General features: G+C 39.9%; 54 protein-coding genes, 1 pseudogene and 1 riboswitch (2 of these 56 cut by a window edge). Of the genes and pseudogenes, 6 read left to right on the forward strand and 49 right to left on the reverse strand.

Translation table 11 applies throughout. The features are described 5' to 3' along the window. Both LKD48_RS01200 and LKD48_RS01205 read right to left on the reverse strand, forming a co-directional pair. Positions 1–2,096, reverse strand: partial view of a hypothetical protein gene (locus LKD48_RS01200; RefSeq protein WP_308730913.1) — the 5' portion only. It extends 1,150 nt beyond the left edge of the window; only the first 2,096 of its 3,246 coding nucleotides appear in the window; it begins with the start codon at positions 2,094–2,096; its stop codon lies off the left edge, out of view. Positions 2,097–2,164: 68 nt separating this feature from the next. Continuing rightward, entirely contained in the window at positions 2,165–4,234 is a 2,070-nt protein-coding gene (locus LKD48_RS01205) for an efflux RND transporter permease subunit (RefSeq protein WP_308730914.1), read from the reverse strand. Positions 4,235–4,492: 258 nt separating this feature from the next. Between LKD48_RS01205 and LKD48_RS01210 the strand changes: the two genes are divergently transcribed. After that, positions 4,493–5,128, forward strand: a complete 636-nt coding sequence (locus tag LKD48_RS01210; protein ID WP_066563746.1) for a TetR/AcrR family transcriptional regulator — start codon at positions 4,493–4,495, stop codon at positions 5,126–5,128. Between the two features lie 98 nt (positions 5,129–5,226). On the opposite strand, the gene LKD48_RS01215 is transcribed toward LKD48_RS01210, so the two are convergent. The 9 genes from LKD48_RS01215 to LKD48_RS01255 form a co-directional block, all read right to left on the reverse strand. Next, the gene (locus LKD48_RS01215) at positions 5,227–5,829 is read right to left on the reverse strand and encodes a 50S ribosomal protein L25 (protein WP_308730915.1); all 603 of its coding nucleotides are present in this window, start codon (positions 5,827–5,829) and stop codon (positions 5,227–5,229) included. A 385-nt stretch (positions 5,830–6,214) separates the two neighbouring features. Further along, entirely contained in the window at positions 6,215–9,103 is a 2,889-nt protein-coding gene (locus LKD48_RS01220) for a M56 family metallopeptidase (protein ID WP_308730916.1), read from the reverse strand. Further along, the gene (locus LKD48_RS01225; RefSeq protein WP_066563762.1) at positions 9,100–9,483 is read right to left on the reverse strand and encodes a BlaI/MecI/CopY family transcriptional regulator; all 384 of its coding nucleotides are present in this window, start codon (positions 9,481–9,483) and stop codon (positions 9,100–9,102) included. The genes LKD48_RS01220 and LKD48_RS01225 overlap by 4 nt, the downstream gene beginning before the upstream one ends. 176 nt (positions 9,484–9,659) lie before the next feature. Next, positions 9,660–10,148, reverse strand: coding sequence for a hypothetical protein (locus LKD48_RS01230; RefSeq protein ID WP_082868723.1), 489 nt, complete (start codon positions 10,146–10,148; stop codon positions 9,660–9,662). A 332-nt stretch (positions 10,149–10,480) separates the two neighbouring features. Next, positions 10,481–12,475: a right-handed parallel beta-helix repeat-containing protein gene (locus tag LKD48_RS01235; protein ID WP_308730917.1), complete on the reverse strand. Its 1,995-nt coding sequence runs from the start codon at positions 12,473–12,475 to the stop codon at positions 10,481–10,483. Positions 12,476–12,915: 440 nt separating this feature from the next. Continuing rightward, positions 12,916–13,770: a sugar phosphate isomerase/epimerase family protein gene (locus LKD48_RS01240; RefSeq protein WP_308730918.1), complete on the reverse strand. Its 855-nt coding sequence runs from the start codon at positions 13,768–13,770 to the stop codon at positions 12,916–12,918. 78 nt (positions 13,771–13,848) lie between these two features. Then, positions 13,849–14,856: a Gfo/Idh/MocA family protein gene (locus tag LKD48_RS01245; RefSeq protein ID WP_308730919.1), complete on the reverse strand. Its 1,008-nt coding sequence runs from the start codon at positions 14,854–14,856 to the stop codon at positions 13,849–13,851. A gap of 15 nt (positions 14,857–14,871) precedes the next feature. Beyond that, positions 14,872–16,047 carry a Gfo/Idh/MocA family protein gene (locus LKD48_RS01250; RefSeq protein ID WP_066563781.1) on the reverse strand — a complete coding sequence of 392 codons (1,176 nt, stop codon included), beginning with the start codon at positions 16,045–16,047 and terminating at the stop codon, positions 14,872–14,874. A gap of 39 nt (positions 16,048–16,086) precedes the next feature. Further along, on the reverse strand, positions 16,087–16,875 hold the full coding sequence (locus LKD48_RS01255) for a sugar phosphate isomerase/epimerase family protein (protein ID WP_066563783.1): 789 nt from the start codon (positions 16,873–16,875) through the stop codon (positions 16,087–16,089). A 196-nt stretch (positions 16,876–17,071) separates the two neighbouring features. Here LKD48_RS01255 and LKD48_RS01260 point away from each other — a divergent pair, with 196 nt between their 5' ends. Beyond that, a complete protein-coding gene (locus tag LKD48_RS01260; RefSeq protein WP_308730920.1) occupies positions 17,072–17,950 on the forward strand; it encodes a helix-turn-helix transcriptional regulator in 879 nt (292 codons plus the stop codon). Positions 17,951–17,984: 34 nt separating this feature from the next. Here LKD48_RS01260 and LKD48_RS16615 read toward each other — a convergent pair whose 3' ends face one another. The 8 genes and pseudogenes from LKD48_RS16615 to LKD48_RS01295 all read right to left on the reverse strand — a co-directional run bounded on the left by LKD48_RS16615 (position 17,985) and on the right by LKD48_RS01295 (position 25,247). Beyond that, entirely contained in the window at positions 17,985–18,392 is a 408-nt protein-coding gene (locus LKD48_RS16615) for a DDE-type integrase/transposase/recombinase (protein ID WP_408628568.1), read from the reverse strand. Between the two features lie 214 nt (positions 18,393–18,606). Continuing rightward, positions 18,607–19,092: a pyridoxamine 5'-phosphate oxidase family protein gene (locus LKD48_RS01265; protein WP_308730921.1), complete on the reverse strand. Its 486-nt coding sequence runs from the start codon at positions 19,090–19,092 to the stop codon at positions 18,607–18,609. Between the two features lie 249 nt (positions 19,093–19,341). Beyond that, positions 19,342–19,566: pseudogene (locus LKD48_RS01270) on the reverse strand (type I restriction endonuclease); the annotation flags it as partial. Further along, positions 19,565–20,563 carry a PDDEXK nuclease domain-containing protein gene (locus LKD48_RS01275; RefSeq protein ID WP_308730959.1) on the reverse strand — a complete coding sequence of 333 codons (999 nt, stop codon included), beginning with the start codon at positions 20,561–20,563 and terminating at the stop codon, positions 19,565–19,567. The pseudogene LKD48_RS01270 and the gene LKD48_RS01275, both read right to left, overlap by 2 nt. A 51-nt stretch (positions 20,564–20,614) precedes the next feature. Continuing rightward, positions 20,615–21,505: a Fic family protein gene (locus LKD48_RS01280; RefSeq protein ID WP_308730923.1), complete on the reverse strand. Its 891-nt coding sequence runs from the start codon at positions 21,503–21,505 to the stop codon at positions 20,615–20,617. A 264-nt stretch (positions 21,506–21,769) separates the two neighbouring features. Continuing rightward, positions 21,770–23,500: a B12-binding domain-containing radical SAM protein gene (locus LKD48_RS01285; protein WP_308730924.1), complete on the reverse strand. Its 1,731-nt coding sequence runs from the start codon at positions 23,498–23,500 to the stop codon at positions 21,770–21,772. A 176-nt stretch (positions 23,501–23,676) separates the two neighbouring features. Further along, on the reverse strand, positions 23,677–24,138 hold the full coding sequence (locus LKD48_RS01290; protein WP_308730926.1) for a free L-methionine (R)-S-oxide reductase MsrC: 462 nt from the start codon (positions 24,136–24,138) through the stop codon (positions 23,677–23,679). A gap of 197 nt (positions 24,139–24,335) precedes the next feature. After that, on the reverse strand, positions 24,336–25,247 hold the full coding sequence (locus tag LKD48_RS01295) for a helix-turn-helix domain-containing protein (protein WP_308730927.1): 912 nt from the start codon (positions 25,245–25,247) through the stop codon (positions 24,336–24,338). A gap of 176 nt (positions 25,248–25,423) precedes the next feature. Here LKD48_RS01295 and LKD48_RS01300 point away from each other — a divergent pair, with 176 nt between their 5' ends. Then, positions 25,424–26,605 carry an MFS transporter gene (locus tag LKD48_RS01300; RefSeq protein WP_308730928.1) on the forward strand — a complete coding sequence of 394 codons (1,182 nt, stop codon included), beginning with the start codon at positions 25,424–25,426 and terminating at the stop codon, positions 26,603–26,605. Positions 26,606–26,714: 109 nt separating this feature from the next. On the opposite strand, the gene LKD48_RS01305 is transcribed toward LKD48_RS01300, so the two are convergent. The 4 genes from LKD48_RS01305 to LKD48_RS01320 form a co-directional block, all read right to left on the reverse strand. Further along, entirely contained in the window at positions 26,715–27,356 is a 642-nt protein-coding gene (locus LKD48_RS01305) for a hypothetical protein (protein ID WP_308730929.1), read from the reverse strand. Positions 27,357–27,383: 27 nt separating this feature from the next. Further along, positions 27,384–28,058 carry a GntR family transcriptional regulator gene (locus tag LKD48_RS01310; protein WP_308730930.1) on the reverse strand — a complete coding sequence of 225 codons (675 nt, stop codon included), beginning with the start codon at positions 28,056–28,058 and terminating at the stop codon, positions 27,384–27,386. Between the two features lie 28 nt (positions 28,059–28,086). Further along, on the reverse strand, positions 28,087–29,064 hold the full coding sequence (locus LKD48_RS01315; protein WP_308730931.1) for a uroporphyrinogen decarboxylase family protein: 978 nt from the start codon (positions 29,062–29,064) through the stop codon (positions 28,087–28,089). A 107-nt stretch (positions 29,065–29,171) separates the two neighbouring features. Next, entirely contained in the window at positions 29,172–30,641 is a 1,470-nt protein-coding gene (locus tag LKD48_RS01320; protein ID WP_308730932.1) for a Sapep family Mn(2+)-dependent dipeptidase, read from the reverse strand. A gap of 179 nt (positions 30,642–30,820) precedes the next feature. Between LKD48_RS01320 and LKD48_RS01325 the strand changes: the two genes are divergently transcribed. Then, entirely contained in the window at positions 30,821–31,798 is a 978-nt protein-coding gene (locus tag LKD48_RS01325; protein WP_308730933.1) for an aldo/keto reductase family protein, read from the forward strand. A gap of 92 nt (positions 31,799–31,890) precedes the next feature. Here the strand turns inward: LKD48_RS01325 and LKD48_RS01330 are convergent, their stop codons facing one another. From LKD48_RS01330 to LKD48_RS01355, 6 genes are all read right to left on the reverse strand, one after another. Beyond that, on the reverse strand, positions 31,891–32,616 hold the full coding sequence (locus tag LKD48_RS01330) for a response regulator transcription factor (RefSeq protein WP_308730934.1): 726 nt from the start codon (positions 32,614–32,616) through the stop codon (positions 31,891–31,893). Positions 32,617–32,626: 10 nt separating this feature from the next. Then, on the reverse strand, positions 32,627–34,309 hold the full coding sequence (locus tag LKD48_RS01335) for a sensor histidine kinase (RefSeq protein ID WP_308730935.1): 1,683 nt from the start codon (positions 34,307–34,309) through the stop codon (positions 32,627–32,629). A 200-nt stretch (positions 34,310–34,509) separates the two neighbouring features. Next, positions 34,510–36,144 (reverse strand): type 2 periplasmic-binding domain-containing protein, encoded by a 1,635-nt coding sequence (locus LKD48_RS01340; RefSeq protein ID WP_308730936.1) that lies wholly within the window; start codon positions 36,142–36,144, stop codon positions 34,510–34,512. A 167-nt stretch (positions 36,145–36,311) separates the two neighbouring features. Beyond that, complete coding sequence (locus tag LKD48_RS01345) at positions 36,312–37,118, reverse strand: carbohydrate ABC transporter permease (protein WP_308730937.1); 807 nt, start codon at positions 37,116–37,118, stop codon at positions 36,312–36,314. A 191-nt stretch (positions 37,119–37,309) separates the two neighbouring features. Beyond that, positions 37,310–37,738, reverse strand: coding sequence for a DUF6508 domain-containing protein (locus tag LKD48_RS01350; RefSeq protein WP_308730938.1), 429 nt, complete (start codon positions 37,736–37,738; stop codon positions 37,310–37,312). Positions 37,739–37,766: 28 nt separating this feature from the next. Further along, positions 37,767–38,321, reverse strand: a complete 555-nt coding sequence (locus tag LKD48_RS01355) for a hypothetical protein (RefSeq protein ID WP_308730939.1) — start codon at positions 38,319–38,321, stop codon at positions 37,767–37,769. A 184-nt stretch (positions 38,322–38,505) separates the two neighbouring features. Between LKD48_RS01355 and LKD48_RS01360 the strand changes: the two genes are divergently transcribed. Next, positions 38,506–38,685 (forward strand): YlcI/YnfO family protein, encoded by a 180-nt coding sequence (locus LKD48_RS01360; protein WP_302412170.1) that lies wholly within the window; start codon positions 38,506–38,508, stop codon positions 38,683–38,685. A gap of 47 nt (positions 38,686–38,732) precedes the next feature. On the opposite strand, the gene LKD48_RS01365 is transcribed toward LKD48_RS01360, so the two are convergent. From LKD48_RS01365 to LKD48_RS01435, 15 genes are all read right to left on the reverse strand, one after another. Then, complete coding sequence (locus LKD48_RS01365) at positions 38,733–40,046, reverse strand: tyrosine-type recombinase/integrase (RefSeq protein ID WP_308730940.1); 1,314 nt, start codon at positions 40,044–40,046, stop codon at positions 38,733–38,735. Positions 40,047–40,048: 2 nt separating this feature from the next. Further along, entirely contained in the window at positions 40,049–40,690 is a 642-nt protein-coding gene (locus tag LKD48_RS01370; RefSeq protein ID WP_308730941.1) for a recombinase family protein, read from the reverse strand. Beyond that, on the reverse strand, positions 40,687–40,887 hold the full coding sequence (locus tag LKD48_RS01375) for a hypothetical protein (protein WP_066866675.1): 201 nt from the start codon (positions 40,885–40,887) through the stop codon (positions 40,687–40,689). The genes LKD48_RS01370 and LKD48_RS01375 overlap by 4 nt, the downstream gene beginning before the upstream one ends. Before the next feature lie 176 nt (positions 40,888–41,063). Next, complete coding sequence (locus LKD48_RS01380) at positions 41,064–41,471, reverse strand: HNH endonuclease signature motif containing protein (protein WP_308730942.1); 408 nt, start codon at positions 41,469–41,471, stop codon at positions 41,064–41,066. Then, positions 41,449–41,727 (reverse strand): hypothetical protein, encoded by a 279-nt coding sequence (locus LKD48_RS01385; RefSeq protein ID WP_308730943.1) that lies wholly within the window; start codon positions 41,725–41,727, stop codon positions 41,449–41,451. Before LKD48_RS01385 ends, LKD48_RS01380 begins: the two co-directional genes overlap by 23 nt. 260 nt (positions 41,728–41,987) lie before the next feature. Then, the gene (locus LKD48_RS01390; RefSeq protein WP_308730944.1) at positions 41,988–42,671 is read right to left on the reverse strand and encodes a hypothetical protein; all 684 of its coding nucleotides are present in this window, start codon (positions 42,669–42,671) and stop codon (positions 41,988–41,990) included. After that, positions 42,664–42,801 carry a hypothetical protein gene (locus LKD48_RS01395; RefSeq protein WP_165873082.1) on the reverse strand — a complete coding sequence of 46 codons (138 nt, stop codon included), beginning with the start codon at positions 42,799–42,801 and terminating at the stop codon, positions 42,664–42,666. The genes LKD48_RS01390 and LKD48_RS01395 overlap by 8 nt, the downstream gene beginning before the upstream one ends. Next, positions 42,801–43,157 carry a DUF5681 domain-containing protein gene (locus LKD48_RS01400; protein WP_308730945.1) on the reverse strand — a complete coding sequence of 119 codons (357 nt, stop codon included), beginning with the start codon at positions 43,155–43,157 and terminating at the stop codon, positions 42,801–42,803. The genes LKD48_RS01395 and LKD48_RS01400 overlap by 1 nt, the downstream gene beginning before the upstream one ends. Before the next feature lie 443 nt (positions 43,158–43,600). Beyond that, the gene (locus LKD48_RS01405; protein WP_308730946.1) at positions 43,601–44,602 is read right to left on the reverse strand and encodes a hypothetical protein; all 1,002 of its coding nucleotides are present in this window, start codon (positions 44,600–44,602) and stop codon (positions 43,601–43,603) included. 2 nt (positions 44,603–44,604) lie between these two features. After that, positions 44,605–44,730 carry a hypothetical protein gene (locus tag LKD48_RS01410; protein WP_268878588.1) on the reverse strand — a complete coding sequence of 42 codons (126 nt, stop codon included), beginning with the start codon at positions 44,728–44,730 and terminating at the stop codon, positions 44,605–44,607. Between the two features lie 23 nt (positions 44,731–44,753). After that, the gene (locus LKD48_RS01415; RefSeq protein WP_308730947.1) at positions 44,754–45,050 is read right to left on the reverse strand and encodes a PC4/YdbC family ssDNA-binding protein; all 297 of its coding nucleotides are present in this window, start codon (positions 45,048–45,050) and stop codon (positions 44,754–44,756) included. Positions 45,051–45,695: 645 nt separating this feature from the next. Continuing rightward, on the reverse strand, positions 45,696–46,652 hold the full coding sequence (locus LKD48_RS01420) for an ABC transporter permease (RefSeq protein WP_331466769.1): 957 nt from the start codon (positions 46,650–46,652) through the stop codon (positions 45,696–45,698). A gap of 281 nt (positions 46,653–46,933) precedes the next feature. Continuing rightward, positions 46,934–48,913, reverse strand: coding sequence for an alginate lyase family protein (locus LKD48_RS01425; protein WP_308730948.1), 1,980 nt, complete (start codon positions 48,911–48,913; stop codon positions 46,934–46,936). A gap of 207 nt (positions 48,914–49,120) precedes the next feature. After that, positions 49,121–50,584: an alanine/glycine:cation symporter family protein gene (locus tag LKD48_RS01430; RefSeq protein ID WP_308730949.1), complete on the reverse strand. Its 1,464-nt coding sequence runs from the start codon at positions 50,582–50,584 to the stop codon at positions 49,121–49,123. Between the two features lie 74 nt (positions 50,585–50,658). After that, positions 50,659–50,754, reverse strand: a riboswitch (glycine riboswitch). Positions 50,755–50,973: 219 nt separating this feature from the next. Further along, positions 50,974–51,966, reverse strand: coding sequence for an aldo/keto reductase (locus tag LKD48_RS01435; RefSeq protein WP_118612750.1), 993 nt, complete (start codon positions 51,964–51,966; stop codon positions 50,974–50,976). Between the two features lie 112 nt (positions 51,967–52,078). On the opposite strand from LKD48_RS01435, the gene LKD48_RS01440 reads away from it, so the two are divergent. After that, positions 52,079–52,582 (forward strand): MerR family transcriptional regulator, encoded by a 504-nt coding sequence (locus LKD48_RS01440; RefSeq protein ID WP_308730950.1) that lies wholly within the window; start codon positions 52,079–52,081, stop codon positions 52,580–52,582. Positions 52,583–52,601: 19 nt separating this feature from the next. Here the strand turns inward: LKD48_RS01440 and LKD48_RS01445 are convergent, their stop codons facing one another. The 5 genes from LKD48_RS01445 to LKD48_RS01465 all read right to left on the reverse strand — a co-directional run. Further along, a complete protein-coding gene (locus LKD48_RS01445; protein WP_308730951.1) occupies positions 52,602–53,558 on the reverse strand; it encodes a DUF3878 family protein in 957 nt (318 codons plus the stop codon). Continuing rightward, positions 53,558–53,995: an HIT family protein gene (locus tag LKD48_RS01450; protein WP_227101869.1), complete on the reverse strand. Its 438-nt coding sequence runs from the start codon at positions 53,993–53,995 to the stop codon at positions 53,558–53,560. The genes LKD48_RS01445 and LKD48_RS01450 overlap by 1 nt, the downstream gene beginning before the upstream one ends. Positions 53,996–54,071: 76 nt before the next feature. Then, the gene (locus LKD48_RS01455) at positions 54,072–56,252 is read right to left on the reverse strand and encodes a glycoside hydrolase family 36 protein (protein ID WP_308730952.1); all 2,181 of its coding nucleotides are present in this window, start codon (positions 56,250–56,252) and stop codon (positions 54,072–54,074) included. Positions 56,253–56,588: 336 nt separating this feature from the next. Further along, on the reverse strand, positions 56,589–57,635 hold the full coding sequence (locus LKD48_RS01460) for a transglutaminase domain-containing protein (protein WP_308730953.1): 1,047 nt from the start codon (positions 57,633–57,635) through the stop codon (positions 56,589–56,591). A gap of 16 nt (positions 57,636–57,651) precedes the next feature. After that, positions 57,652–57,671: the final stretch of an aminoglycoside 6-adenylyltransferase gene (locus tag LKD48_RS01465; protein ID WP_308730954.1), read on the reverse strand. Its footprint extends 856 nt past the window's final position; 20 of the gene's 876 nt are visible here — the last part of the coding sequence; the start codon falls outside the window, past its right edge; it ends in the stop codon at positions 57,652–57,654.

Here is a 57,671-nt window from a genome sequence, read left to right on the forward strand (position 1 = left end):
CCAAGGCTATTAATTGCTGTCTGTAACGATGCTGCCAGCTCAGTATTTCCTGCTGCATTTGCTGCGTCAAGCTGCTGCTGAAGAACTGCTCTTGCGCTGTCAATCTGTGCATTTGCGTTGGCGATCTGCGCATTTGCATTGTTTATCTGCGCATTTGCTGCATTATTTACACTGTCAGCCAGTCCCTGTGCAGCGCTTGATAATTCATTGTTTGCATTAGCGATCTGCGCATTAATCGTATCCTTTGCCGTTGCTGCTGTTTTTGCTAACTCAACAGCGTAGCTCTGTACTGCCGTGATCTGATTCATCAAATATTCAGCATTTTCCATCATGCCCTGAACTGGTGCTACGATTTGCTCTTTCATAACACTAGATAATCCACTTGCTTCTGTGATCAGCTCATTTCCAGTTTTCAACATGCTGTCTAACAGAGTCATTAACTGTTTAGTCTCGTCAGTTCCTAAGGAAGCCTTTAAGGATTCTGTTCCCTGTGCCAGTGCATTTGATGCTGCGACAAGATCCTCTGTCGTCTCTCCCTCTCCATCAAGTGCTGCAGTAAGTGTGCTTAACGCACCCTGAATCTGAGTCAGTGCCTGTGCACCCTGTGAAAGCTGCTGTTCACCTGCAACATATGCACTTACGCCATCTGCTAAAGAATCTGTTCCTGCTGTGTAGCTGTTAACACCAGCTGCCAATGTATTGATTCCTTGGGCAAACTGAGAAACCTTTGTGTTTAATTCACTGTCACTTGACAGATTTGCCTGAATACCTGCATTTAACAGATCGACACCAGATGTATAATCATTGATTCCACTCTGTAATGTACCTGCACCACTCTGTAACTGTGCTGCTCCGCTTTGTAACTGTCCTGCACCGCTCTGTAACTGACCTGCTCCACTTTGAAGTGAAGTTGCACCACTTGCAAGCTGACTCACACCACTTACAAGATCCTTAGAACCACTCTGAAGCTTTCCAACTCCATCGTCAAGCGTCTTTGCTCCGCTTGCAAGGTCACCTGCTCCGCTTTGCAACTGCTTTGCACCATCTGCTAGTGTATTTACACCATCTGTCAGATCACCAACGCCATCCGAAAGATCATGTGTGCCATCTCTTAATTCCTTAACACCATCATCAAACTCGCCATACTTCTCGTCAAGTTCCTCCACACCATCATACAGATCAGAGGTTCCATCAACAAGCTGTGTTGCTGCATCTGTAAGATTATCAAGTGCATCCTTGATGTCATCTAATGCACTGTCATCATCAAAATCAATATCCTTTAACAGATCAGACAATGCAACTGTAAGAGAAGAACTCATTGAAAAATCTGTTACATCAGCTTCAATCGATACGCTGTCTGGAATGTCAATATCGAGCGTTTTGTCTTCACTGTTCTTATCGTCATCATCTGCAGAAAGATCAATCGTGTCAAGCTTTAAGCTATCCTTAAGACCAGGCATTCCGACACCCACAACAATATTTCTGCTTCCATCGGAAATTACCTTTCCGTTGTCGATGGTGACATTAGAGAATGTATCATCTGGAAGTATCATTGCAGTCAGCATTACAAATGGACTGTAGATGGTCTCATTCTTTCCATCTACCTTTGCACTCTTCTTCTCGTTGTTAGTATACTGAATCTTGATCTGAAGATGACCGCTCTTGCCGACAAGATCCTGCGGCTGCATCTCTTGTCCATCTAATAAGTATGTAAACTTTACAGATACCGGAAGATCCTTATTGCTCTGACCCTGATAATAAATATCGCTGCCATCTGTATTCCATGTCAGGCTGTCACCATTTTCACTAAAAGTCTCATCACCTTTTACATTCTTTATATTTGTCAGATCAGACTGATCTTCAACGTTGCTTTCACTGCCTGCATTCTTTAACCAGTTAGATACTGTGATCTGCTGTGGATTTCCAGATGCATCTGCATTTACATAGACGGTTTCCTCTTTTGATACACTGCTTGATGAATCCTTTGTATTTGCTGTGTTAGCAGCCATTGCCATTGGAACACTTCCTACTGCTACTGCCATGCCGACTGCAAGTCCGGCTGTCATTTTTCTTTTCAGCATATGATTTCTATTCATAATATAACACCCTCATTCTCATTTCTAAATCAGAATTGCACGCTTGTGCACGCCAGTTACTTTACTTTTTATTTCTTTCCAAGAAAGTTAATTGATGTCTTACAAATTACCTTATCAAAAATCAGGAACATTGCCGGCAAAACAAGTGCTACAACGACAACACTGATTAATGCACCTCTTGAAAGAAGTGTACAGATGGAACCAATCATATCAACCTTTGAATAAGCTGATACACCAAATGTTGCTGCGAAGAAGCTAAGACCACTCGTTATAATGGATTCAAGGCTTGCCTTATGTGCTGCACTTACAGCTTCCTTTTTATTCTTTCCTCTGCTTCTCTCTTTCTGATAACGGCTCGTCATCAGGATTGCATAATCTACTGTCGCACCTAATTGAATAGTTCCGACAACGATAGAGGCAACAAACGGAAGACTGATGTTTTGATAGAACGGCACTGCCATATTGACTGCTATCGCAAATTCGATTACTGCTACCAGAATAATTGGCAGTGAAATTGATTTAAAGATAATCATGATAATAATGAAAATCGCTGCCATTGATACTGTGTTAACACTTTGAAGGTCGATATTTGTTACATCCTCAAGGTCCTTCATCATAGGAGCTTCACCGATTACCATTGCATTTTCATCATAACCCTTTACAATGTCATTGATCTGGGCAATCTGACTGTTAACTTCTTCTGTCGCTGACTGATACTTTGAGCATACAAATGCAAGCTCCCAATTATCACTTTGCAGCATACTCTTGATATCCTTTGGAATCATAGAATCAGGAATAGTTGCACCAACTAAGGAATTTAAGCTGATCGTCCACTTAACACCGTCCACCTCATCGATGGCATTTAACATATCGCGCTTATCCTTTGCGTCCATGTTCTTATCCATCATAACCATGTGAAGAACACTCATATCAAAGTCTTCTTCAAGCTTTTCATTTGCCACATTGCTCTCAAGTGTAGATGGAAGAGATTTTGCAATGTTGTAATAAATCTTTGTATTGCTGTTTCCATAAATTGCCGGAGCTAAAAGAACAAGGAAGATAACAAGCCAAATCTTATAATGCTTTGTAATGAAGCCTGACAATCTATCCATGCTCTTAATGAGCGGCTTATGCTTTGTTTTTTCAATCGACTTATCGAAAATAAGAATCATAGCCGGAAGAACAGTTACACAGCAGATAACACCGATTACAACTCCTTTTGCACTGACAATACCAAGATCGCGGCCAAGTGCGAATGTCATAAAACAAAGTGCGGCAAAACCAGCAATTGTTGTAACAGAGCTTCCCACGATAGACTTAAAGGTATTGGCGATTGCATGACCCATCGCACGCTCCCTATCATCTGGGAAACGTTCTTTATTTTCCTCATAGCTGCTAAGAAGGAAAATGGAATAATCCATTGTAACACCGAGCTGAAGAACAGCTACAAGTGCCTGTGTAATATAGGAAATCTCTCCAAGGAATACATTCGTTCCCATGTTGTAGAGAATAGATATTCCGATACTTAATAAGAAGAACAACGGAACTAAAAATGAATCAGTAAACAGCTGCAATACAATGAAGCAAAGAATTGCGGCAATCACAACGTATGCCGGCATCTCGCTTAATGCCAGGTTCTTAATATCGGTAACAATACCAGTCATACCGCTTAAGAAGCACTGATCATTGCTGATCTTTCTCATTTCGGTAAGTGCTTCCATAGCTTCATCAGATGATGTCGTGTTGTCAAACAGCACAAGCATCATGGTCGCATCACCTTTAAAGAACGCCTCTCGCAGATCCTTTGGAATCATCTCGACTGGAAGACTTAAATCAGCAACATCATCATACCAAAGAACATCCTTAACGTGATCAATCTCGCTGTATGCATCTTCTAGCTTTTGCACATCCTTTAGTTCCATGTTTTCCACGACGACCATGGAAAACGCGCCCATTCCGTATTCATCAACCATAATATCCTGGCCCTTGATTGTCTCAAGCGTGTCTGGCAGATAACTTAAGATATCATAGTTGACTCTTGTCTTTGCCATACCGATCACGGAAGGAATCATAAGCAAAATGCTGATCAATATGATCAGATATTTATGTTTTGCAATCCATTTTCCTACTTTAACCATAGCAACCATCTCCTATCTTTTTTTCACACTACGCATTATATGCAGAAACTGACTTTTGGTCAATATTAAAAGTATCCGAAAAATATATGGTAATAAAATGAATTTTGGTCAGTTTTTAATAATTGACTTTTAGTCAGTTTTGTAAGATAATAACTCTAAGATTCAAGTTTTTAAACATTTACACCTTTACTATTACTTAATATCTTGATATAATAATAGTTTAGGATAAATTACAAGTATTACAGGAGGGGTTCTCGTATGGGAAAAGTGGATATCAATAAGAAACAAAAGAAAAACGCTTTGCTGCAGACGGCCTTTGATTTGTTTCGCGATAAGGGCTTTGCAAAGACGACTATCTCTGATATCGTTTCAGATGCCGGCCTTGCAAAGGGAACTTTCTATTTATATTTTAAGGATAAATATGATTTGAGGGATAAGCTGATTGCCCACAAAGCAGGGCAGCTGTTTGCAGATGCTCACCATGCACTGCTGGATCAGAAGTTTAATAGCTTTGAAGACCAGATTATCGCAGTTGCCGACTACATCATCGGCCGCCTGAATGATGATCACGGTCTTTTAACCTTTATTTCCAAGAATTTATCATGGGGGATTTTTAAAACAGCTTTTGAAAATACACTGCCAGATGAGTCTTTACAGTTTTATGATTATATATTTGAACAGATGAAAAAAAATTCATATGTCTGTCCAGAGCCTGAGCTAATGCTCTTTACAATTATCGAACTCGTTGGTTCTACATGTTACAGCTGTATTTTGTATGGCCAGCCAGTATCAGTTGAAGAATATCTTCCTTATCTCCATACTGTAATACGCCAGATTCTGGCTGGATTTTTGGTTCAGCAGCCGGCACAAATTGAAACAAAAACTGCTTCGTAATAAATTTTCATATTTTTTTGTGCAAAAAAGGAATGGTCATTTTCGTGACCATTCCTTTTTTCGAATCATTTAATTGTTCACTTATAATTTTCTCCAGATTATTCGTCCTTCTTTGGCTCTTCTTCAGTTTCTGCTGTCTCTGGCTCAGGTACTGCTGCATTGTGTGCTGCATTTAATGCTACTACAACCGCATCTGGATCTGTCATAATAGTAATCTTCTTATCTTCATAAATTGGAAGATCCTTTACACGAATAACATCGCCAATCTTCATGTCGCCAACATCAACTCTGACCTCATCAACCAGATCTGCCGGCAATGCCTTATAGGCAATCTCTTCAAGGCTCTCCTGAAGTACACCTTCTGCAATCTTGTCATGATTCTCTAAGACAACCTCAACAACAGAATGAACTTTTTCTGTGCTTACAAGTGCCTGAAAATCAATCTCATCAATTCTTCCTGCAACAGGGTTATATGCGACGTCCTTGATCAGTGCATCATACTGAGTTCCCTCAACATCAAGCATGATCTGACTTCCTTTATGTGCTTTCTTTAAGAATTTCTCTAACTCCAGTTTCTGAAACTTTACTGGGATAGAACCTTCAATTTTCTTTCCGAACACGTTGCCTACAACGTATCCCTCTCTTCTAAGCTTCTTTGCTTTGATGTCCATGCTTCGTTTTTCAGCTTTTAAAGTATTCATTTTGTCTTTTCCTCCAAAAATCTGATTCCTTAGCAGCCTTCGACAAGAGGTTTTGTTAAGAAACTGACCTGTCTGGTCATTTCCTTTGTTCGGTATGTAATATAACACCACAAACTCAAAAATGCAAGAGTTTTTTTGTGAAGATTTTGTGAACAGTAATACAACCCGGTAGGCTTACGAAGGGTGACTCGGCGAAGTGTTTGTCGGCGTCACTGTTCAGCGATGCCCACTATGTACCTTTTTATCATACATTATTTTGAGCAGCTCGCTTCAACGTTCCGCCTCGTAAATCACATTCGCCTCGCCCCCATTTACGTAACGTCGAATCCATGCTAACGATCATCTCAGGGAAAAGTGCTCGTCTCATCACTGATTTAAATCACACTCACTGCGCAACGATCGTATCGTACTTATTGATTTCTTCCCACATCCTTCGATATAATTCCTTTCCAGTGTCACATGGTGTAAATGAGAATAGTCCAACCTGTGCAATGATATCATCGGATACTGCTACAAAACAATATCCACTTCCATTCTCATTTATAAGAAATACAGCATCACGATTTCCATCACTATCTGTAATTCTGCAAATTACATCGTCCTCACTCTGTTTAAGCGCATCCAATGCATATGCCGCACTACTTATAAGCTTTTCCGAAAATCCACCAAATAGATACGGCTGTGCCACTCCAAGAAGTGCCTGTGCCATTGTAGAAAGCTGATTTGCGTTATCTCCTTCAAGCATAACCCATTTTGAATCATTGGTTGTTTCAAGGCTTGGAGTCCACGAAAATGTCAAATTTTCTTTGTCCAGTTGCTGCCACTGAGTTCTTATTCCACTCATTTCGCTGCTTGCCGCAGTTAAAAGCTCTCGATATAAAATTGCCATTTCTGGTTCTGCCTCAAATGACAACTCGCAGGCATCCTCTGTTACCGCCAGCTGTCCTCTTACTTTGGCATCGTATCGCATTTCTTCGGTATCAGACCAGGTGCCCCGCTGCTCGCAGATTTCACGAAAACGCTTCTGGGAATCGAGTTCCAAATTTGCGGGCGATATTCCTACACAGTTATAGATTACGTTTATGCCCTCTGCCGCACTGACTGTCTGATTTGTCAACAATCCTTTATTTGCATTGGCGACAACAACATCTTTATCTTCCTTTGCAAATTCATACTGAAGTTTGGTCACACCTGCTTTTTTGTCCACTGTCGCAGTGATCGCTGCATTGCACCCCAAAATATATGCATCTGAAATCTGTACAGTCGTTATATCGTCTTCCTTCGAAACAATTTCAAGTGTATCTCCATACCATACCTTCAATTCATCTAACGTCATTCCCCAGCGAAGTCTGCCCTGTGGAATCAGCCAGTTCAAGTTATCAAGATCTGTTGACTGACCAAAAACTGGGCTAAGCAGGTATTCTGATGCTGTGCCTGTTGCAAACTGACCTGTCAGATATCCTTCTATCAAAGTAATCATCTGCTCATTTTTCTCATCTGTTTGTGTCAGTGAAAATGCCCCCGGTCCCTTATCAGTTGACTCACGAAGATTGCTATCACTTGTCTTTTTATATTGTGCCTCACTCCAAACAAGCTCGCCATTTTCATTCTGTGTCAGCATCAGCACATTGGATTTATTGTTCATCTGATCATCTACACCAAAATCCCAGCTAAATGACCCATCTGTAAGTTTTGCCATACCGATCATATTTGTGTGCGTGCTGCTTCCTCCAATATACACTCTTGCGGTGAAATAGACTTCATAAACGCCATCTTCATCCAGATCTGCCGCAGCCACACTTAATACTTTTACATCCGATACGGTTGTAAGTTTTCCCTGAGCCAGCTGTGGAACTGCTATCAGCTGATCCTGCCAGGTTATGTATACTCGTTCATTCAACGCATCACGAAACAGTGCAATACCACTATCCTTCATCCATTCCGGCGTAATCTGCGCAACATATTCTTTATCAAGCAGCCCAAATGTCTCACAAAACTCCTCCACGCCATCCGTTATTGGTATCTGCTCATACACATCCACTGCTGAAAGCACCGGAAGTGTGGTCTGATCTGTCTGACCTGCTTGATTTATCTGCGTTTCACTCTGACTTTGTGCCGTACTTTCTCCTCCGAAACACAATGCTGCTGCATTTAACATAAGTCCCGCCGCAAGTACCACGCTTGCCATTTTTGTTTTCTTTTTGTTTAGCATCATACGCAGTCTCCTTTCTGTATCAGATTTTCCTGATACCATTGTTGATGCCGCTGTCATACCAAAAGTTTTTTTATCCGACACAGCATCAACTAATGTCTTTGCATACAAAAATTTATTTTCCCACCCAATTGTTTCCAGTGTGCCTTCATCACACGCCATTTCACAGTCTCTTTTGGATGCTACTGCTGCGGCCCACACTAGTGGATTCCACCACCAAATAATCATACAAAGACTTCTCATCACAGACCAGATATGATCTTTGTGCTGGTAATGGCACCTCTCATGCTGAAGAATCATCAAAAGCTGATCATCCTGCAAGTTTGTCTCCTCTTTCAGATAAATCGCCGGATGAATCACCCCAAACAAACACGGAGAGGATAATCCCTTTACCTGATAAATCGGTGGCTTTTCGCTGTTATCTATTTGTTTTCTGCTTCGCATTAACATGTGACGGAAGCGAAGATTGATTCCGATAAACCAAAGTCCTACGACAATACTGCCGCAAAGCCAGATGGCTGGAACCATACTTATTAGTTGCGCTATTATACGGTGAAATACATTAGAATTGCTATTTTTTGATTGTGTGTATTCTTCGAGTTGTGGTAATGCCTCCTTCCCTGTCTGATAAAAACCGTTCTTGTCGATATTTTCTGCCTGACTGATTACCTGTCCATTTTGCTGTCCGATATTGATACTTTGATTCTTCACGTTATCGGTATCGTTATTTGGGGTACGATCTGCACTATTCGTATCTTCTATACCAGCTCTGTTTGTATTGCCTGTATCCTGTCCATTTTCCATTCCGAATTCTGCATTTGAATCTGCCTTATCTAACTCATTTCTTTGCTGGGTTACACTTTGAAATAGCTGCTCGGATACCTTTGTAATATTCTGCGTCAACTGCTGATTATTCCAAAATGCCGCCGGACAAATCAAACGAACCATCACAACTGCCCAGAGTGCATATCGAAACCGACTACTAATTCTCGTTCCAAATACTTTGCGGATTGCAAAGACCGCCACGATCAGAACACAGGAGCCAATGATCCAGTCTGTCATTTTCCCTCCTCTCTAGCCTCCTGAATGATCTTATACAGCTCATCAATCTCGGATTTCGATAACTTCCGATCATGTGCCATTGCTGACAACATCATTCCCACGCTGCCATCATATACACGTTCCAAAAAGCTGCGCGTCTCAGCCTGCTCTGCTTCTTCTTTCTGTAATACTGGATAATACTGCTGATACCTTCCGCTATCATCCATACGAATAACACCCTTCGTGTTCATTCGGCGAAGCATTGTAAAAATCGTTCCTTTGCTCCATGCCGTATCATCCTGCATCGCTTCTACCATATCTCCGAGTGTCATCGGATAATTCTCCCACAAAAGTTTCATCAGTTTCCATTCACCGTCAGATAAAACAATATGCTTTGCCATTTTCTACTCCCTTCTGTAGTTTATTCCGGTTTACTTGTGTCAACCCTATAATAGCATAGTGGTATACACTTGTCAACCCGGTTTTTAAAAAATATCTGCCCCATTGCAATAGGACAGATATTTTCCCACAAGTCTTATCTTTTCTCCTTAAGATTACGCAAACAAATTAATACGAATCAATTCTTCTTTGCTGCCACAACAGGCGTAAAATCCGCTGTATCGCCACAGAAGTACCCGCCAAGCTTCTCGATTATATACAGCATCACCTCTTTTGCTTTCTCATAGTCCTCCGGGCGAATCGTAACAGCAGCTACTGCATGAATCTCATTTTCCTTCAGATATGCATCACCTTCTTCATCGCCAAGCGTGCCCTCTAAATCTTCCATATCCAGTGTGCCACTCTCTGGTAATGAAATTTCCAATACGCCAGCAGCCTCCCAATATTCAGCAGTCTGCTTTTCCTCAAACAGTTCATAGATTTTGCGAAGAGACAGCTCTTCTTTGTTTAAGTACAGCCATTCTCCCGGCATCTTTGGTGCCGTTGGCTTTTTGACTGGTTTGGATGCTGGTGCTTTTGACGGCTTTTTGTTCCCAGACTTTCCTAATACCTTGCTTAGTGTTGTCTTATTGCTTTTACCATTCTTTTTTAAAATTGTTTGTGTCATACAACGTCTCCTTTTGTATAGTCAGTTGTTTATATTATAGCATGAAAAGAGCCTGCCGCAAAGGGCAGACTCCTGTTAAATTTATTTGCTTGATTTACTACCGTTTATAGATTCCTTTTAATGAGTCAAAACCGTTCAGTTTGCACCTTCGTTACATAAACGGCGCTGAGATGATGTGCTTTACGAGACGGGACATTGTAGCGGGGCTTTCAAAATACAGTATGATAATAAAAAATGTAACAGGCGCCCGCGGAATTGGGCCCGTCGACAAAGTCACTCATCGAAGTGCCCCTCGTAAAACTTGCGGGTTGCACCATCTCCCGGGTTGTCAATCAATAAAGCACTTTCGCCGCTTCTTCGGCCCCCGCAAACGGTCCTGGGATGACATCGACACCACGATGCGTTCCAAAATAGTCACTGTCAAATCGGATTGCTGTTCCATCAGGATTTTCAAAGCGTTCCTCTGGCTCAAATGCCTTTCCGAGCACATCTGAATCAATCATTCTATTTTTAAAGCCTTCGATCAGTTCGTACACGTTTGTATCCAGATAATAACCGTCCTCTTTCTGAACAAGCTCTACGCGCACATCCTCACGTGCGACAGCTGATATCAGAGCATTGACATCCTTCTTACTTGGCTTTGCACCACCAAGATAAGCGTTGCCTTCAATCCATACTGGCAACTTTCCTTCGTGTGCGCCATAAAGTTTTGCCATATCAGCAGGCTTACTAAAATCAAACTGAGAAATCCACTCATCATATGTCGGATACTCATCAAACATCCAGGTACCTGCTGCACGATTTTCTGTGTCAAATCCATCATCTGAATCGTGCATCGTTATAATATCATCTGATGGCCATTTCTGTACAAAGATATTATTATAGAAACGATCATCACCATGAAGTACGGTCATAAAGCCCATTACCTCAGTACGATGCGGCATATGATACGGTGTATAACGCGGTCCTGTTCCTCCGCCCACACAAGTAAGTGCACCACAGATCAAATTGTGGACAAGTGCTACACCCTCTGTTGCAAAACGAAGACTTGCATCGGAAAGCATAATGTTATTATCAATCAATGTCGGGCCATGTCCAACTTCAACAAAAATATCCTGTGACATCATGCCGCCCTTTAATACAGACGCAAACGGCGGACGCTGATTATCATGCAGCAGGTTCTGGCTCAGTCTTGTTCCCTGTGCTTCCCAGTCACACCAAATACCCATTGTACAATGATGAATGTGATTGCGGCGCATTGTCACATCGATTGCAGCATGCATCTTAATTCCAGCAATCTCAGCACCGCCTAACTCCATCATGTTGTTGATATGATGAATATGGTTATCCTCAATAATACTAAACACACCACCCATACGGCCTATGATTCCGCCCTGCTCGCAATGATGAATGTTGTTTCGGCGAATGATATGGCTTCCAACTTTTTCTTTCAGCCAGCCATGATACTGACCACGACATACAGCATCACGCTCCATCTGTGTCGGGCTCTTTACATATTTTGTAGTAAAGTAATGGTCATTCTCTGGATCAAGATATTTGCCAAGCGAAATTCCTGCACACTTGCTGTTTGAGATCTCGCAGTCCTCGATGATCCAACCCTTGCTCCAATGTGGTCCAATCATTCCATCCTGATATGCAGCAGGCGGTGCCCATGTTGTTGCAGCCTTTGTCACAGTAAACCCGCTTACTGTAATATAGCCAACACCTGTCTTTGACGGCATAAAGCACTCACGTCTTACATTAATTTCCACATTTTCCTTGTTCGGATCTGCTCCCTTAAAATTCGCATAAATAATAGTCTCATCTGTTTCCTGATCCTGTTCTGTATACCACTTGTAAACAGATTCCTCTGGAACCCAGCTGCACTCATAAACTTCGCCCTTAATACAATCCTCAAGCGAAGATGTCTCATACAATGCTCTGTCATTTAAATAAACACATCCAGTATGCTTGTCTGCCTTGGCAAAATACCAATCGCCATATACAAATGTAGTATACGGATTATATGCACCAAAGGTACTGTTTGGCACTCGGCACACCCATACATTATCCTGATAATGCTTCCAACTGGTGATACGCTCTGCTCCTGTAATAACTGCTGCTAATGGCTCTGTACTCTTATATGTAATGCGTGCATCTGGCTCTCCTGCAAAAATAGGATCCACATACTCACGATATACACCAGGTGCTACAAGCACTGTATCACCTGGTTTTGCGACCTTTGCTGCCTCATTAATACGGCGAAATGGCATTTCCTTGCTTCCATTTCCATCACGTCCTGCACGGACATCAACATAAATATCCATATCATTTTTTCCTTTCAACATTAGAGATTCTTATTTTTAGCTGTTGTATATTTTTACTTATACAACAGCTTGACACGGTCTGATTATGTATATTTATTGACTCTAAGAATCAAATTGTGTCTACCGCGATTATACATCATTGCTATCAAAATGTCTCTCTTTTTCTTTATTTTTAGAAAGGTTTTTATAGTAAAACGTTACTCTTTAAGTGAGATTTTACTGTATCTTCAACCTCTGAAAAAACGCTTCAATTGTTTTCATTATTTTTCCGCCTTTTCTCTCGTTCATGTAATACTCTAACTGCCTTTATTTTATCCTGTTCTTTCTGCTTTCGTTAAGATAATTTTTCATTCAGTAAAAGATTCCGAAAACACCTGCGTTGCCACAGCTGTCTCGGAATCTTATCTAGGTTTATAGGTTTATAGGGTTTACAAGTTTAATTATTTTCCAAGAAGTCCTTCTAGTGCACGGTATGCAATGCAGAATGCCTTCTCAGTATCATTTTCAGCACGCACTGCGGCATCCTTTTCAAGACTTCCTAATCCTGCAAAGTTTGCCAGATGCGGTTCAAGACTCAAATAGCCCTTGTAGCCGGACTGGTCAAGTTTGTCAAAGATTGCGGCTAACTGGCCATCTCCTGTTCCTGGCGGAACAACCTCTCCGTCTGCCATACGTGCATCTTTTACGTGAACATACTCAATATATGGCTTTAACATTTCGTAAGCATCTGCTGTATTTTGTCCGCATTGAATGAAATTTGCAAAATCAAAGGTCGCTTTAAAATGATCTCCATAAAATTCTTTCATCAGATCAAGACAGCGTGTTGCGTTGTCACCATAAATACCTTTCTCATTTTCATGCAGCAATACAAGACGACTAGCCTTTGCCTCCTGCACCATGCGATCCATACGTTTCATAACTGCGTCACGAGAATCCTTCGGATCGGCATTTTCTGGCAGATAAAAACTGAACATACGAATATATGGTGTCTCAAAGATATCAGCTATGCGCTCAATACGCTGCAGCTTTTTCATATGAGCTTCAAAATCATCCTCAATGCCAATTTTTCCAATTGGAGAACCAACTGCGGATACACGGATTCCAGCAGCGTCAAGACGTTTTTTTGCTTCCTTTGCCTGCTCATCGGTAAAATCTGCTACGCCAGTGCCATCAGCACTTCTAAACTCCACAAATTTAATTCCAAGCTCATTTAATACCTGAATCTGTCTGTCAAGTGATACACTGATCTCATCAGCAAAACAGCTGACTGGACAGTTTGAAAGTATTTTTCTCATGTTTTCTCCTTCTTAGTCACAAAACTTAACTATTCAAAACTACATTCACAGCAAGTAATTTTACATAACTCTGAATAGTTACGAAAATTCCACAACATGATGCTCACGCGCTGACTCATATGCACCAAGCATCAAACGAATACTATTTTCTAACACTGGAAGCTCCAACGCAAAGTCGGTATTATTTTCCAATGCCTTATAAAAATCACCAATACATGCTGTATGACCGCTTCCCCAGTAACTTTTTCCAATTGGAACAGGGCGCTCCACGTCTGGCTTTGTAATTGTTCCATCCGGATAACGATAAGAAACATCCAAATCCTCAATGCGAACTGTTACCTTCTCGCAAGAAATCTCAATTAACGGCGGAACATCTGCACAATATGCATTCGTTGCATAAAAACATGCAACTTTTTCACCAAATCTAATATATGCCTCCAGCGTATCTTCAACCTCGATAAGCCCTTTTAAATGATGATTTGAAAGTGAAGCATCGATCCAATCTGGCTTTCCTAATAAATCAGAAAGAAGATCTAATGTATGTACAGCCTGATTAATCAATACACCGCCGCCCTCTGTTGCGAGCTTTCCTCTCCACTCACTCTGCGTATAATATGGTGCCGGACGATTCCAAGTGACAAGTCCACGTGCGCCTAACACCTTTCCTGCCGCGCCTGATGCAATAAATTCTTTTGCTGCGCGATAGCTTGGATTGTAGCGATTCTGATAACATAATCCCAGCTTTGCCTTTGACGCATAAACTGCCTGCTTTAACTGATCCAGCTGCGCCAATGTGATTGCCGGTGGTTTTTCCATAAACACATTTATGCCGCGTTCTAGTGCATACTGTGTCATAGGTACATGAAGATAATGCGGCGTACAAACATGAAGCACATCAGGCTGCTCTTTTTCAATCATTTCCTCTAGTGAGGCATATGGCTTTGTATGAAATCTTTCGGCATAGTCCTGTGCTTTCTCAAAATGAATATCTGCCACACCGACAAGCTCTGTATCTTTTTGAGCAGTCAGTACGGCAGCATGGACTGCGGCGATATTGCCGCAGCCAACAATCACTGCACGTTTCATAGAAGCACCTCCTACTTATTCCTTAGTCTTGCTTCCGTAACTTCCTGTTGTATCAAAAGTAATATCCTGTACATTTTCCTTTTTCTTAGAATTTGCACGATGCTCATTCAATTTTTCAAGGAAGAGATCCTCGTCAATTGGCAGACTAACCGGCTTTTCAAGCCATGAAGACAAATGCATTGCATTAGACAGCTCAAGTCCGTGAATACCTTCAACGCCATCTGCCACTAATGGCTCACCGCGAAGAATAGCAGCAGCAAACGCATTTAATACACCAATATGCTGAGGATTCTTTCCGTCAAGCTCTAATGTCGTCTCATGACACGGTGGCTTTGCAAATCCTTCTGTTGCCTGATAGCAGTACTCTCTCTCATTAATTTCAAGCTCATAGAACTTAAGCTCATCTTTTTCTGCAACAAGCTTTCCTTTTTCGAGTGTTACCTCAAGACGGTTTGTTCCAGGTGCATCAGCTGTTGTAGTAACAAATACACCAGTTGCGCCATTTGGGAACTCCAGATATGCAGTTACATCATCCTCAACCTCTATATCATGCCACTTTCCGTTATGACAAAATGCACGTACCTTTGACGGCATTCCGCAGATCCACTGCAGCAAATCCAGATTGTGCGGACATTGATTTAATAAAACGCCGCCGCCTTCGCCGTCCCATGTTGCTCTCCAGCCGCCTGAATTATAATATGCCTGTGTGCGGTACCAGTCTGTGATGATCCAATTCACACGCTTTAATTTTCCGTAATCACCGCTCTGTACCATATCATGCATCTTTTTATAAATACAATTTGTTCTCTGATTGAACATCATACCAAATACGCGGTCGCTCTTCTCTGCGGCCTCGTTCATTTCTCTTACCTGCTTTGTATAAACACCTGCCGGCTTCTCGCACATAACATGAAGTCCATTTTCAAGTGCAAGTATTGTCAGACGCGGATGATCATAATGCGGTACTGCGATCAATACAGCATCACATGTACCTGATTTGATTAAGCTGTCGCCATCCTCGAAAATTGCTGTGCCCTCCGGCATATTTTCCTTTGCCCACTCTCTTCTGCTCTCACGAAGATCTGCCGCTGCCGTAATACGCACTTCCGGCACTTTTCCTGCCATGATATTGGCGGTGTGGCCACTTCCCATGTTACCAACACCAATAATTCCAAGTCTTACCTGTTCCATCTATCTTTTTCTCCTTCTTATATTCACTATCATAAAAGATTAACGATATCCAGCCTTTGCAAGATTATCATAACTTGTCTTCAAACACTCAAATGGGCTGCCCTGTGTGCAGACATCCTGCTCTACCAACATATATTCACAACAACTGTTCTCAAGTTCCTTAAAGATTGCCGGGAAGTTTAAATTACCCTCCATAACTGGTGCCATGATCTGGTTCCAACCCTTAATCTGCATATCTTTTAAATGAACGCACGGAATACGATCCTTTAACAGACGAATCCACTCGCATACATCAGCACCCGCTGCTGCTACCCAATAGGTATCCAGAGTAATTCCCATCTCATCTGGTGCAAATCCTTCCATAAGATACTCAATCATGCGTTTTTTCGAATTTGCATTTGGTAGATTTTCTGCCTCAAATGCCTCAAACTCAGTATTGTGATTGTGGTACATCAAAAGCTTTCCTGATGCAGCAATCTTTTTTGCCGGCTCCTTAAAATCATCCATGAAATGGCTCAGCCACTCCTTTGTACGATAGCGATCTGGCATCATTCCAAGTCCAATATAGCGGCATCCCATGATATCATGCTCCTTAATAAGTGCTTCAGTATCATAGAGGATTCGATTAGGATCACTGTGTGTCAATGCAATCTCAAGACCATTTGCATCACAGATTTCTCTAATCTGCTCTGGCTTAAGATCCTTTCCTACTGCGGAAATCTGGACAGTCTTATAGCCCATTTCTGCAATTTTTTTCATAGAGCATGCGAAATCCTTTACATTCTGAGTATACGATTTAATCGTATAAAGCTGTGCACCTGTTTTCATAATAAATCTCCTTTTTAATTTTGTTTTTTGTTGGTTTTTATCAAGTTTGTTTCGTTTTTTCTAGGCTTCTATGTCTACTATACTTCTTTTAATCCAAAAGATCCATTGCAAAAAGGAAACAAAACATTGCATATATAGCGATCATATGGTATCCTATTTTGCAGAGCACAAAAAAGTAAAGAAAGGTTCTGATCATATGGATTCAACGGCACATATCAATACCGATCTTGTTTCATTTGGCTATTCAGAAAGCACATATGTGATGACAGATTATGCGCTTCACTGCCACAATTTTTATGAGGTTTTTTATTTTCTTTCTGGTGACGCCGACTATCTTGTAGAAGGTGTAAACTATCAGCCGACACCTGGAAGTGTGCTGTTACTCTCACCGCACGCATTTCACGGTGTGCGTGTTAACAGCACTGCCCCATATAGGCGCTATTCCCTTCATTTTCACCCAGATCTGCTGCTCCCAGAACGGCGTGATTTTTTATTGCGCGCATTTCCTCAAACAGGTGAAAATGCCGGACAGCCTATTTATTTTAAACATACTGAACAATTTCATCTGCTGTCCTATCTGGAAAGTCTTGAATCCTGTTCTCGTAAAAGCAATGAATTTCAGGCACAGATGCTTCCAATCTGCGTAGAAGCGCTGCTGATGCAGATTGCAGATATGAGTGATTCGTGCAATGCTTTTTCAAAACAGTCTGACACTCCACAGACGCAGCTTAGTTCCATTCTTTTTTATTTAAATCAGCATTTGAAGGACCCAGTGACACTTGATGAAATTTCAGATCATTTTTTTATCAGCAAGCATCATTTAAATAAAGTTTTCAAAAAGGCAACCGGAACAACTGTAATTGACTACCTTTTAAGAAAACGAATCGCTTATGCACAGATGCTCCTTTTTAATGGCTGCCACGCAAAAGAAGCCGCTGCAAACAGCGGCTTCCTTGACTATTCTTCTTTTTATCGTTCTTATGTGCGCATACTAGGACATCCGCCTGGCGCAGACCGTGGAGTCCTCGCCAAACCAAATGATAATGTTATTGGAAATGTGACGGTGCATGGTTAATAGGAACAGGTACCAATGTGGTCAACTTTAGCGTTCATATTCTATTCAAAAAAGTAAAATACTGATGACAATACTTTTTCATGATCGGGAGGTGTTTGTACTGGTCAATCTTTTTTGTAACATCTACATTTGAAAATGAAGTTACGTTATAAAAATTGCTTTTGAAAGTATTATAAAATCTTTCCATCGGAGCATTATCATAAGGACAGCCTGCCTTGCTCATACTTTGTGTTATATTATTGTCTTTACAGAAATTTACAAATTCACATGAGGTAAACTGAACTCCCTGATCTGAGTGCAAAATCACTTTAGGATGTTTTTCCTTTTTAATGGCTGTCTTCAGAGTATTTATTGCCAAATCAGTATTAATACAATCGCTGTTTAATGAGGCGACAGCTGACCTAATACTGATTAGCCCATTGGCTAATAGTACTCTTTGCAATATTATAGTCAGCAGCTATTTGAACGGTCTACTTATCTCCAACCATATATGCTTTGACTACTTCTTTCTTAAAATCATCGCTGTAACGTATTGACATAGTGATGTCCTCCTTGTTTGAGTAATATTATAATATATTATTCGAACAATGTGTTACAAATTTATTATACCACTACAAACATACTTGTAAAGTGGGGTTAGTTTACAAGCTGGATTTTTACTTAGGTTCAGGCTTCTTCCTTGACTTTGCAGTAAAATCATTTATTGTAATTTTCATAACTTCGACTGGCTGTGCCATTTGAGCATTGATTGGAAATTCCCGTCCAGTCTGATTTTTCATTATACAGTTTAATCCTTGAATCTTCTCCTGCACATCTTTTACAATTTCTATTTTACCACGACCAATAACAGAAGCATAAGAGGCTCCATATTTGCATGGAACATCTCCTCCAGACACAATTTCCATGTTGCATTCCAATTCCACACAAACATTCTGGTTTGCATGAATCAGTTCTATCTTGTGTCCTTCTTTCGCTCCATGCACATAAAATACTAATGTATTATCTGTGTATTCATATCCGTAATGCAGCGGTATCACATATGGATATTCTCCATCGAATAAACCCAAATGTAAAACCTTAGCTTCTTCAACAATATCAAGTATTTCCGGTATTGCAGTTATTTCTCTGTCACTTCTTCTCACATCTTTGTCCTCCATGTATGTCTTATATGATTTCTATTGTTTGCAAATCGTTTGGCTCATAAAGATTTCCTAAAAAATACTGATTCTTACAATTAGAGCTAATAATTCATGTAGTTCAACAACTACCGATTTATGTTTATCCCGTATATGCATCCTCAGCAGTATTCTTGAAGTTCTGTTTCTCAAGCCACTGCTTTTCTTCTTCATTCTCAGGGATATCAATTCGCTCTATCTTAAAAATCACAGGTCTGTAAGAAAATCATGCTCTGCGAACCCATCTCCATTGTAACTGTATGCAAACGGAAGGTCAAGCATCTTTGCATATGTCATAGCTTGCTGTAATCCATACGAAATACTATGCTTATTGTCTTTGACTTCAATAATAGCAATCGGATTGTTTGCATTCAGATATAAGATATAATCTGCACGCTTTGGTTTTTCACGAAACACAAAATTTCCCTTCAGATTGATTTTACTTAATCCTTTTCTGAATATCTTCAACGGACGGCAGCTGCTTTTCCAGATCATCAGGCAGACTGCTAGTTATTTTGTATTCGCTTACACCAATTGGCTTTGAAATATCCTTAAGTGAATATTCTGCAACCACATTATTCTTGCTTTTGCACAAAAGCAAACCAATTGACGGATTGTCCTGCTCTTTTTTCAAAATACCATCCACTGCCGATAGATAGAAGTTTAACTGACCGGCGTATTCCGGCTTAAAATCACCTGTTTTCAATTCAATGACTACATAGCAGCGAAGATTCAAATTATAAAACAGTAAATCAATGTAAAAATCATCGCCGCCTACATTAAGGTGATACTGATTTCCTAAAAATGCAAATCCGGTTCCAAGCTCCAAAAGAAGCTTTGTGACATCCCGAACCAGTGCCTGCTCAATATCCCGTTCAAGCATATCTTCCCGAAAAGGAATGAAATCAAAAACATATGGGTCTTTCATGGTTTGCACTGCAAGCTCGCTCTGTGGAGATGGTAGACGATGTTCAAAATTTGTGACTTTATTTGCCATAACCTGACGCTGGTATAAACCACTCTCGATTTGATGAATCAAAACATTATGTGACCATCCATTTTCAGCCGTTTTTTCAATATACCATATACGCTGTTGCGGATCTTTAACTTTTTCCAAAATTGCAATATTATGAGACCACGGAATTTGTGCAGATACCGTCTGCACAAATTCCCGATCTGGATAAGTCTCAGCAAATTTTGCCATATATTTTAAATTTCGAACGGAATATCCCTTACTCTCTGGAAAAGCAATCTTAATATCAGTGGCAAGGTTGTCAATAAACTTATTTCCCCATAATTTATGTTCATTGATTACACAACCTATATCATGATAAAGAATCAGCATATCTGCATTTACATGAACTGCTGCACGGTATTGTGCATCCCTAATTTCACTCTTAATCTTTCCAATAATGGAGAGATACTCCTGAGTATTCATTAGCACACTCATCGCCTCACTTTCACATAATTCTTATCATTATTTTCCCTCTTAATATGCAATCCTGAAATAATCCAAGTATGCCTTATATCGATCTTGCGCTGTCAAGCAAGTGTCTGTCAGGTACCCCTTTTCATTGTTCCATTCTTTCAATCCGCGATAATAAAACATTTTCAAATTACCCTCAATAATGAATGGAACAATATTGTATTTTAGGCATTCTTTGAACATAATCAATCGTCCCACACGACCATTACCATCCTGAAATGGATGGATACATTCAAACTTTACATGAAAATTCAGAATATCTTCAAGTGTCTTTTCTTCCTGATTATTATACTCTGACAGTAATTTCTTCATTCTATCTGCAACTTCTTCTGGAAGTGCAGTCTCCATACCGCCAACTTCATTTGGCAGTTTCTTGTAATCGCCGACAACAAACCAATCCTTTCTGGAATCACTGGTGCCATTTTTCAGAACCAGATGCAGCTTCTTGATAAAATTTTCCGTCAATGTTGCTTTTGCATAGTCAATAATCATATCAATACACCGAAAATGGTTTGCCGTTTCAATCACATCATCTACATTAAGCACTTCTTTTTCTATACCAATAGTATTCGTCTCGAATATATATCGGGTCTGATCGTGGGTCAATCGACTGCCTTCCATATGGTTTGAATTATATGTTAAATCAATCTGTGTCTTATGATAAATACCTCCAGAGTATTTATTTGACTTCTCATCCAGCAAAATATCCAATAGCGTCGTCTTTTTTTCTTTCTTCTTATTAGAACGCTCTGGCTTTTTTGCATTTTCCGGAATGTTCCATGTCTTTCCGGTAATAAATGCTCCCGGTACACGCCCGTGAGCACAATAGTTTCTTACACTCCGTTCAGATACATCCCATTTTTTTGCCATTTCAACAACTGAAAAGTATCGCATCTGCCATCCTCCTTTCACATGATCAAAACCACATTCTATGGGCTTTTCATTGTCATAATTCAAAAATTGCACTTACTATGACCAGTATACTACATTATCGGCAATAAGTCCACACATCCTTATTTATTTTTATTGTTTTTGCCAATAAAAACATTAATAAAAAGCTGGATACTGCTTCCTATAAAGCAATATCCAGTCTCGCTTACTTTATTCTTTATTCCTAAACCAACACATGCGCAATACCTTTTTTGATTCTGTCCTTTATTACCATGTCAGCACGCGAATCTCTGCATTCTGATCAAGCGGATCGCGGTGATGATAATCAAATAAAAAAAACTGCTTTTCATCTGTAAATGGTGGCACAAAAACTTCTATATGATAATCACGGATGACATCCTTATAAGAACTCTCTGGAAATGTTTTCAGGCATACTGCACGTATCTCTTCCTTATAAGGATCCTGCTCAAGCGCAAATGACGGGCGCTTTCTTGCATAATCACGCAGATAATAGTCAAGCGTCAGAACTTGCCGTACAAGTATATCATCAAGCGTTGTACGCGCTGCAGCGAAGTCTCGGATAAACTGATACTGTGCTTCTCTGCTGTGCTTTTTTTCATGCATTTTTCGAGCACGGTATTCATCTGAAAGAGCCTCGAACAATAAAAATGGACGGTCAAATTGTTTGCACAAAACTTTAACGGTATTGGAAAACTGTCCGCTGTTGTAGTATGTCTCAACCATCTCTTCTAAACCTTTCAACCTAATAATGTCATCATAGGAAAGCCATGGCGTTTTTAATACTTCATATGGCGGCTCTGCCTGTGACAATATTCCATACTGGCTTGCCTGTGCCTGCATCGGGGAACCCTTTAATACCTTTAAAAAGCCTAACTGCAGCTGGCTTGGCTTCATCTGATACACCACATCAAAGGAATGACCAAAACTCTCATAATTTTCTAATGGCAGACCTGCTATCAGATCAAGATGCTGATGAATGTTATGGGACTGACGAATTGTCTCTGTCACCTGTGCCACACGCGCCAAATCCATCTTTCTGTTGATCGCATGAATTGTGTCGGGATTTGCCGTCTGCACACCAATTTCTAACTGCACAAGTCCAGGACGCATTGTCTTTAAAAGTGCAATTTCTTCCTCATCAAGAATATCTGCTGCAATCTCGAAATGAAAGTTAGTCACGCCATTGTCGTGGTCGCAAATAAACTGCCAAATTGCCATTGCATGTGATTTTTTACAGTTAAAGGTGCGGTCTACAAATTTAACCTGTGGCACGCGCTGCTCTAAAAAGAAGGCGAGCTCATTTTTTACTGTATCGAGTGGGCGAAAACGCAGTTTCTTATCTATTGATGAAAGACAATAGCTGCAAGAAAATGGACAGCCTCTGCTTGTCTCATAATAAATAATTCTATTCTTAAAGCCTTCCATCCGTCCTGCCTCGTCATAGATAAATGGCAGCTCTTCCATCGGTGTGAGCGGCTGCGGACTTGTCTGGTGGAAAACTCCGTTTTCATCTAGCCATGCTGCTCCATCAGGAAATGTCTCGGAGGGTGGATTTGTATCTCTTTCACGCGCTGCGTAATACTCTATCAGCGTTGGAAAGCTTTTCTCTCCTTCTCCGTACAAAATTCCATCCACCTGAGGAAGCGAACATAGGAAACTCTCACAGTCATAAGAAACTTCTGGTCCACCGACCCAGATCTTGACATTAGGACAGAGATTTTTTAAGTTTCGCACTAGCTGTCTTACATACTCGATATTCCATATATAGCAGGAAAAGCAGACAAGATCGGCATGATGAAGATAGATATCATCAAAAATCTCTGATGCATGATGGTTTATTGTGTACTCAGCCAGTTCCACCTCCACCCCAAAAATCTGCTTTTGCTTTAGATCGCGCAGTGCGCACTCGCGAAGCAGGTAAACTGCTGGGTTGGAATGAATATATTTTGAATTGATTGCCACTAGAAGGCACCGCATAATAAAATACTCCTTTTGATTTTCTGTATACCATACAGTGTATCAAAAGGAATATCAAAGAGCAATCATTTTAAATTAAATATATATCAATAAATCTTGAATTACACTACTTTACAAGTTTTGTGATTGATGATTCTGCTTGGAAAGTAGTGTTTTGTGTTTTTTTGCTTAGCCTCTTAGAACACTAAGTACTTTTCAAGAATCTTCACGCAATGCTCCAGTCCACTCTGATCTATCTCATCAAAGCGAGCCAGATCTGGACTGTCGATATCAAGTACTGCTGCCACTACACCGCTCTTGTCATGAATTGGAATTACAATCTCCGAGCGAGATGCACTGTCACATGCTATATGTCCCGGAAACTCATGCACATCCTTTACAAGCTGTGTCTCATCCTTTTTTGCTGCTGTTCCGCATACACCTTTTCCAAATGGAATGCGTATGCATGCAGGCTTTCCCTGAAATGGTCCTAATACAAGCATATTTTCCTTCACAAGATAAAATCCAGCCCAGTTAATATTTTCTAGCGCCTCATTTATCGCAGCGGACGCATTTGACAAATTTGCAATCAGATCAGGTTCTCCCTCGATTAATGCCTGAAGCTGCTGTGCAAGAAGTTCATATTTATCGTTACTCATGATACTGTATTTTCCTTTCTTCCATTTGCTAATTATCATTTTTGTTTTATACTAATACGTGATAGCTATGTTTTCCAGCTCCCTGAGCCTTCATTTGTCCTTTTTCGCATAGCTCTTTAATCAATTTGGCGCTTCTTTCTCTTATTATATAAAAGTGAGAAAGAAACGTCAAGAGTAAGAAAGAAAGCTGCTACTAATCAATCCAAACCTTTCGTGATATGTTTTTCTCTGTATTCTGTCGGTGTCATTTTATAATATTTCTTAAACATTTTGCAAAAATAGTCGACATTTTCAAAACCAACATTTTGAGCGATCACCATTACTTTTTTCTGTGTTGTAACCAATAGGCTGGCAGATTCCTGCAAACGATATTTTAACAGGTAATGTACTGGTGTGTCATGCAGGTATCTTCTAAATAAATTCAATGCCGTGCTTTTACTCACAACCGCCTGCTCTGCAATATCCTCCAATGAAATTTTTTCTCCAAAATGTTGATGAATATATTGCATCATGAGCTGCAGTCTGGCCTGAGAGGATGTAAAATCTTCCTTTTTCTCCTCAAGCTTTGTTTCTTCAACATGCAAATAAATCAAATACCAGAGTTCCTGTACCAAAAAAGATGTTTTCAGTTCGTCATCCTTTTCTTCTTTTTGTACCTGCACAATCTTTTCCATGACATGTAAGATGTCCGCCTGCCACGGTATTTCTGGCAAAAAAGTCAAGCCTTCCAGCGTGGAATGTTCGATTGGTTCCACATACTTTTTGTAGATTAAGCTGCTCTGTGGTGCGATAAATGCCGGTACAAAAACAAAATTAGGGATCACTGCCCCCTCTTTTGAATAAAAGCGGTGCAGTATCTTAGAGTTTACAAATAAACCTTGTCCCGTTTCAAGCGTAACTTGCTTTTCGCCCACACAAAACACAGCAGTTCCCTTTTCCACATATACAAATTCAAATTCAACATGCCAATGCCATTCAATGCAGTGGAAATCAAACAGTGCTAAATTATCATAGTAAAACTGAAACTGATACGCACTTGTGCTGTGCCGAATGGTTTCCATCATATTTTCGTCTGTCAAAATTTTATTATAAAATGTGTTAAAATTCATTCTTTCGAATTCCTCCCCAATCAACACAAATATACGATATTATACAATAAAAATCAGATATATTCCAGTGAAAATAAAATTATTTTGCGCTATTATACAGCAAGACGTTATCGTATTTGTTCTTTTAAGGCAAAGACTACGATACCTAAAAGTTTAATAGGAAGGATTTTTTCTCTATGAAAAGCAAGTATCAAAAAACACTGATTGCCTGCTATCTTGGCTTTATCACGCAGGCCATCGCAGCCAACTTTGCGCCGCTGTTGTTTTTGACCTTTCATCGGACGTATCAAATTTCACTTGGAAGGATAGCTTTTATTTCAACAGCATTCTTTTTTACACAGCTTCTTGTGGATCTTTTCTGCGCTAAATACGTAGACAGGATTGGATACAGAAGAAGTGTTATTGCATCTGAGGTTTTCTCCGCTGCCGGACTGATCGGACTTGCATTTTTGCCAAGTCTTCTTCCAGATCCTTATGTTGGCATTTTAATCAGTGTAATCATTTACGCAATGGGAAGTGGTCTCATCGAAGTTCTTGTCAGCCCTATTGTAGAAGCGTGTCCATTTGATAATAAAGAGAGTGTTATGAGCCTTCTGCACTCATTTTATTGTTGGGGATCTGTTGGTGTTATCTTACTGTCAACGATCTTTTTTGCCATCTTTGGCATTGAAAACTGGCGCATTTTATCCTGCATCTGGGCTTTGATTCCACTATGCAATACTTTCAACTTCATCTCCTGTCCAATTGAGTCTCTGACAGAGGAAGGTGAAGGCTTCAGCATACACCAACTTTGCCATATTCCAATTTTCTGGATTGCACTCATTCTTATGGTCTGTGCCGGTGCAAGTGAGATTTCTATGGCTCAGTGGGCATCAGCTTATGTAGAATCCGCTCTTGGCATTTCCAAAAGCATCGGCGACATCATCGGTCCCTGCCTATTTGCTGTTATGATGGGAATGAGTCGTTCCTTCTATGGAAAATATGGTGAGAATATTGATCTGATGAAGTTTATGATTGGCTCTGGTGCGCTTTGTCTTGTGTGTTATCTTCTCTCTGCGCTCGCCCCACTTCCATTCTTAAATCTTGTTGGATGTGCCGTATGTGGATTTTCTGTCGGAATCATGTGGCCGGGTACAATCAGCATCGCCTCCAAAAAAATCCCACTCGGCGGAACCGCCATGTTTGCGCTTCTTGCTATGGCTGGTGACCTTGGCGGTTCCGTAGGTCCCGGCATTGTTGGCTTTGTTACGCAAAATGCCAATGATAATTTAAAAGTCGGTATGCTTGCTGGCTGTGTTTTCCCAGCTGTCTTAGTTCTTTCTGTTCTTTTATTGAGAAGAAAGCGTGAAGAAGCATAATTTCAGCCCATACTAGTCCGTTTCGTCAAAGCGAGCTAATATGGGCTGTCGATTTTTTTCTACTTGCAAAATCAAGCTCTCATCCCACGGTTTTAATCGTTGGGATTTTTTAAACCATCAAAATCGGATCAATTACAAGGAAGTTGTTTCCGCAAGCTTTTTCACGATCAAAATGACTCTCCGGGTCGACTGCCATCCAACCATCTATTACTTTTGATTCTTCCTCTTTTCCTGTAATATTTACGTTGTGACGCGGCTCCTCAAAATACGAAAACAGAACATTTTCATGCAGTGATATATACTGATATTTATCTCCCTTAAGCAATCCTTCCTGAACAATTGCATAATGCCAATAAGTATAAGAAAACAGCTTTTCTGGTTTTAAAAATGCAATACGACCAATGCGGTTCTCATTTGAAGCGCGCTCTTTTACCCACTCAGAAACATCACCAGGAATACTGTGATGATAAATATGATACATAGGTGCCCATGGTGTTAATCCGTTTTCCTCCGGCCATTTTTCCATATAAGGTGCTAGTGGTGCAAAAAGTGTCTCTGGGCAAATGCCTTCCTGTAATGTTTCCATATACAAAAACAACATGTTTTTATGCTGATACAAACATACAGTCAGTACCTTGTTCTGCTCCTTTTGTTCCTGCACAGTTAATTTTGTCTGCTCTAATGCTGACTCCCACGCTTTTTCTGAAATATTTTCCTTTACGCATCCACGATATTCACTTCTTAAAATCATAATACTCTGCCTTTCATATTTAAATTTTTACATTTGCATGATTCCTTCGTCAGATTGTTGAGAAATATCTTTTTCAAGACACTTTAAAGCCTGCTCAAGATTATGGTTAAACAATTCCTGCCAAATACGCTTATGAGAATTATCATTAAATGTTGCCTTCAATGTTTTCTGAGATTCCCATGCCTGCTGAGCATATATTCTTTTCTGGCGATCCATTGTTTCCTGCAAATAGCGAAGCAAAAGACGGTTCTTCGAATACGATGCCAGTTGCAAATGAAATTCGCAGTTATCCTCCCAGATTGCCCAGACATCATCGATCTGCTTTGCACCGTTAATGCCCTCAATCTGCTGCAGGAGTTCTGGCAAATGATACTGAAGAATCTCCTCATACCCTTCTTTGAGTGCTTCCAGTTCCAGAAGAACGCGCATCCTGCTTACTTCTCGCTTGTCCTTCTCCTGCTGTCGGATCACCAAATATCCATAGCGAGGCACATTTTGCAATACACCTTCTGCACACAATTTGATAAGTGCCTCTCGGACAGGAGCCTTGCTCACCTGAAAAATTTCCATCAGGCGACCTTCGTTTAGGATCATCTCCTCGTCAGTTGTGTTCTTGATAATCATTTCCAAGATCTCATCATGAATCATTTCCGATAAAAGCTTTTTTTTGCTCTTTGAAAATGCATTTTTCTTATCTGTCATTGTTTATCTCCATTACGACTCAAATAATTCAAAGGCTTCTTGCAGCTTCTACAATCCAGCGAAGTCTTTCCCAATCGATCTTGGCATCAATTGTACAGTCACCGCCCAGCATTAAACCTAACTTTCCATGATTCAGAATCAGTTCTCTGGTGTACTCCTGAAGTTCTTCCTTTGTTCCATGATAAATAATACCCTGCTGAATACGACCATCCCAATGAGTCTCATATCCACCCAGACATGTTCTTCCGCCAAAGAACTTACGACCCTGTTCCAGTGTCATATTTTCTACAAATACAGCCCAGTTTACAACCTTTACCGGGTAATCCTGCCACAGCTTAATCTGATTCGGTTCTCCAGACCATCCACACATATGCATAATGTTGTTTTCAGAAAAGCGGTTTGCATGCTCTAATACATACAGATCACTTGGTCTAACAATCTTGCGATACTCTTCTGGCTTAAAGCGGTTCGGCTCACCACTCTGAACACAATAATAAACACCATCGCATCCAGCCCCAGTAATCAGCTTCTCTGCTAACAATGCGTTGCTCTGTGCTATTGCATCAAGTGCACGCATTACTGCATTTGGATTACTGCGTACATGCTCCATTACCTGTTCCTCGCTCAGTCCAACTGCACCTGCTCCAAAACGGAGAGAAGAAAATGGTGCGAATACATTATAGAATACACAACGCTCGCTTCCAATTTCTTTTACAATTGCCTTTGCACGATCTACCTGCTCTGTTATAAACGGATCATCAGCCTCTAATGGCTTTACGCGATTCCAATCCTCTGCTTTGCGAATCAGCGGAAGCGGAAATGGAAAATAGCCATCACACATGATCTTTACAAAATCAAGATCAGTCTCTCTGTAATACTTTAAATGTGCATTCACGCAAGCCTCTCCAATAGCTTCATCTCCACCAAAATGGAACCAAAATCCAACTGGAACATGATCCACCTTTTCTCCATTCATTGCTGCAAGCACTCTTGTTCTCTTATCCATTTTAATCTCCTTCCGTGGTTTCTATTCTTAATATTTTCGCTAATCATATCAGTAATATGATATATACTTTACATATATACTATTTCCTAATAAAAAACAAGTCTTTTTTACTTTTCTGCCAACAGCTTTACGTCCTTTAATGCCAGCAATCCCATTACGTAAATTTCCAATGCCTTCGATAAACGTTCACAGTCCAATACTTCATCTGCACCATGCGCATTGCCATGTCCAGGTCGTAAACAGCTGCTTTCTTCTTTCTTTGCTTCAGGCATATTGCCAATACCAAATCCAAATGCTCTTGGCAGTTTTCTTGCATACGTGCCTCCGCCCATTGTATATGGATTTAAGCTTCGGTCTGTCAATTCATTATATGTTTCAGTAAGCGCACCTACTGCCGGATGAGATGGATCAAAAAAGCTTGGCGCTGAATCTCTATCTGTCGTCCATTTAAATCCCTTACCATTCCAATAATTAATCAATTTTTCTGTAATCTCACAACCCTTTGCTGTGATGCTGTAACGAATATTAAATGTCAGCTCTGCATGGTTCTCCTTTAATCGCAGCATGGTACCCACGCAAGTTAAACGCCCTGATTCAATATCTTCATACTGGATACCAAACGCTTCTCCATAATTATCCGAAGTACCTTCGCAAACTGCCTCCAATATCTTTCTGTCGTTCTCTCCTAATATTTTCGCTGAAAGCACTGCCTTGCACAATACCTGAATTGCATTTGTACTTCCCTCTGGAAATGCACTATGTCCGCCACTTCCTTTAGCAGTTACAACAATCTGATCTTCTTTCTTTTCCACTCTTATTAAAGATTCCTCTGTTGACGGCTGTTTTAAACCTTTCAGTTCTTCCAACTGTTTTTCAGTAATACTGTCCTTTTTGACTGCTAAAACTGCTTTATCTGGGATAATGTTTCCAGCACTTCCTCCGTAAAATTCCAGCACGCTCTCACTCATTGTTCCAAGACTAACTGTCTTTCCTTCTATGATTCCTTTCTCACCATAGCAAACTGGAAAACCACAATCGGCAATCATTGAAAGAGCAGGTGTCGGATAGTTCTTAGTATAATATTCAAGATCGGCCATTCCTCTTTCTTCATCAGATCCCACAAATAAGCACAACTGATGACCTACTGGTAGCTTCAGATCGCGAATACACTCCATCACATACAGCATTCCGATTGCCGGACCTTTATTATCCTGACTACCTCTGCCAATCAATAAATCACCTTTTAGTTCTACACCAAACGGATCGAAATCCCATCCTTCCCCTACTGGTACCACATCAAGATGATTCCAAAAACCAATCATGTCATCCCACTTTTTTTCCTTTTCTCCAATGCTTCCCACATAGTACTCATAATTTTCCGTATAAAATCCATGCTCTCTGCCAATCTGCAGTATCTCATCCATAGCCTGTCTGCAGGCTGCACCAAAAGGTTTTATCTCTTCTTCTGGTTTTGAAATACTAGGAATTCTCACTATTCTCTGAATATCATGAATCATATTTTCTTTATGAGCTTCCATCCATTGATGAACCTGTTCATATATTTCTTTATCAATCATATTTTACCTCCGCTGTATTTGTAATTTATTTTCGTTAATCATATTAGTGATATTATCATATATAACACCATTCATTTCAAAACGCAATAGTGAATTTTTTTTTAAACCCTCTTGACTTCAAGTGCACTTGAAGTTTTATAGTAAATCCAGGATATCAAAAAAAATTGGAGGAAAACAAAATGAAATATCGTAACGTAGGAAAATCTGGATTAAAAGTAAGCGAAATTGCAGTTGGAAGCTGGATGACTGATCTGGCAGGTACAGACAAAGTACAGACAGCAGAGGAGACCATTCGCTACGCTTATGAGAATGGTGTTAATTTTTTTGACTGTGCCGATGCTTACAGCGGTGGAGAGGCTGAAAAATTCCTTGGTCGTGTTTTAAAGGATTATAGAAGAAGTAGCCTTGTTGTTTCTAGTAAGGTATATTTCCCAACTGGAGACAAAGCAAATGAACGTGGCCTTTCCAGAAAGCACATTATTGAGAACCTTGATCGTTCTTTAAAAAATATGCAGATGGATTATCTTGATTTATACTATTGCCACCGCTACGATGAATCAACACCTATGGAAGAAACACTTCGCACCCTTAGCGGATTAGTTGATCAGGGAAAGATTCTGTACTATGGTGTCAGTGAAGAATGGGGCGGTGCAAGACTCGAAGAGGCACAGCGAATTATAAGTGACTATCGTTTACACCCGATGACTGTTATTCAGCCTCAGTATCACATGATGGATCGCTATATTGAGCATGAAATTATGGGAATTTGTGAAAAATACGGAATCGGCATCACACCATTTTCTCCGCTTGCGCAGGGTCTTCTGACTGGAAAATATAAGAAAAACCAGCCATATCCAGAAGGTTCAAGAGCAACACATCAGGCCGACAAGCAGATCAACAATTTGCTTACTGATGAAAATCTTAATAAAGTAGAGGCTCTCGAAAAAATTGCGGACGAACTTGGTGTGACAATGTCAGTTCTTGCACTGTCATGGATTCTCAGAAAAGATATTGTAAGCAGCGTAATCACCGGTGCAAGCAAGAAAACACAATTAGAATCCAATCTTGCTGCAAGTGGATTTGTGATTCCAGCAAATGCACTGGCTGAGATTGAAAAGATTCTTGATTTTACTCGCTTTGAAAGACACGTGGGTTAACAAAATCAAAAAGGCTTCATAGGGGGGCACCCCCTATGAAACCTTTTACGTTCGTATTTCCCTTCTATTTTTCTTTTTGTATATTCTCTTATTTATCCTCTTATTCCCTTCTTGTATTCCTTTGGCGAAACACCATATTGCTCACGAAAGATTTTTGCAAAGTGCTGGCTCTTCTGATAACCAAGCTGCAACATAATCTCATTTATTTTCTGCTCGGTATTGTCTAACAACCAGGCCGCTTTTTCCATCTTGCAGCGTGTCACGTAATTCGACAAATTTTCTCCAGTGCTCTCCTTAAAATAGCGAGATAAATAGGACGGATTTAAATGTACTACACTTGCAAGCAGCTCAAGTGACAGGTCGCTCTCGATATTTTCTTTGATATAGTTTTCTACCTCAAAGATCACATCGCCTGTCTTTTCTTTTTCCTGCTGCTCTTTCTGCATGGCAAAATGACGTTCTAACATTTTTTCAAGAATTTCCTCAAATTCTTCTTTTAAAATTGGCTTTAACAGATATTCAGATACACCATACTGAATTGCCTGCTTTGCATACTCAAACTCACCATATCCTGATAAAATCATTACCTTTGTTGAATATTTTCTTTCAAATATATGTCTGCAAAGATCAAGTCCAGAAATCTTTGGCATACGAATATCCGTGATCAAAAGCTCTGGCTGATATTTATCTAGCAAATCTCTTGCCATAGAACCACCGCCTGCCGTATATACATGTTCAAATCCATGCTGTTCCCAATCTACCAGTTTTCTTAAATAATCCACCATATATGGCTCGTCATCTACAATTAATACCCGCATTGATTTCTATCTACCTTTCCGTTTTTTTCTGTGGCTTCATTGTAAAATAAACCGTAAGACCACCCCAGCGGCTTCTTTTAAATCCAAGTTTCGCTGACTTTGAATAATAATTAATCAAACGCTGATTCACATTCCACAGTCCAACACTCTCTTCTTCTTTTCGTTCTTTTCTTGAAATACGTTTTCTAAGTGCTGCGACCTGCTCCTTTGTCATGCCCTCTCCATCATCAGAAACACAAAAAGATACCGCATGATCTGATGTCCATCCTATAACAATTTCAATTTGCTTTGCGCTTTCACATCCCTCCAATCCGTGCTCAATAGCATTTTCAATCAGCGGTTCTAAAATAAGTGGAATAATAGGCAGTTCTCCTATATCACGCGGCATATCAATGCTATAACGGATGCGTTTCCTCATTGACATGATTTCCAGATATGATTTTGCATATGATACTTCCTCTTTTATAGTAGTAATCATTTTTTTCTGTGTACAATATCGATAATATCGAGATAGATGGACAGCCATGCTGCGCACAGCATCTGGCTGTTCTGCCACCGTTACAATATAGGAAAGGCTATTATAAAGAAAATGTGGATTGATCTGAAGCTGCAGTTGCTCTAGCTCTGCCTGCATACGAAGCTCTTGCTCCTTCAATGTCTCCTCAAACAGTTCGTTCATACGAACAATCATATGATTAAATTGGTCAAACACATAGTAAAATTCGTTGTTTGGAAGTTCTGTGATCTGTGTTGTCAAATCTCCGTCCTCCACTCGTTTTAATTTGTACGTCAACATATTTAACTGTAGAAGAATGTTTCGGTCATACATTCCCAGATATAATGCACCTAGAAGAAGTGCAACCGATAGCAATCCACCTGTAATGTAGGTCATATTGTTGACTGGAAGAAGCATCTTACTAAGTGGGTAATACGTCACTAATGATATGCCGTTTCTTGCAATTCCAGAGGTTACAATCTGATAATGACCTCTTTTCACATGTATTTCCTGCATACCAGGCTCAACTGTCAATTCCTTCATCTTATTTTGAATTTGCATTCCTTCTGAGTCAACTGGAAACAAACTTTCCTCATCTCCAAACAGACAAAGTGTTCCACCACCTGAAAAACCAGATGCCATATTTTTGATTCGATACAACCAGTCACGCTCCATGCGAATGATTAAGTAGGGTTCATCATCGTCATCATCCCATTTTGTTACATACTGACGGCAAAAATAAACTTCATTTTCACTGATAATCCACTGATTGTCCTGAAGCTGATCCAGTATCTTTTTCCCTTTGATACTTGTTATCGTTGTGCTTGAAACAATTCGCTGTTCTTCTGGCCAGTAAAGATCAAACTCTGCCATTCCAGAATTGGTCTTTTGCTTTTCCTGAAAAATCTCTTGCATCGTTTTTACCTTCATGACATAACTATAAATATCCTCGTTATCCACGATTGCAACCTGCAAAAGCTTTGTCTCTTCTCTTGTCAAAATGGAGCTGGCCTCCAACTCAATTTCCTTAATTTTTTGCTCTAGCTGATCATAGGAGTATTCCATCTGGATCTTCGCCACTCTTCTCAATGAAGTTTTTAGATTCACTGTACTATACCAGTATAGAATCAAGAAGCTTCCGACAATGATTGCCAGAAAAAAGACAAAAATTCGATAAATTGAATTGATTCGCTTCATCTGCCCATTTCCTCTCTTTGAAAAAAATAATTTATACTGAGTATAACGTATTTTTTTTACAAAGTCCACAGAGGACAGGAAAAGTGGCACTGAATATGATGTACCGCATTCTCCTGTCCTTGTGGCATTCTGGCCTGCTATCATTTCTGATTGCTGAAACCTTTTTATTTTTTGTTTTTTCGGTTACTTACTTTGCAAGATTACTTCACGCTCTGATACCATTCATTTACTTCCTCGGTAATCTTGTCACCGCCCTGTGCATACCAGTCTTCTACAAACTTGTCAAATGCATCAATAGACTCGTTTCCATAGATAATATTGGTGTAAACCTGCTTCTCCATTGTCTGAAGCTGCTCCCAATACTTGGACATGCTTGCTGTTGGAGCTGCCTTAAACTTGCTTGGATTCTGATATTCCTTGTAATCATTTGCAATTGCATAGCCTTCTGCACAATTATAGGAAGACTCGAAGTGAGCTGCTGCACGAACCTCTGCACCTGTCTCTGGCTCTTTTCCATCCTTAACTGCTGCATATGCTTCCATTGCACTAAATCCAGGCGAATTCTTAAATACAGTTGACTTTCCAGGCATGAATGCATCTGCTACCGGCGGATCAAACAGATTGGAATCAAACACAACCTTGTCACCCTGAATCTGGTAATCATATCCTTCAATGTATCCATATTTAAATCCATTGGTTCCAAATGCTGGATTGTATGCCCAGTCATAGTATTCAAAGAATGCTTCCATGTTATCAAAATCCTTCTTAAACATTAACCATCCATCATTAAGCTCAGCATCCTGATATGTCATTTCTCCATTTTCCTGAAGAATATTCGGATATGCCTTTACAACCGCTTCTGGTGCAACGCTTGTTACATCTCTTACAGAATCAATACACCATGGACGACCAATAAAAATACCTGCCTTGCCTTCTGTAAACTGAGTCATTGCATCCCATGCACCTGTTGCTGCTGCTTCCTGGAAGGTCCAGCCGTTTGCATGCCACTTTGCCATACGCTCAAGTGCCTTCTTGTTGCCCTCGTCAAGAGAACCATATACAAGCTTTCCGTCCTCGTCTTCCTGCCACTGTCCTGGAAGCATATCTCCAGAAAATACAGAGAATATGGTTACTGGATCTGCACACCATCCATTGTTGTAAATAGTATCTCCCTCATATGTGAAACCATATGTATCCTTCTGACCATTTCCATCCGGGTCATCCTCAGTAAATGCGCGAATTACTTCCTCAAATTCATCAATTGTTGTCGGAGCTTTCAGACCTAATTTGTCCAGCCAGTCCTGACGGATGATCATAACCTCGCCCTCAGTCAGATGTGGTGAAACTGCCATACCATAAATTTTTCCGTCGTTTGTTACGGTGCTATAAGTATTTGGATACTGGTCATAGATTTCCTTTAAACGCTCTGGCATATAGTTTTCGATGTCCTCTGTGATATCCTTTACCATACCAGACTCGATCATATCAGCTGCCAGCTGTGCGGAGTAAACTGGGAATACATCTGGCAGATCATCAGAACTAGTAAGTGCCAGACGAAGCTTTGTCTCGTAGTTGGATGCGTCACCGCCAAGAAGAGTTGTCTCCATATTGATTCCAAGGCTCTCTCTTGTCAACTCAGTCATTGGATTCTTGTTTATATCTTCTCCATCGCCGTAGCGTCCAGTGTTCTCGTCTAACTGCTTACCGATTGTGATGGTGATTTCTGGATCATACTTTCCATCTGCATTCTTCGTTGCATCTGCTGCGAATGCGCTCATGTTTCCCATTGCCATTGCGGATACCAGTACCAATGAACCAATTGCCTTCTTCTTCATAGTTTTTGTTCTCCTTCTTTTTTAATTTTAATGTTTGTTAAATATTCGTTTTATAACAACCTCTTGGCGAGGCTTATTATTTAGTTAACTTTCTGATTTTCACTATTGATTTCATTTTGTGAAAGCAGATCTCTTTGTTTCCCTTTTGGCTTTTTATTCCTGACTCTTTATTCTTTGACAGCTCCCATTACAACACCCTTTACGAAGTACTTCTGTAAGAATGGGTAAACAAGAAGAATCGGAAGTGCACCGATAAATACCTGCGCTGCCTTAATAGTTCTCTCAGACATCATCGCTGCGGAGGTCGGATCCATGGACAAATCCTGCTGATTTCCCTGTACAACAATGACTTGAAGAAAGGATGCGAGTGGATAGTTCTTTGTATCTGACATATAAAGAATACCGGTGAACCACTCGTTCCAGTTTCCTACCATAATAAATAGTCCTACAGTTGCGAGTCCTGCCTTTGACAACGGCAGATAAATCTTACGAAATACAGTAAAAAAGCTTGCACCGTCAATTCTTGCTGCTTCTTCGAGCGCCTTTGGAATGGTGCGGAAGAAATTCATGATCAAAATCATGTTGTAGCAGCTGAATGCACCTGGAAGAATATATACCCAAAAACTGTTTTTGAGTCCTAATGAAGAGTTAATTAAATAGGATGGAATCAAACCACCGCCAAACAGCATTGTGAATACAAAAAACCACATAATTGCTGTTCTTCCTTTAAAATCTCTTGACAGCGCATATCCTGCCATTGTTATAACCATCATACTAAAGAAAGTTCCTACACCAGTACGTGCAAAGGAAATCATTAATGAACGTACAAAATTTTTATTCTGGAATGTCTTCTGATACGCCATTACGGTAAAGTCAATTGGCCAAAAAGTAACTCGTCCACTGTTGGCTGCTGCCTTTCCACTTAATGAAATAGCAAATAAATTTAAAAGTGGGAGGAAGCATAAAAGCGCCAATGTACATAGAAGAATCGTATTAAATACAACAAAGATTAACTAACGCTTTCCCTATCTCTCCATAGTTCTCCCTAAGTGCTACCCGTATTACATTTTTGAAACTTTTGCTTTCCCTAACTCGCCTATGTTTCCCTAACACGCCGTAAGTTTAGTATCACAATAGTATAAAGAAAGAGCCTTGGCTGTTTGATTCAGTCAAGACTCTTTTTTTCATCTATTTCTTTAAGACGATTAAGCCATTTTGTAATTGTGCCTGTTTCAAAAAAGTGTAGTAACGCACCCTCCGAAAACCTATCTGCTCGAATTGCACCCATAAGCAAGGCGGTAATACATTTTCCGTCCAAAGCAGAAGTATCAACTTCTCTCATAGAAGCATTATCCCATTCGATTCCGTTTTCAAACAGAATATCATTGTAGCGGTATAGGCCGTATTCTTGGTGTTCATCAGCGAAAATGTAAACATCATCTATAAAGTGTCTCGCCATTCTGGAATAAGTTACATAGGGCATTTGTATAGGGCTATCAACCGTTCCTTTGCTTTCGTTATCAACTATCCACTTTCCAAAATTATCAGCTTCAAGAATAGGCAAATATGCGGTTAACTTTGTGTAGGTATTCATTTTTCACCACCTCTTTAATGAAATACCACTAAATGAATGAATGCGTAATTTCGTCAATACGATTTTCTATGAGATAGCGGCTCATATCTCGAATTTCTGGCCAGCCTCTTGTCTGAAAGATTGCTTTACTTGAATCAAAACCAAAACCGAACATTCTATCATCTTTTGTTGGGTCTTTTTTCTGCTTTACTTCTGACATAAACAAAGACATTTCCTTATTTGTAAAAGCAAGCATAATCGTATCCCATTTCGTGCTTTTAGCACCTGCATTTTGCACATCATCAGAGTGCTTTGCATATATCCCAACCAGTATATACCAGTTAGCGTTTTGCTGAACAGGGAACTTATTAAACCACAAATAGAATGGATAGCCAGAATCTTCTTTGTCATTGTAATATGTTCTGGACATTTTAACTTGAATCGTATTTGTCTTATTGCAATTATTGTCGTAACGGTACAATAACAGGTCTATACCTTTTTCTTGTGCCGAAGCAGGAATAAAGACAGATGTTCCTTTTATTTTCTTTGATAGATAATCTGCAACTGCAAACTCTCCATACTGCATTGTAAAAATTGGTTGCATTTTGTTCACCTTAACACTCTTGAATTTGCCAACTAAACCCAATTTGTCAGCAATATTATTTTAGCAGAGTGTAACACAAATTGCAATCTAAAAGTACATTGAATATTCAACTCATAATTGTGTCATAGTTTTGCGTGCCTTGTCAATACTATAATGTAATTAAAACCGATGGAGGAATTGCATTATGGAGAAATTCATCATAACACCTAAAGAAGATAAAACCGTCACTATGACGATTCGCATAGATAGAGCCTTGCAAGAAGAATACAACGACTTAGCAGCCAAAACGAATCGTTCTCGTAATGAGCTTATCAGCATGGCACTGAAATATGCTCTGGACCACATGGAATTGAAAGATGAATAGTAATTAAAAGAGAGCCTTTGGATTTTGTCCTCTGGCTCTCAATTATTTTATGCGTTCATTCGCAGGAAGTCATTTACCTTGTTAGCGACTACCTCTTGCTGTTCCTCAAAACTGTGTGCGTAAATGTTCATTGTAGTCGAACAGGTGGAATGTCCTAAAGTCTTTGAGATTTCAATGATGTTGACTTCCAGATAGTTCAGCAGGGTAGCACATGAATGTCTTAACCCATGAAGCGGTATCATTGGCAACTCCTCAAATCCACCAGCCTTTGCTTTATCGGGATTATTTTGCACCCAATCATTGTAGCGGTTTAAGTGCTTAATGAAATACTGATAGGGTGTAGTATGCCCCATAAGTTTACCGTCAGACTGAATAAAGAGGTTTCCGCCATTTTCTCTATCCCCTTGCCATGCTGTACCATGTTTCCAGAGAGATTGCACATACTCGCTATGATATTGCTTTAAGAGGGGAATCACATCATCTGGAATAGATACCTTACGCACAGACTTTTTCGTTTTAGGGTCCTTGTAGTCAAATCCATGCTCGGTCATGCCTACGGACTTTGAGATTGATATGGTCTTGTTCTTATAGTCAATATCGTTCCAATGCAAAGCAAGGGTTTCACCTTTTCTAAATCCACAAAACAGAGATAACATGAAGAACACCTTAAATTGTGTCGGTACTGTATAGGATTCTGTGTATTCCCTGACATAGTAGGGTTTTCCTGTATCGTCAATGCGTTGGTGGCCTTTATACACCACATCATAGGTCAGATCCAACGACTTCATAAACATGATTGCTTGCTTAGGTGTGAAGAACTTTAAGCCTGTTTCCTCGTCCTTGTTTTTCGGCTTCTTGGCATCTTCGCAAGGATTGCTTTCTATCATCTGATAACGCCTTGCTGTCTTAAAGATTAGATTCAGTACATTTGCAAATCTCTTGATTGTTCCATAGGAATACTCTGATACCAAAGTTTTATAAAATGCTTCTATGTGCGGTGTTTTGATATTGGCTACCTTATACCCCTTAAAATAGGGAAGAATCCTGCTTTCCAATACCTGTTTATATCCTGCGTATGTTCCATAAGCTAAGTCATCTTTGACACTTTCAAGCCATTTGTATGCAAAATCTTCAAATGACATCTTTTCTGCGTTGAAGTCATAGCCATATTTCAGTTTATCTTCCATATCCATGGCATACTTCTTCGCTTCTCGTTCTTGTTGTTTGGGTGTTGCTGACTGATTGACTGAATATGTAAGATTCTTAACCAGTTTGTTTCCCTTTTTATCGTATCCTTGACAGATAACTATGCGATAAACAACTCTACCGCTTTTGTACTCAACTCTTTTAACAGATGCCATTCTTAACACCCTTTCTCAATTTGATTTTTGTAACGATAGAAGGTAGGCTTTGTCATACCTAATTCTTTCATCAGTTCAAATGGTTTCTTTTCCCCTTGCTGTACTAAGCGATAGTGGGTAGCAAATTCTTCAAGGTCCATAACTCTTGGCCTGCCATAATCGTCCCATTCTCCACGAGCCTTTTTCTGTTCAATGCCTTCTCGCTGTCTTTTCTCTCTTTTCTCAATTTCAACCTGTGCCATGCTTGCATACAACTCAATCATCATATTATTGATAGTCTCTAACATCATACGAGCCATTGAGTTTTCCATAGCTGATAGGTCAATCAATGTTGTGGGCAATTCTAACACCATAACACGAATACCGTTATCCTTAAAGAATCGTAATTCCTTTAGTGTGGCTTCCTTATTTCGCCCTAATCGGTCAAGCTCTGTGACGATCAGCACATCACCACTTTCAAGGATTTCCTCTTTCAACATAATATATCGTGGCCTGTCAAAGTCTTTACCTGTTCTCTGGTCTGTATAAACTTTGCTTTTATACAACTGGATATTATGTGTTTTGCAATACTTGGTAAGTTCTGCAATTCCTCTGTCTAAGTGCTGGTCCTTTGTGCTTGTCCTGTGATAAGCTACATATTTCATTCTGACACCCCCTTATCGTATAAATCGCAGTTTCCACCATCAATAACGGTAGAGGGCTTTTCTTCGTACATCTCACATTTAGAAACATTGCATGGCATATTCGTATCGTCATATTTGTATAGGCAATCCGTACACACCAAATCAGCGTTTCTGATAAGTTCAAACTTTAGCTTGTCATTCTTAAACTTATCGTTCATCTGAACACCTCATTTCTTTGCCGAACAACTGTTCGTTTCTGATTTGATAATATCAGGCAGGTATCAAAAAGTACACCTCTTTTTTGAGAATAATCAAAAGTTTTATCTTGTACTTTTTGAACCCTATTTTTAAGCCTTTAGAGATAGTATCAAATTTTATAAATTCTGATACCACATCAACAAGCTGCCATTGCTCGCTGTTTTGCTCTGTATCTTTTCATTGATTGACTGATTCGTGCATTACGAGTGCCATAGCTTGAATTTTCTTTATTTGTCATAAGTTCCAGATTGTCAATACAATTATTTGCTTTGTTCTCGTCCTTATGATTGATTTGCATACCCTCTGGAATTGCACCTTTATGTGCCATGTAAACTAACCTGTGAACTCTCATGTGCTTTTTGATTCCCTCATCATTGCACACATCAACCTGCTTATATCCTCTATGGGTAAAGCCTTGCGGTAAGAGTCTGTCACTCTTAAGGCTGTAAACCTGCCCGTCAGTAGAAATAAGGTACTTTGAAAATCCCTCGGCTTGCTCCCATTCAATGGGTGTATTGCTTTTATGCTGTGTTGTCTCCGTCATTGCCCTCAACCTCCGTTTCGCCGGTATTGAGAAACTCAATGAATTTATCCACATTCACAAGAAACTTATTACCGGACTTAATATGCACGATTTTGTTCTGTTTGCACATCTGCCAAAGTGCTTTATATGAAATACCAGATTCATCTGCAAGAGTCTGTAAAGGCACCATACGAGGAATGCGTACATCTGATACAATAAAGTTAAACTCCTGCTCTGGTAAATTGTTCGTATTGTTTGTGATATTTTTCTTTGCCATTTTGTATTCTCCCTTTCGATTAGGGACACGAATACAAATTCATCTGAACTATTGTATTGTTGTCCATTTTATAGTTATTTGCTCCGTCTTGGACAACTGGACTATTCTTAGTGACCGATTTATATTATTCTCAATTTTATGTTTATCCCCAGAGGTTCTCAGATGGCTTCTGGGGGACTTTTGATTTTAGCCATATAAATCCATTACCTAATGACTTCTGATTCAATCTGGATTATCCTGTGTTATTCTGGGATTATCCTTTATGCTGTCTGTTCGTTAGGATTCCATGCGGAAGGCTTCTTAAACGCATTGACCTGTTTTTGAATGTTTCTAAGGTGGAATCCCTGCATATACACAGAAGCAAGCCCCTGTTCAGCCTCTTTCAGCTCGGATTCCTTCAATCTGTCAAATGCCTGTTCCGTAGCAGACTTGCTACCCTCAAATGCTCGTTCTCTTACTTTGGCCGATACCATATCAGCATAAGCAGGATATTTAAGCAGTTCCAGAACAGCCTTACTACCGATAACACCAGAATTGATAGAATCATTCAGAATCTTGGTAATGCGGTTTGCATGATTGCTGTTCATTACCTTAGGCATCTGAGACATAAGCTGAAGTGCTTTATTCTGTACAGCCTGCGTATCGTCCTTTTCGTTTGCATAGTCATAACTACGATTGCGGATTTCCTCAACCCTGTTATTCATACGGTCATACACAAAAGCATTTTCAGCAACCATATCCTGCAATTTGCTCTGGAGTTTGCCATAGATTTCATTTACCATATTCTTATCTACACGCTTATACACAGAAATAAAATCTCTGACACTTGCAACCAGAATACGCACATCATCAATGGTCTTTGTTTTTCTGAACTGTTCAAGCAGTTTATTGTAGTTCTCAACGATAGTCAGCCCGTTGTTTGCAATAGTATTGACTTTAGCCATTTTCTTCTTCCTCCCATTCGATATTTTCGTTTTCGTCTGACACAATCACAAATCCTTGTTCCTTGTAGAATGTATCATACGCACCTTGCGTTACCTCTGTGGTAACTGTTCCGTTTGTAATCTTAACCATTATTCATCTACCTCGTTTTCATCTGGGGCATTGTTCCATTCTTCTTCCCAGTCATCTTCGTTCCAGTCCTCGTTTTCTTTACCGTATGGAACAATCCTAATCACAGTAGGAGCAGTATCTTCTGTACCGTCTAAAAGAAAAGCAGTATTTGCACCATAAGCTTTGTCAATGATGTACTTACAAGCATTGAATCGGTCCTTGTTGTATCTGTCACTGGCAATCTGGATTATGCTTTGCAGAGCTTCAACGGTAGAAGATTTAAGCAACCTTTGAAATTGCTCCTTTTGTGATTTCTGCTCTGCGGTCAGCTTAGGTCTGCCCTTTGGATTACCGCTTTGTCCTTTAGCATAAGGCATAGAAAAATCACTCCTTCCTACATATCATAGATGTTCACGCTCCTTGTTGTAGGATTCCAGTTCTCTATGAATTTCTGTTTTACTTTATTTTGTGTGAGATGAGATAAAATCTCTTGTTTTTCCTGTATCTCTGCTTTGAGAGATTCAATCAGCATATTGTAAGCCTGTGTTCCCGTTTTGGGTTTATGCTTCAATGTAATGTCTGCTGATATGCGTTCTACCTGCATTAGTGAACACCCCCTTATTGTTAATGTACTGTTATCTGTTTGTGTATCTGTCCTCTTTATGGTACAGAAATGTAAAGACCTGTTTTTGCTTATATGGCCTGTGTAGTACCTTATACACCACCAAAACCATATAAATATGATGATTTTTTGACCTTTGCAGAGTGGCAACATTCTATCCATTTTTATTCATGTAGTGAATAATTTGGGGTATATTATTTAGCCACAGGAGATTTTAAAGCCTTTTATCGTCATTATACAATCGACAGGCAAATCATATTGTTCTGCATACCTTTTGGCATCTCTGGCCGCATTATTCGTTTTGCCCCTTATTTTCATATATCGGGATAATGCTTTCTTTAATACCTCAATATCAGGTATCAGTTCTCGCTCTTTGGCAATCGTCTTTATTGGATTTTCTGTTTCAGTCAAAGACTCAACCAATTTCTCGGTGCAAGCATTTAGATATGGCTTAATCATCTTATCCACAAGTTCCTCACAGAAAATTCGCTTATATTCTCGTAATATTTCAAGTAGATTTTTCTGTGTAAGAACATCAGACAATGTTTTCTTTGAACCAAACAATTTCGTAAGCGTTCTATCTATAAGCACAATTTCCACTCTCAATAAGCCTTGCGGAACATCATCAACAGGAAGATTGAATTTTCTCCGTTTATCTATAATGTCTTGAGTTTTATCATATATTTTTGCATACCAATAATGTTTTCGTGGAATTCTTGTGGAATGGTCCTCGTCTTTCAAATAGCATTTTTTACTTGGTCCAATAAAAACACTAATATCTCCACTTGCGTGTGGAAGTGCTGCATGATGAAATAAACTCTGCACATCAGATTGTGTCGCATTTCCACTAACAGGTTGTGTTATATTGACTTCAATCTTCGTCACTTGAGTATTCATATTATTACCGAAAATCTGCTTTAGCTGTGCCTCGCAGTCATTTCTGATAATCTCAATACAAATACTTTCGGTAAGGGAATAGGGGTGTATGTTGTTATCACGAACAAATCTTGGTAAGTTTAACTTTATGGTAGCCTTACCTTTGCTTGCTTCAACACTCCCATATTGTCTACCTTGTGCATTGATAAGGGGCATTTCTTGCAAGTCTTTCATATTTCTACCTGTAAGCGCCATCTCAAACTCGCAAGTATCAAGCCCGATTTTAACCTTGTTTCTATTAACTCTTGTTTTTCGTTCTTTCATTTTCACACCTCACTCATTGCTTTCTTTATGTCTTTAATCAGTGAAGCGGTTTCTTTGATGATTTCCTCAATTAAAGCAATGTAGCTTTCAGCATAATAATTTCTTTCTTCAATCTTTGCTCCGTTCATAATTTATACCTCACATTCTTTGCTCACATATATTCATCAATGCAATTCACATCAATGCTGTTCAAGATTTCCCTTAACTTGATAAACTCTTCCTTAGAGAAAGTGATACCACGCAAAGGATATTGCAATCCGTCTCTGTCAGATACTCGCCATGCTCTAATATCAAACACAGGCTTCTTGTCGTTCCACTTTACAATCGACACTTCCTTTGAGAATCCACGAAAGCCCACCATGATAGTGTCAATATGTTCCTTTACTTCATACTCGGTAACCTTACCAGTATTACACGCAAATTCATGCTTATTTGTTTTGTTATCCATTTTCCTTGTTCCTTTCCTTTTGATTTTATGCAACAAAAAAGAGAAGCCAGTTAAACCTCGTCTAAAGGTAACTTTGCTTCTCTAAGCATTCAAAATATTAAATTAACTGGTCTTTTCCGACCTGTATATATTATACCACATTATTTTCTGAAAGTACATAGGCAAAATAAACTTTTTTCCTTATTTTTCCGACTATTTTCTTGAGGTCCTTTTTATATATAATCCTCAGATTAACCAGATTGACCCCAGATTGATTTTAATGGATTAACCTATATTTTTATATATCCTATTCCTAAAAATCAATTCTGGATTATCTGGGAACTTCTGATGATACCCCTTAAATAAACAGTAATACAATAGTATAAAGTTGTTATGCCTATCCACAAAATACAAAGAGAATTAAGGGCAAATAAACCGAAACTCATTTGTTCAGCTTTGCATTGTGCAGTATGAGAGATAATTGTCATAAAAGCCTTTAACTGCAATACTTTGTTGACCTTTTCTGCCTTGCCAAAAGTGAAACTCAATGCTATGCTTTTTCTATATTGCTTGTGATGTCAGTATTACGCTTGCTGAACAAACAAGCACAATCCTTCAAATATTTTTCTGCTTAAAGATGCCTTGCGCATGATTGTTCCTCCTTTCTCAGAATATTCTGTATCCTGCAAATTTATATGCCAGCTTATAAGCAACGGCTGTTAAAAACAAGCTTACACCAGATTTAAATAATCCAACTGCTGTACCAAAACTATACTGACCATTAACTAGCGACTGGCGATACACATATGTATCAATAATATCACCTGTACTATATGTAAGCGGTGAATACAGGTTAAAAATCTGATCAAATCCAGCATTTAATACATTTCCAAGACTAAGTGTCGCCATAACGATTACCATTGGAAGAATACATGGAATAGTCACATAAAGTGTCTGTTTCCAACGGCCTGCTCCATCAATCTGTGCTGCTTCATATAAGCTCTGATCAATATTGGAAATGGCAGCCAGATAAACAATCATTCCAAAACCAAAGCCTTTCCATAAATCAGAGATTACAACAATTTGACGAAACATTCCAGCATTTCCCAAAAAGAAAATTGGATTCATACCAAATGCCTTGCTCAAAAACATGTTTACAATACCATCCATGCCAAGAATATCACGAAGCATTCCAGCTACTGTTACCCATGAAAGAAAATGAGGCAAGTAAACAAGTGTCTGGATGCCTTTTTTGAGCCCCATATTCTGTACTTCATTTAACAAAAGTGCAATAATTATCGGGAAAATTAATCCAAGTACCATTTTTGATACTGCAATAATAAATGTGTTTATGATTGCCTGATATGATTCTTTAAATTCAAAGATCTGCTTAAAATTATCCAAGCCTACGAACTCAGAACCTGTGATACCAAGCCACGGCTTATAATTTTGGAATGCCATAATCAAGCCGCCCATTGGTGCATAGCAAAAGATCAATGCCAAAATAATCGCTGGAAGAAGCATTATATACATTGGCCAACTATGCTGTACCTCTTTTTTCACTCTTTGAGCAAGTGGCTGCTTATTTCTTTGCAAGCTTTTGTCTGTATTGTTCCTGCTCATTTAATTCTCCTTTCTTTGTTTCCGTGTTTTGTTACAATTAGTATAGCAAAATACCATATTATTTTATGCACCTTTATTTTTGCTTTACGTACCCATTTTTTACCTATTTTAGATTTTTTTAATAAAAAAGAGGAACCCGGGGTGGATTCCTCTCATTTTGCTGGTGTTTTGGTACTCTGTTTTTACTTTATAGGTGTTTTTGTGTACAGATTCATAGTGAGTGCAACCCGGTAGGTTTACGAAGGGGGCTTCGCTGCACCCACCGTTTACGTTACAAATATTTAGCCGCGCAATGTGTTTTCGTTAAGTGCCCATTCACTGCCATCATCAAAAATAAGTGTAATATCCATATTGGCTGCGTCTGAGGATGCTTTTACGCCAACAAGATGTTTACACTGCGTACCTGCCTTATGTGGTGCGAGCACTGTTACAATGCGAACTGCATTTGCATTTACTTTTGTATCGATACATGACACTGCACGATACATACCCTGCTTTGTTCCTGTTGCAATGAAGCCCTGCCACTCTGGTGTTTCCTGGCCTACGATAATTGAAGTCTCTCCATTTGACCATGCAATGTCAGCGTCTGCAAATCTGATATAATCATCTGTCTGCTTTTCCACTTCACTGTCAATATGCCATAAAATATCCCAATTGTGAGTCTTACTGCTACTCTTTATATCCGACAGACGATCAACTGTGATTAACAGTGGCTGATTTTTGTCACGATAAAAGTAACTTGCTCTTTCGTGAACAGGTGCCTTATCCTGATCTTCACCATAACCTTCGTCGTAGGCACTCTTTGCATAGTCCCACTTTTTGGAGAAGTTCCACTCTAAATTGGACTTCTTTTTAATATCTTCTTCCTTCCATGCATAAGTTTTTCTACGGTTCTGATCCTGTCCATCTACACGTACAGTATTGTGAGATCTTGTTGATAGAACATAGCTTCTCATCTCAGACTCATCATAGGCATAATTTCCACCCTCTGTCAGCAAAAACTTTCCATTTGTATAAAGAAGAACAGACAGCTTATCCTCATGCTGATGCGCTCTTCCAAATGGTGCTGCATCCATTAATGCCCAGGTATCATCCTGTTCCCAACCGGTACGAAGTGCTGCAAAACCTGACCATGGCATAGCTGCTGATGTATATTCTGGCTCTCCTGTCTCATCACCTTCAGTAATCCATTTTGCTCTCTTATCATTTGGAATGATTCTCTTTCTTATCTCATAAGAACCCTTTACATCACGTCTGCATCCATCGTTTAGATCTGGTGTTTTGCCATCTGGCATCATCAATTTGATATCAAGCTCACATGCTCTTGACAACTTTTCAAGAAGTGTATCTGGAATTGTTTTTCCAAATTTATAAGCAACTTCAATAAAACGCTGATAGTTGTTGATAACGACATCATGGTAATTTGTCGTCAGCTCATACTGGAAACCATCCGGGTAAATCTGACGATCAAGCTCCTCTTCGAGACTTTCAAGTGCCTGCTGCAGCCATTTTGCTGACTTTTTAAACTGCGGATATAAAATACCAATCTGACCAAGACCATTCATCTCCATGATCAGCCAGTTTCCAGTCATATGGTTTTTGCTAAGACGCTCACCATGCTCATATACTGACTTATACCAGTCGATCAAAATATCATCAGTAAATGCTGGTGTCTTATAAAATGTAAATAAAATATACGGCCAGTTTGCACCCATACGAATACCACACTCAATAGTTCGCCAGCACTTTGTTTTATATCCAACACAGTCTGCATCCGGGCACACTGCCTGTTTCATCCATGAATCCATTAACTCGGCTGCTGCATATGCTAGCTTTTCATTCTTTGTCTTATTATATTCATGCGCCAAAAGCTTGATATCATTGTGACGGCTTAACTGCCATGTCCATTCTTTATATCCATTGTATGTAGGATTTGCTTCCCAATCAACTGTATTTTCTTTTCCATACTCACAAGGAACACCAACAGACACAAGCGTATGATTGCAGATTCGCTCTGCTGCCTTTGCATCACTTTCACCCGGAAGCTTATAAATATTCTCCGGAATCTCATATGGAATCTCAAAGAAACGATCTGCATCTAATGTTTTGCGAATATAAGATGCCATTTCCTTTTTTGCAAGACTATAATTTTTGTCGGCAACAGCCTCCTTCACAGCTTCCATTCCCGGATAATCAAGATTCAAACATTCACCAAAGAATTGTTCGTCACTTAAAAGTGGTCCTAATTTCTTTTCATCCATTCCTTTTTCCCTCTTTCTAAAATTCATTAACACATAATTTCGCGCACTTTGTGTTATGTACAGCATACCCGAAATCAGGATATTTTGCAATCAGAAACGGTAGTAGAATACAAACTATTTCTGATATAAAAAATAATCCCATTCACAAAACTGCCTCTGCGCGGCTTTCTTTTGCGAATGGGATTCTGAATAATTACTTCAATTTCTTCAATTTTCCGATGCTTTATTTCTATTTACACTAGATTTTTTCTTTGCCATTTTTTGATCTGCATAGACCTCAAAGAAACGTTTTGTCTCTTTTACGACAACACCGCTTAATGCAAAAAGTGCAATCATATTCGGAAGTGCCATAAGACCATTGAAAATATCTGCAATCGTCCATACAGCTGCTACTGTCATGTATGGTCCAATAAATACAGCCAAGATGTACAGCCAGCGATAAATTTTAATCTTCTTTTCATCTTTTCCTGTCAGATATTCAAGGCAGCGCTCGCCATAATAATCCCATCCAAGAATCGTTGTAAACGCAAAGAATACAAGACAGATCATCAAAACTGCTGCGCAGAACTGATTGGAAAATGGAAGGCCATTCTGGAATGCATAAGTTGTTACCTGAACACCCTCAAGTCCTTCTACCTGCCATGCGCCTGTGATGACTACTGACAGTCCAGTAAGTGTACAGATCACAATCGTATCAATAAAGGTTCCTGTCATGCTAACAAGTCCCTGACGGACTGGTTCCTTTGTCTGTGCTGCAGCTGCCGCAATCGGTGCACTTCCAAGACCTGCCTCGTTTGAGAAAATTCCTCTTGCAACACCATTTTGCATTGCAACGAGCATACTTCCAACAACACCGCCTGTCACGGCCTTTGGATTAAATGCGGCCTGAACGATCGTAACAATTGCCTGCGGTACTTCCTTAATGTTAAACAAAACAAGTGCCAACGCAAAAATAAAATAAATAATCGCCATAAATGGAACAACAACCTGACTGACGCTTGCGATTCGCTTTACACCACCGATAATAACAGCAGCAACACAAAATGTCAGAACGAGTGATGCAATGACAACAACCCATGAATATGTACCAAGACCTGGAATTGTTACAGCGAAAGATTTGTCTGGATCAAAAAATCCTACAACTGCACTAGAGATACCATTGACCTGACTGAATGTTCCGATACCAAAAAGTCCAACACATGCACCAAAGAACGCGAAAATCTTAGCAAGCCACTTCCAGTTTTTTCCCATTCCTTTTTCAATATAATAAAATGGTCCTCCAAGACTATGACCACTCTCATCAACGACACGATATTTTACAGCCAGTAAGCCCTCGGAATATTTTGTTGCCATTCCAAGAAAAGCTGCCACAATCATCCAAAAAAGAGCACCTGGACCTCCGGCACATACAGCCGTTGCTACACCTACAATATTTCCAGTTCCAATAGTTGCACTTAGTGCAGTACAAAGTGCAGCGAAACTACTGATTTCGCCTTCACCTTCTTCCTCATTTTGAACCATCCATTTTAAAGCAAGCCCTAGTTTTCGCACCTGCAAAAGTCCAAGACGGACAGTCAGTAAAAGTCCACCTGACAAAATCAGTACCATTAGCGGCACACCCCAGACAAAATCATCAATTTGCTTCAGAACACTTTGAATTGCACTCCACATGTTTCCTTCTCCCATCTTTTTCTTTTGGCAGTTTTTCTGGAAACACGGGCTAAAAAAGAATACACGTACTTATTCTCTTTTTCTCTGTCCTTTTGCCTGAGAGATTCCTGCGCTGACGCACAATTGCACCTTCGGCCTCCGATTTTACGGATGTCTCCAGAGATACGATCCATCTGCAGTTTCTCCCTTAAAAGGTACCTGAGAGTGTTACTCCTTCGGTGGGCCGCAGCCTCTTTCCAGCAGACTTCTTCTCGTTATCACTACTGTGCTTTACTATACCGCAGTGAAGTATATTCTGTCAAGTATAAAATTTAAAAACAAAAACCATCAGGACATGTTGATATCAATATCAAGTCTTGATGGTTTTCGCTGTCATTTATGATCTATTTTTATTTGCTGCAGATCTCGTCGATCTTTGCTCTCTCTTCTTCTGTAAATACAGGAGCATTCAGCATTCCGATGTTGTCTAAAATCTGAGCTGGCTTTGATGCACCAATAAGAACGCTTGTGATATCGCCATCGCGAAGAATCCATGCAAGTGCCATCTGTGCAAGGCTTTCACCACGTTTCTTTGCAATCTCATTTAATGCATTGATCTTTGCCAATGTCTCCTCGGTGATTGCGTTCTCTTTTAAGAATCTTCCATCAGTACGAATACGGCTGTCCTGCGGAATACCATGCAGATAACGATCAGTCAGAAGACCCTGTGCCAATGGGCAGAAGGTAATAATTCCGATTCCATTCTTTGATGCATAATCCTTTAAACCATCAGTTTCAATAGTACGATCAAACATAGAGTACTTGCGCTGATTGATAATAAATGGAGTACCCATCTCTTTAAAGAGCTTTGCAATCTCAATAGTCTGCTCTTTATTATAATTGGAAATTCCAACATAAAGAGCTTTTCCGCTTCTTACAATGCCATCAAGGGCTCTTGCTGTCTCTTCAAGTGGAGTCTCTGGATCTGGTCTGTGATGATAATAAATGTCCACATAGTCAAGTCCCATTCTCTTTAAGCTCTGATCAAGACTGGCAACTAAATATTTCTTGCTGCCCCAGTTTCCGTAAGGGCCCTCCCACATATCATAACCAGCCTTTGTTGAAATAACTAACTCGTCACGGTATGCACCAAGGCTCTTCTTTAAAATACGTCCGAAATTTTCCTCTGCTGCTCCTGGAACTGGGCCATAATTATTTGCCAGATCAAAATGTGTGATACCATTATCAAATGCAGTCTCACACATAGCCATCATGGTGTCAAAATTTCCGTTTGTACCAAAATTGTGCCATAAGCCAAGTGACACTGCCGGAAGCTTTAAACCACTTGCTCCGCAGCGATTATACTTCATGTTTTCATATCTTGTTTTTTCTGCAATATACATAATTCTTCTCCCTTTCTGCATTGATTCTTTTTGAATCTTCTGATACACTTACTTTATCACTTAAAGTTAACTTGAAGTCAAGTGTTTTTATAAATTATTCAGGAGGCATTTTATGACGCATTCATCAAACTCAAATGATATAATAAATGAGGCAAAAAAGACTGACCTGCCAACTTATACAATCCGACAGATTTCAAATCTATACAAGCTGCCTGCTTCTACGCTTCGTTACTACGAAGATCTTGGTCTTCTGACAGATGTTGTCCACACCGCTTCTGGTGCTCGCATTTACAATCAGTCGCATATTGACCGTTTGGGCGGAATTATGTGTTTTAAGCGAACTGGCCTTTCAATTGCTAAAATCCGCCAGTTTTACCTCTATGAAGAGCATATGGAAGAGCATGCACACGACATCAGCCAGATGATGATTGACCATGAGCAAGATATTTTAAATCAAATTGAGGAACTTCAAAATGATCTTGTTCATATCCGTGAAAAAGTGCGCTATTATGCCGCTGTGGAAGATGCCATCAAAAAAAATGAGCCAATTCCTGAATGGCATCAATTTTTTGCCAACGAGAGGAATAAGAATGAAAACAATGGCTACAAAAACTAATAAGTCTTTGCTATTAACACTATTTGATTTCCTCTACTGTCACTCGCTTTTTGTGCCATCCATTTTGCCAAATCAGTAAATAAACATGAAAATCAAGGTCATCCTGCGCCATGGTAAACGGTTCCTCACGAAACACCTCTGCGCGGATGCCTTTTTTCTTAAATTCAAGTCTCTTTGCCTCTGCCTTTTTAAGCAGCTGATTCAGATTTTTATCTGCTTCCTTAGAAAAAGTTCGCCGCGGATATTTTTTATTTTCTTCCTTTAAACATTCAGAAATCAGCTGAGTGATTTTTTCATGTTTTTTCTTTTTTAAAAGCTTCGCAATTTGCTTTGCGATCACTGGCTTTGGAAAGCCTTCATATAGCCTAAGCAGCTGAATCAATTCGCGATCTTTGGCCTTCACAGCGAAAGCTTCCATCAGCTTTATCGCCTCTGGTGCAACTTCTTTTAGATCTTCTGATCCCACACGATACTGCTTTGGCACTGCCGGATAGCTACATGCATTCAGCGGTGGAAAATCAACAAGACTTGCAAGCTGCCTTTCTTTTTCAGTACAGTACTCCTCACCAAGATAATGAGATTTATCACGCAGAATTGCAATCTGGTATTCTAATACACGAAGATCCTCATCGCCTTTCATCCAGAAATGACCGATTCCACTATATTCATAGAGATGAACTTCTAGTTCAAGCCTTTTAAAAAAGAGCGTGACGACACATTCTCCCTGCCATACGGATAATACATATCCATCACCGTCTTTCTGCAAGGATGCGTCCAATTCACCCTCATAATCACTTTGATAGCTTCCAGTCATTTTAACCTGATGAAAGACAAGAAAACTTTCCACTGCATCATTCATCAGATATACAAGACGAAGCTTATCCATTAATTTTGCTGTTTCAAAAGCTTCTGGCAGGATCAGTTCAAACTGACCCTGTGCCAGAAGCTCCTGCAGCATTTCAAATGCATCCATCATTAATTATTAACTCCGCCTACAAGCTTTTCCTGATAACGCTTTACCATCTCATCATACTCTTCATCAGTCAGCTTCTTCTCGCCCGGGTTCATAGCAAATACGCCGCCCCACTCGTACTGATCCTTATATTTGGGAACAAGATGGAAATGCAGATGATGACCTGTATCACCATATGCACCATAATTTACCTTGTCTGGATGGAACAGCTCATGCATTGCCTGTGCCACCTTTGCAATATCTTCCATGTAAGCGGCGCGCTCCTCTGGTGTCAGTTCAACAATCTCGCTCACATGCTTTTTATGTGCCACGATAACTCTTCCCGGATGACTCTGCTCCTTGAACAGATACACCTTTGAAGTCTCTAACTCACAGATTTTAATTCCGAAAGCGGCAACTAGCTCACCCTCCATGCAATATGCGCAATTCTGATCTTTCATTATATTATTTCCTCCTATTGTTTACTACAGCTTATTATACACATCATTTTTTGCTTTTGCAAATCAATAGTTGAAATTATTTTAACAGCACACTAATCGCTTCCATCTCCTCGGATGGCGTGATGATTAGCTGTCTGCCCTCTACCTTTGCGGTAATAGCGGTTGGTGCATAAACTTCTGCGATCGTGTTTGGGCAGCCCTCTGGCAGATCAATCACAAGCTTTTCTGGAACTTCGCCATGGAAAATATGCGCTGTAACAAATGCACTTTCATGCTTTCCTTCATAGAGCTTTCCTTCCTCACTCTGCACGCGGATCACTGCCTGCCAGCCAGTCAAATGACGATCACTGCTTCCCTTGTGACTTTCAATATAGCTATAGCCGTCACGGATAGCCGGTGCCGCCTTTTTATAAAATGCCATTCCATCTTCGATTGCCTTCCACTGCTTTGCACTCAGCTCTGTCACATCACCAGAGAAGCACATACGTCCCAAAAACGTGTTTGCAACTGTGTAGCCAATGCGTTTAACGGAATCTGTCTTTCTGATAACTGCCCAGATCTGGCTCTGTCTCGGCAAAATGCTTCTGTGAAGAGATGCCGCAATAACTGGAATTTCCTCGCACTCATGCGCATCGGAAAAAGATGCCATGCTGCACTCACTCATCATCAATGGCTCTAATTTATGACCACCGGATGCACAGTTTTCCAGAATAATTCCCGGAATCTCTTCCTTTACTTTACGCACAAAGTTAACAGATGCCTCACGGTCACGGCGAAGACCCTCTCCGAGTGATTCTGCACCATCACAGCCAATGCCAATCGTATCGTTATAGTCCATCTTCATATACTCAAAGTTGTATTTTTTGAGCTGTCCGATTACCTTGTCTGTTAAGTAGGCAATCGCGTCCGGGTTACACATATCAAAGAAACGGCGTTCCTTTGTCGTAAGCACTTTTCCGTCACGGTGAAGCATCAGATCCTCACGCTCAGAATAAACATGAGAATCGCGCCCAACATTATCAATTTCAAACCAGATACCTGGCTTCATGCCTGCCTTACGGATATCCTCACTTACTGCACCAAGACCTTCTGGGAACAAGCGATCTGAAGGAACATAGTCTCCCATGCTGCGGCTCCAGTGTACACCTTCCTCAACAAACCAACCACAGTCAACAACAAAATATTCAAGACCCTTTCCTTTAACAGCTTCAAGGATTCCCTTAATATTTTCATGGGATGGCAATCCCCATGTGGTACAATATTCATTAAACAGAATCGGAAGATGCTGCTCGCTCTCTGGTGCCTTATTTACATACTTCTGCGCATACTGAGTCAGTCGTTGGCATGCGTAATCTACTGTGCTTCCTGCGCGCTCATCACTACAGCAAACGGTAAGAATTGCCTCTGGTGTGGTGAAAGATTCGCCCGGTTTAATAGTCTTCATCCACTGGCCAAACTCACGGTCTGCAAGACCACCTGAAAATGCCATGCCGTCATCTCTGCGGTAAAACTCCATCTGCCAAGAACACTCAATCGCTAACTGCGCTGCCCATACAACACCAGCCTTTGTGTCTTCGACTGCTCCAAATGGGAAATATCCTTTGACTGGCATGGAACCGATCTGACCGTAACGCGCTGAATTTACCTGCCAGTATGCCCATGATGGCTCAAGCTGCAAATCCTCTGCGGACTCGGTAACAAGTCGCCCTTCCTGACTCCACTTGCTGCGGATGCGGTGAAGCTTTAGACACTCAGATGCATCGGCTTCCTCGAATGGAGAGATAAGTCCAATGGAGAAGCTTGTCAGCAATTCGAGGGTGGTTGGAGCATCGTCATTATTGATTATAGTGGTTGTGCTGCCCAGCGCATACTCGCCCTTTGTCCATGTCAGTATGTGAACAAAGTGATGACCTCTGCCATCCTCAAGCCAAGTCTCGATAATTTCTTTTGTACCTTCGGTTTTATGTACCTGCTTTTCAAAGCGGCATTCGTCTACTGTCCCGCTGTTTCGCATACTTGTACCCGGTCCGTATGCACCAGGATAAATGTCGTCTAGCAGCTTTACCTGTATTAAGCTGTCACCATGCAAACGCTTGCTGTCAAACAATGCATCAAATTTTTCATTTAATTCTTTTTCTTTTTGAGTTGGGATCAATAACAACTCAATCTGATTATCTTCCTTCTCCAACATGTAGTATGCTGCCATATCGCCAAGTGTAAAGTGGCTGTACACTGACGGTTTTATTCCGTTGCCCATTATTCTTTTCCTCCTAAGTTTTTGAAAGAATTTTTAATAGTATTTTCTAAGTTTTATTTCTTGTTTTGAGTATAGCAAGATAAGATCGTTTTGTCTATCTGAAACAATAAAAAAGCCCCGCTTATGCGGGGAATACTCACCAGAAAAGCATATACGTCCCAAAAACGTAGGATCATCCCCGCTTGCGCGGGGAATACATGAAAGCATTCTAATCAAAAGTTTGTTTTAATGTCTTTCTAATACCTAGTATAATACATCACCTCAAAAAGGCAAGTGAAATACTTCGACAAGATTCGACATCATTGTATGACAATTTATAAAAATTTACCCATCAGCTTATAGTAATTCTCCTTCATTTGCCTGCTCTATCTCAACGTTATCAACATCATCTGAGTTTTGCATTGGTACCGCTACTGCCTCATCCATATCCTCAAACTCAACGCAAAGTACTGCCTGCATCCAATTTAAACTCACTTTTGCCTGTTTGCCTTTTTCCTTTGCCGCCTCTTCGATACCGATTAAAAGCTCCTTTAAGATTTCTCTTGTCAAATAGCCTCCACGCCAATGAAATAAAAATGGCTTTTTCTTTTTGGCGGCCTGAGCTGCTCGCTTTTTAACTTCTTCCTGTTTTGTAAAAGAAAGTTTCTTTTCCAAATAGTAAAAATGGCTGCCATCAGTGCATGGAACATGGTCTGTCATGATTGGCTCATGATCACGGAAAATGGCATCATCACTTAAGTTAAAATAATCATGGCGCGTTAATGTCTTGCTCAACGATAAATCGAATGTCGCATCCAGATGATAGTAGGTCTTTCCGATTTTTACGATATTCCAAGCATGACGATATTTAATCTTCTTTTCCGGATTGGCCTCGGAAATTACAATTATACACCAGATTCCTAGGGCATCGCACAAAACTTTGACTGACTTCGCAATACCCTCGCAGACACCGACGCCGTGACCGAGTGGACCAATAATTTCATGCGAATAGGACTTTTTTAGTTTATCGTAGTGTATATTTTCACAGATAAAATCGTGAATATATAATTCTTTTTCGAGTTCTGTCTTTGTACTTACGGCTCTCGCAAGCTTTTCTACTCGCGCACTCATCGCCTTTTGCTGCTGGCGAATTGTCTTTTTGTCAAATAAATACTCCGGCAAAATTTCAAGATTATCGGACTGCGGCCACTTGCGCAACTTAAATGTCACTGCATAAAAAATCTCTGGGCAGTCGAGTCGTACCAGAAAGAAGATCATGCTAATTCGTGCAGGATCGGCATACGGCACGAGGAAATGATCCTCAAGTGCCGTTAATCCTGTTTTGATTGCATGATACACAGTCTGTTCCGACTTTTCTAAATGTTGATAGTAAAATGGTTCCATTACTGTTTATCCTTACTTATTTTTGTTTTGCCAACA

It is taken from the genome of Anthropogastromicrobium aceti, assembly GCF_020687335.1.
GTDB lineage: Bacteria > Bacillota > Clostridia > Lachnospirales > Lachnospiraceae > Anthropogastromicrobium > Anthropogastromicrobium aceti.

Bases quoted from the DNA above. Each gene is read 5' to 3' on its own strand.
- LKD48_RS01205 (WP_308730914.1), bottom strand. From the start codon at position 4,234: ATGGTTAAAGTAGGAAAATGGATTGCAAAACATAAATATCTGATCATA.
- LKD48_RS01210 (WP_066563746.1), top strand. From the start codon at position 4,493: ATGGGAAAAGTGGATATCAATAAGAAACAAAAGAAAAACGCTTTGCTG.
- LKD48_RS01215 (WP_308730915.1), bottom strand. From the start codon at position 5,829: ATGAATACTTTAAAAGCTGAAAAACGAAGCATGGACATCAAAGCAAAG.
- LKD48_RS01220 (WP_308730916.1), bottom strand. From the start codon at position 9,103: ATGACAGACTGGATCATTGGCTCCTGTGTTCTGATCGTGGCGGTCTTT.
- LKD48_RS01225 (WP_066563762.1), bottom strand. From the start codon at position 9,483: ATGGCAAAGCATATTGTTTTATCTGACGGTGAATGGAAACTGATGAAA.
- LKD48_RS01230 (WP_082868723.1), bottom strand. From the start codon at position 10,148: ATGACACAAACAATTTTAAAAAAGAATGGTAAAAGCAATAAGACAACA.
- LKD48_RS01235 (WP_308730917.1), bottom strand. From the start codon at position 12,475: ATGGATATTTATGTTGATGTCCGTGCAGGACGTGATGGAAATGGAAGC.
- LKD48_RS01240 (WP_308730918.1), bottom strand. From the start codon at position 13,770: ATGAGAAAAATACTTTCAAACTGTCCAGTCAGCTGTTTTGCTGATGAG.
- LKD48_RS01245 (WP_308730919.1), bottom strand. From the start codon at position 14,856: ATGAAACGTGCAGTGATTGTTGGCTGCGGCAATATCGCCGCAGTCCAT.
- LKD48_RS01250 (WP_066563781.1), bottom strand. From the start codon at position 16,047: ATGGAACAGGTAAGACTTGGAATTATTGGTGTTGGTAACATGGGAAGT.
- LKD48_RS01255 (WP_066563783.1), bottom strand. From the start codon at position 16,875: ATGAAAACAGGTGCACAGCTTTATACGATTAAATCGTATACTCAGAAT.
- LKD48_RS01260 (WP_308730920.1), top strand. From the start codon at position 17,072: ATGGATTCAACGGCACATATCAATACCGATCTTGTTTCATTTGGCTAT.
- LKD48_RS01275 (WP_308730959.1), bottom strand. From the start codon at position 20,563: ATGAATACTCAGGAGTATCTCTCCATTATTGGAAAGATTAAGAGTGAA.
- LKD48_RS01280 (WP_308730923.1), bottom strand. From the start codon at position 21,505: ATGCGATACTTTTCAGTTGTTGAAATGGCAAAAAAATGGGATGTATCT.
- LKD48_RS01285 (WP_308730924.1), bottom strand. From the start codon at position 23,500: ATGCGGTGCCTTCTAGTGGCAATCAATTCAAAATATATTCATTCCAAC.
- LKD48_RS01290 (WP_308730926.1), bottom strand. From the start codon at position 24,138: ATGAGTAACGATAAATATGAACTTCTTGCACAGCAGCTTCAGGCATTA.
- LKD48_RS01295 (WP_308730927.1), bottom strand. From the start codon at position 25,247: ATGAATTTTAACACATTTTATAATAAAATTTTGACAGACGAAAATATG.
- LKD48_RS01300 (WP_308730928.1), top strand. From the start codon at position 25,424: ATGAAAAGCAAGTATCAAAAAACACTGATTGCCTGCTATCTTGGCTTT.
- LKD48_RS01305 (WP_308730929.1), bottom strand. From the start codon at position 27,356: ATGATTTTAAGAAGTGAATATCGTGGATGCGTAAAGGAAAATATTTCA.
- LKD48_RS01310 (WP_308730930.1), bottom strand. From the start codon at position 28,058: ATGACAGATAAGAAAAATGCATTTTCAAAGAGCAAAAAAAAGCTTTTA.
- LKD48_RS01315 (WP_308730931.1), bottom strand. From the start codon at position 29,064: ATGGATAAGAGAACAAGAGTGCTTGCAGCAATGAATGGAGAAAAGGTG.
- LKD48_RS01320 (WP_308730932.1), bottom strand. From the start codon at position 30,641: ATGATTGATAAAGAAATATATGAACAGGTTCATCAATGGATGGAAGCT.
- LKD48_RS01325 (WP_308730933.1), top strand. From the start codon at position 30,821: ATGAAATATCGTAACGTAGGAAAATCTGGATTAAAAGTAAGCGAAATT.
- LKD48_RS01330 (WP_308730934.1), bottom strand. From the start codon at position 32,616: ATGCGGGTATTAATTGTAGATGACGAGCCATATATGGTGGATTATTTA.
- LKD48_RS01335 (WP_308730935.1), bottom strand. From the start codon at position 34,309: ATGAAGCGAATCAATTCAATTTATCGAATTTTTGTCTTTTTTCTGGCA.
- LKD48_RS01340 (WP_308730936.1), bottom strand. From the start codon at position 36,144: ATGAAGAAGAAGGCAATTGGTTCATTGGTACTGGTATCCGCAATGGCA.
- LKD48_RS01350 (WP_308730938.1), bottom strand. From the start codon at position 37,738: ATGAATACCTACACAAAGTTAACCGCATATTTGCCTATTCTTGAAGCT.
- LKD48_RS01355 (WP_308730939.1), bottom strand. From the start codon at position 38,321: ATGCAACCAATTTTTACAATGCAGTATGGAGAGTTTGCAGTTGCAGAT.
- LKD48_RS01360 (WP_302412170.1), top strand. From the start codon at position 38,506: ATGGAGAAATTCATCATAACACCTAAAGAAGATAAAACCGTCACTATG.
- LKD48_RS01365 (WP_308730940.1), bottom strand. From the start codon at position 40,046: ATGGCATCTGTTAAAAGAGTTGAGTACAAAAGCGGTAGAGTTGTTTAT.
- LKD48_RS01370 (WP_308730941.1), bottom strand. From the start codon at position 40,690: ATGAAATATGTAGCTTATCACAGGACAAGCACAAAGGACCAGCACTTA.
- LKD48_RS01375 (WP_066866675.1), bottom strand. From the start codon at position 40,887: ATGAACGATAAGTTTAAGAATGACAAGCTAAAGTTTGAACTTATCAGA.
- LKD48_RS01380 (WP_308730942.1), bottom strand. From the start codon at position 41,471: ATGACGGAGACAACACAGCATAAAAGCAATACACCCATTGAATGGGAG.
- LKD48_RS01385 (WP_308730943.1), bottom strand. From the start codon at position 41,727: ATGGCAAAGAAAAATATCACAAACAATACGAACAATTTACCAGAGCAG.
- LKD48_RS01390 (WP_308730944.1), bottom strand. From the start codon at position 42,671: ATGGCTAAAGTCAATACTATTGCAAACAACGGGCTGACTATCGTTGAG.
- LKD48_RS01395 (WP_165873082.1), bottom strand. From the start codon at position 42,801: ATGGTTAAGATTACAAACGGAACAGTTACCACAGAGGTAACGCAAGGT.
- LKD48_RS01400 (WP_308730945.1), bottom strand. From the start codon at position 43,157: ATGCCTTATGCTAAAGGACAAAGCGGTAATCCAAAGGGCAGACCTAAG.
- LKD48_RS01405 (WP_308730946.1), bottom strand. From the start codon at position 44,602: ATGAAAGAACGAAAAACAAGAGTTAATAGAAACAAGGTTAAAATCGGG.
- LKD48_RS01410 (WP_268878588.1), bottom strand. From the start codon at position 44,730: ATGAACGGAGCAAAGATTGAAGAAAGAAATTATTATGCTGAAAGCTAC.
- LKD48_RS01415 (WP_308730947.1), bottom strand. From the start codon at position 45,050: ATGGATAACAAAACAAATAAGCATGAATTTGCGTGTAATACTGGTAAG.
- LKD48_RS01420 (WP_331466769.1), bottom strand. From the start codon at position 46,652: ATGAGCAGGAACAATACAGACAAAAGCTTGCAAAGAAATAAGCAGCCA.
- LKD48_RS01425 (WP_308730948.1), bottom strand. From the start codon at position 48,913: ATGGATGAAAAGAAATTAGGACCACTTTTAAGTGACGAACAATTCTTT.
- LKD48_RS01430 (WP_308730949.1), bottom strand. From the start codon at position 50,584: ATGTGGAGTGCAATTCAAAGTGTTCTGAAGCAAATTGATGATTTTGTC.
- LKD48_RS01435 (WP_118612750.1), bottom strand. From the start codon at position 51,966: ATGTATATTGCAGAAAAAACAAGATATGAAAACATGAAGTATAATCGC.
- LKD48_RS01440 (WP_308730950.1), top strand. From the start codon at position 52,079: ATGACGCATTCATCAAACTCAAATGATATAATAAATGAGGCAAAAAAG.
- LKD48_RS01445 (WP_308730951.1), bottom strand. From the start codon at position 53,558: ATGATGGATGCATTTGAAATGCTGCAGGAGCTTCTGGCACAGGGTCAG.
- LKD48_RS01450 (WP_227101869.1), bottom strand. From the start codon at position 53,995: ATGAAAGATCAGAATTGCGCATATTGCATGGAGGGTGAGCTAGTTGCC.
- LKD48_RS01455 (WP_308730952.1), bottom strand. From the start codon at position 56,252: ATGGGCAACGGAATAAAACCGTCAGTGTACAGCCACTTTACACTTGGC.
- LKD48_RS01460 (WP_308730953.1), bottom strand. From the start codon at position 57,635: ATGGAACCATTTTACTATCAACATTTAGAAAAGTCGGAACAGACTGTG.